A 48,863-nucleotide genomic window follows, 5' to 3' on the forward strand; every position below is an offset into this window, starting at 1 on the left:
CTCTCCAGCAGCAGATACGCATGCAGCACGGTCGTGATGCTGATCCGGTGCTGCTGGCTCGCCTGCCGCACCGACGGCACACGATCGCCGTGTCGATATACCCCTTGCCGAATGAGTCGCTCTACGTCGTTTGCAAATTTCTCGTAGAGCTTCATCCGCCTCGCCCCGCCAGCGATGAACCGGCCTGCCCCGCACGAGCGGTACGGCCACGCCGACGCATGAAGCCGGATAGCCGTCGCCGGGCGCGGGTGTCCCGGTTCGGACCTCGTCCGTTACCGAAATTGAAGGCGAATAGCAATGCGAATCTCATCAAGACAAGGTTCGGCATCCTACTGCGTCATTTCGGCGAATGTAAGTGACAGTTTGGCGAGGAAAACTCAAATCCGGCCGGCGTGGTGAACAGATGCGTACACGACGGCGCGGCCGCACCGCGGCCGGTCGCAGCGCGCACGTCATCAAGTACCGCGGGTGGAGGAGGCGCCAGCGGTGGCGCGAGGCCTGGCCATGCGCGGGCTCGCTCGCGCTCAAGCGTCGTCGACGTTGTCCGCGTAGTGGTCGATCGCGACCTTGCACTCGTCGAACACTGCCGTCAGCAGCGCGACGTCGTTCGACTCGATCCACTTGCGGATCTGCAGGAACTGGCCGGTGCCGAGATCGGCGATGCGGTCCGGATCGTCGGTCGTCACGTCGACGACCGCGATCGCGCGGTTGCCGGGCAGCGGCGACAGCGTCGCCGCGATGTCGAAGCGCCGGTACGATTGATCGATGCGCATGCAATGCTCCCGAATCGGTTCGAAAGGGGCGCGCTCAATCGAGCGCCTGGCGAAAGACCTTGCCGCCGAATCCCGTCACGACGTTGTCGACCGAGAACGGCGTGTCCTCCTTCGCTTCGAGAATGACCGCGACGCTGCCGGGCACGAGCCGCGCCGCGACCGTTTCGACGAACGCACCGTCGAGCAGCGCATTGCCTGCCGCGTGCGCGAGAATGCCGGCGCCCGCGCCGGTCGCCATGCCAGTCACCACGCCGAGCGGCCCGGCGAGCAGGCCGAGCAACCCGCCCGCGATCGCGCCGATCACGCCGCCCTTGAACGGCCGCGATTCGGCGTCGAGCACCGCGAGCTTGCCGTTCGCATCCTTCTCGACGATGACGCCGTTCTCGATGTGGAATCCTTCGTTCTTCTCCGACAGCGCGTCGAAATCGTTCGCGGCCTGCCGAGCCGTGTCGACGCCGCCGAACACGGCGACGATCAATTGCCTGGTCATGCGACACCTCGTGTGGTGGGATGAGGGTGGGGCCGCCGCGCCTCGCTCGGCGCGCCGCGGTTCGCTCCGAACGCCGTCCGCGCGTTACTTGCGGGCATGCAAGTCGTCTTCGACATCGTCGACGTCCGCCGGAAAGCGGTGCTGCCCGAAACTCAGGATCAGCACGCCCACCGCGAGCAGCACGATCCCGAAGGTCGTCATCAGCATCCGCTCGGGGCTGTCGGTCGCGCCGCGCAGGATCAGGTCGCGCGCGAGCGACGTCATCGCGATGAACAGCGGAAACCGCACCGGCAGCCGGCCGAGCCGCAGATAGCGCAGGTCCATCGCGAGCACTTCCAGATACAGGAACATCAGCAGCAGGTCGGTCAGCGACACTTCGCCCGCGAGCACGACTTTCCACGCTTCCTGCGCCATCGCGAACGCGGTCGCCAGCCCGATCACGACCAGCCCGGCCAGCTCGGCCGCGTGCAGGAAATGACCGAAGCGGCGACGAATGCGCTCGGCGGTCGTATCGGCGGATGCAGTGGACGTATTCAACGCGTTAACCGGTGCAGTGTCGTAGAGGGCGCGATCGATGCCGCGTCGCCGCGGCGAGGGGTCTCGGGTAACGGAAAGCCCGCGACGGGCGGGCCGGAAACCGTTGCGCACGCATCGGCTCCGCTCGCGCCGGTCGCCTGCGCAACCGCGGACAGCGTCCGCCGGCAACACGCGTAAAACGCGACGCCGGCATCGGTGCACACGACATCGTCGCCCGCGCGGTCCAGCAACAGCCGGCAGCCGAGATAGCGTTCGAGGCCATCGAGCCGCGCATCGACCTGCGCGACGTCGAGCTTCAGATCGGACGCCGCGCCGCGCAGCCCGCCATGCTCGACGATTGCACCGAAAATACGCATCGCTTCCAAAAGGTTCATCATGATGGCCGTCGTCGGGCGGAGCGGAACCTAATCTACTGCACGCGACACGCACGCTCAAGAGCACAGCGCCGCGGGCGCCAGGAGTACAGCTGCGCCGCCGCCGCACAAAACCCGGCCCTGTTTGATCCATTCGAATGACAGATCGTCGATACGTGTTCCAAAGACCCGCCGAAGCTGCTAGATTGCATGCTCGACGACGTTACGCGGTGCGGATGGTCCACGCGCCGGGCGAACGCGCGGCGCCACCGTCTGCCTTCCCTTCGCGCCCCGGGGGCGGCCGCCGCCGCTGCGGCCCGTTGCGCGATGCCCGCGCAACGTCCTTCATCCGCATGTCACACAGAGCACAGAGAACCGTCGCATGACACAGTTCAACCGTTCGCCTTCGCGCGCCGCGGCTGCCGCGGCCCGTCCGTCCCGACCCGACTGACCGGCAGCCCGCGATGCAGACGCCCCCTCCCCCGATCTCCCAGGCCGTTCACAGCACGATCACGCGCAGCGCGATCTTTCTCGTGGCGACGATCAATCCCGGCGCCGATCACGCCGACACGATCCGTTCGTGGTGCGGCGACATCGCCGCGCTCGTGCGCTCGGTCGGCAAGCGCGTACCGGGCGGCAACCTCACGTGCGTATGCGGCTTCGGCTCCGATGCATGGGATGCGCTGTTCGGCGAGCCGCGCCCGGCGTCGCTGCATCCGTTCCGCGAATTCGGCGCCGGCCAGCGCGTCGCGATCGCCACGCCCGGCGACATCCTGCTGCACATCCGCGCCGAAGCGATGGACCTGTGCTTCGAACTCGCGACGCAACTGCTCGGCGCGCTCGGCAGCGCGGTCACGGTCGTCGACGAAGTGCACGGCTTCCGCAATTTCGACCAGCGCGCGATGATCGGCTTCGTCGACGGCACCGAGAATCCGGAAGGCCGCGCAGCGGTCGACTTCACGGTGGTCGGCGACGAGGATGCCGAATTCGCGGGCGGCAGTTACGTGCTCGTGCAGAAATACCTGCACGACATGGCCGGCTGGAACGCACTCGCGGTCGAGACGCAGGAGCGCATCATCGGCCGCACCAAGCTGTCCGACATCGAGCTCGCGCCGGACGTGAAGCCGTCGTGCTCGCACAGCTCGCTCACCACGCTCGACGAGGGCGGCCGAGAAGTGAAGATCCTGCGCGACAACATGCCGTTCGGGCGCCCGGGCGCCGGCGAATTCGGCACCTATTTCATCGGCTATGCGCGCTCGCCGGCGCCGATCGAGCAGATGCTCGAGAACATGTTCGTCGGCCGCCCGCCCGGCAACTACGACCGCCTGCTCGACTACAGCCGCGCGGTCACCGGCTCGCTGTTCTTCGTGCCGTCGGCCGATCTGCTCGAAGCGCTCGCCGATCGCGCGGCGCCGGCCGCCGGCGCCGCCCAACCGGAATCCGCGCCGTCCGCACCGCCGCGCGACGGCTCGCTGAACATCGGCTCGCTGAAAGGAACCCCGACCTATGAATAACCTGCACCGCGAACTCGCCCCGATCTCGTCCGCCGCCTGGGAACAAATCGAGGAGGAAGTGGCGCGCACCTTCAAACGCTCGGTGGCCGGCCGCCGCGTCGTCGACGTCGACGGCCCCGCAGGGCCCGAGCTGTCGGCCGTCGGCATCGGGCACCTGCTCGACGTCGCCGCGCCGCGCGAGCACGTGAACGCGCGGCTGCGCGAGGTGCGCACGATCGTCGAGCTGACGGTGCCGTTCGAGCTGAGCCGCGACGCGATCGACAGCGTCGAGCGCGGCGCGCGCGACGCCGACTGGCAGCCGGCGAAGGAAGCCGCGCAGCGGCTCGCGTTCGCCGAAGACAACGCGATTTTCGACGGCTACCGCGCGGCCGGCATCGTCGGCATCCGCGAAGGCACGTCGAACCGCCGGCTCACGCTGCCGGCGGACGTGAGCGCCTACCCGGACGCGATCAGCGACGCGCTGGAGGCGCTGCGCCTCGCCGGCGTCGACGGCCCGTACTCGGTCGTGCTCGGGTCGGACGCGTACACCGCGCTCAGCGAAGCGCGCGACCAGGGCTATCCGGTCCTCGGCCATATCAAACGCATCGTCAGCGGCGAGATCATCTGGGCGCCGGCGATCAGCGGCGGCTGCGTGCTGTCCACGCGCGGCGGCGATTACGAGCTGCACCTCGGGGAAGACGTGTCGATCGGCTACACGAGCCATACCGACAAGGGCGTCCGCCTGTACCTGCGCGAAACGTTCACGTTCCTGATGCTGACGAGCGAGGCATCGGTGGCCGTGGCGCCGCAGGACGGTGCGGCCGCCTGAGCGCGGTTGCCGGCGCGCGATGCCCGCCCGGGCGCCGCGCGCGACGGCCGTGCTGCCGGCCGCAGGTTCGTCGCCGATCCAGCCCATCTTGCACGGAGAATGTCATGAGCGAATCGAATGACGCATTACAGGCGCTGCAAGCGTCCGTCGCTACCCTGCAGCAGAAGGTCGATGCCAACGCGGGCGGCCAGGCCGGCGATACCGCCGTGCTGTTTACCGTCGTGTCGCTGATGCTGGCCGAGCTGCCGCCCGACACGCGCAACTTGATCGAGGATTCGTTTTCCGTCTGGGCCAATGGTCTGCCGAATGCGGCGCTGTCGGCCGACGTGAAGCAGATCGCACGGCAACGGCTCGCGATGACACTGTCGGACTGATCGCGGTTCACCGCGGTTACGCGATGTCCGGCGCGCACCGTGCACCCCGCGCTCGCCTGCGCCGGCCCCATGGCGCGCACCGGCTGCGGTGCGCGCGGGGCCGCACGTAGCCGGTTCGCGCCCGCGCTGCGCGTCGCACTCCGGTTCGCTCGCCGCTTCACTCCCTGCTTTTCTCCCCGCTTTTCTCCTCCTTTCGCTCCCCGTTTGCCGGCTGCCGGCGCCCTGCGCGCCCATGTCGCACCGCGCCGTTCGCCCGCCGCCCTTTACCTCTTTCCCGCCCCCCTCCACCGCCGGCTGCCCGCGCCGCCGTGCGCGCGCCCGTCTGTACTCCTTGCCGCCGAATCGCGCACCCGTGTGAGGGTGCAATTCACGGCCGGTCCGGCATGGAACTGTGTCTTGGATGGCCCGCGCCGATTCGCTATTTTGAACGCAGTCGAAGCGATGCCGTGGGCTCCTCTCGGCACGCGCGCTTTCCGCCCCGACCGCGACCGTGCGCCACGCCGGCGCGCGCTGCGCGATCGCGCGGGTGCGGCACGCGCGCCGCCGCGGTGCGTGCCGTGCCTGCGCGGTCGGAGCGCGTGAGCGCCGCACCGCATCGGGCTTCACCCTTCGCCCCACCTTCACCGACAGGAGCCAGACCACCATGCCCGCACTTTGCGATATCTGTCACGCCCGGCCGGCCGTCGCGCGCGCAACCGTGATGCAGGACGGCGAGCGCAAGACGATCTCGATCTGCGATTACCACTTCCGCCAGCTGATGCGGCATCAGAGCATGCTGAATCCGTTCGATTCGCTGTTGGGCGGCGGCGGACCGTCGTCGTTGTTCGGCGGCCTCGGCGACGACTCGCCGCTCGCCGCCGAGATTCCGCGCGAATCGGTCGACCCGACCGACGCATTCAGCGAACAGACGCTCGAGCTACTGCAGCGCGCGGCCGAGAAGGCGCACGAGCTGCGCCGCAGCGAGCTCGATTCCGAACACCTGCTGTACGCGCTCGCCGACACCGACGTCTGCGCCGCGCTGCTGAAGGAACTGAAGCTGTCGCCGCAGGACATCCGGTCGTACATCGACGAGCACGCGCACACCGGCACGGCCGCGCCCGATGCGCCGCTCGACAAGCTGTCGATCTCGCCGCGCGTGAAGAAGGCCGTCCAATACGCGTTCCAGGCGTCGCGCGATCTCGGCCACTCGTACATCGGCCCCGAGCACCTGCTGATCGGGCTCGCATCGGTGCCGGACAGCGTCGCCGGCACGCTGTTGAAGAAATACGGCGTGACGCCCGAGGCGCTGCGCCAGAAAGTCGTGAAGGTGGTCGGCAAGGGCGCCGAGGATGGCCGGGTCGACGCGCCGACCGGCACGCCGAACCTCGACAAATTCGGCCGCGACCTCACCGCGATCGCGCGCCAGGGCAAGCTCGATCCGGTGCTCGGCCGCGCGCAGGAAATCGAAAGCACGATCGAGGTGCTCGCGCGCCGCAAGAAGAACAATCCGGTGCTGATCGGCGAACCGGGCGTCGGCAAGACGGCAATCGTCGAAGGGCTCGCGCAGCGGATCGTCAACGGCGACGTGCCCGAAGTGCTGCGCGACAAGCGGCTCGTCGAAATCAACATCAACTCGATGGTGGCCGGTGCGAAGTATCGCGGCGAATTCGAGGAACGCGCGAAGCAGCTGATCGACGAAGTGACGGCGAAGCAGGACGAACTGATCCTGTTCATCGACGAGCTGCACACGATCGTCGGCGCGGGCCAGGGCGGCGGCGAAGGCGGCCTCGACATCGCGAACGTGCTGAAGCCCGCGCTCGCGCGCGGCGAGCTGAGCCTGATCGGCGCGACGACGCTCAACGAATACCAGAAGTACATCGAGAAGGACGCCGCGCTCGAACGCCGGTTCCAGCCCGTGTTCGTGCCGGAGCCGAGCGTCGAGCAGACGATCGTGATCCTGCGCGGGCTGCGCGACAGCCTCGAGGCGCATCACCAGGTGACGTTCGCCGACGATGCGTTCGTCGCGGCCGCCGAGTTCGCCGACCGCTACATCACGTCGCGCTTCCTGCCCGACAAGGCGATCGACCTGATCGACCAGGCCGCCGCGCGCGTGCGGATCGGCGCGACGTCGCGCCCGATCGACATTCAGGAAGGCGAAGCGCAGATCGCGCAACTGAAGCGCGAGCAGGACTATGCGACCTCGCGCAAGCGCTTCGACGAAGCCAAGCAGTTCGAAGAGCAGATCAACGCGAAGCAGAAGGCCGTCGACGAGATGATGGAGGCGTGGCAGCGCAAGACCGGCTCGGAGACGCTCGAAGTGACCGTCGAATCGGTAGCCGAGGTCGTGTCGCGGCTGACCGGCATCCCCGTGTCCGAACTCACGCAGGAGGAACGCCAGAAGCTGCTGAAGATGGAAGAGCAGCTGCGCGAGCGCGTGGTCGGCCAGAGCGATGCGGTGGTCGCCGTCAGCGATGCCGTGCGGTTGTCGCGCGCGGGGCTCGGCCAGACGCACCGGCCGATCGCGACGTTCCTGTTCCTCGGGCCGACGGGCGTCGGCAAGACCGAGCTCGCGAAGGCGCTGGCCGAGACCGTGTTCGGCGACGAGCAGGCGATCATCCGCATCGACATGTCCGAATACATGGAGCGCCACGCGGTCGCGCGGCTGATCGGCGCGCCGCCCGGCTACGTCGGCTACGACGAAGGCGGCCAGCTCACCGAGCGCGTGCGACGCCGCCCGTACAGCGTGATCCTGCTCGACGAGATCGAGAAGGCGCATCCGGACGTCTACAACGTGCTGCTGCAGGTGTTCGACGACGGGCGTCTCACCGACGGCAAGGGTCGCGTGGTCGATTTCAGCAACACGATCATCATCGCGACCAGCAACCTCGGCGCGGCGATCATTATGGACAACCTCACGCAGCCGGAAGCCGCGCGCAAGACCGACAAGGCGATCCGCGAGGAACTGATGCAGGTGCTGAAGGGGCATTTCCGGCCCGAGTTCCTGAACCGGATCGACGAGGTGATCGTCTTCCATGCGCTGTCGAAGGACGACATCCGCGCGATCGTGCGGATCCAGCTCGACCGCGTGGTGCGCACGGCCGCCGCGCAGGACATCACGCTCGTGATGGGCGACTCGCTCGTCGCGCACCTGACCGAAGCCGGTTACCAGCCGGAATTCGGCGCGCGCGAACTGAAGCGCCAGATCCGGCAGACCATCGAGACGCGACTCGCGAAGGAGATCCTCGCCGACCGGCTGAAGTCGGGCGACCGGTGCGAGGTCGACTACGACAAGGACAGCGACGAAGTGAAGTTCAACAAGCTCGCCGCGCCTGAAGCGAAGGACGCCAAGGTAGCGAAAGGCACGAAGGACGCGAAGCAGGACGCCGACGGCAAGCCTGAAGCGAACGGCAAGGCCGGCAAGGCTGCGAGGGCAGCCGGCGACGGGAAGCCGGACGACACGCCTGCCGACGCCCCGCCGCCCACGGCGAAGCCCGGCAAGAAGTCGTCCGGGGCGAAGAAGGACGCCCGCTAGAAAAACGCATGCCCCGCCGCCCGGGGCACGCATGACCGGCTCCGTCCGCCGGACGGAGCCGCCCCACGCCGCGACACGGCGCAACCGAGCCACCCGCACCGGGCCCGGCTATTGGAGATTCACATGACAAATCGACGCGAAGTGCCAGGCATCAGGAAATACGACGGGCCCGCCGGCGGTTGGGGCGCGCTTCGCGCGACAGCCGATGCGGTGCGCACGCAGATGGAAACCATCGAGGCGCCGATCGTGCTGATGCGGACCAACCAGCCCGACGGCTTCGACTGTCCCGGCTGCGCGTGGCCCGACAAGGAGCACAAGTCGACGTTCCAGTTCTGCGAGAACGGCGCGAAGGCCGTCACGTGGGAAGCGACGACCAAGCGCGTGACGCCCGAGTTCTTCGCGGCGAACACCGTGTCGTCGCTGCTGCGCATGTCGGACTACGAACTGGAGAACATGGGCCGGCTCACCCATCCGCTCGCCTACGACCGCGCGACCGACACGTTCCGCGCGATCGAATGGGACGACGCGTTCGCGCGCATCGGCGAAGTGCTGCGCGCGCTGCCGCCCGAGCAGGTCGAGTTCTACACGTCGGGCCGCGCGTCGAACGAAGCCGCGTACCTGTACCAGCTGTTCGCGCGCGAGCTCGGCACCAACAACTTCCCCGACTGCTCGAACATGTGCCACGAGCCGACCAGCGTCGGCCTGCCGCAGTCGATCGGCATCGGCAAGGGCACCGTGTCGCTGGAGGATTTCGACCACTGCGAGCTGATCATCTCGATCGGCCACAACCCCGGCACGAACCATCCGCGGATGATGGGCACGCTGCACGAATGCGCGCGCCGCAACGTGCCGATCATCGTGTTCAACCCGCTGCGCGAGCGCGCGCTCGAACGCTTCGCCGATCCGCAGGACATGATCGAGATGGCGTCGTTCGGCTCGACGCGAATCGCATCGACCTACTACCAGGTCGACGCGGGCGGCGACGCGGCCGCGCTGAAGGGCATCATGAAGGCGCTGCTACGGCTCGAGGCCGAGCAAGGCAACGTGCTCGACCGCGACTTCATCGCACAGCACACCAACGGCTTCGAGGCGTTCTCGGCCGATCTCGAAGCCACGTCGTGGGACGACATCGAACGCGCGAGCGGCCTCAGCCAGGCGCAGCTCGAACAGGTCGCGCTCGCGTATGCGAAGTCGAACGCGACGATCGTCACGTACGGGATGGGCGTCACGCAGCACAACAAGGGCACGGCCACCGTGCGCCTGATCGCCGACCTCCTGCTGATGCGCGGCAACATCGGCAAGCCCGGCGCCGGCGTGTGCCCGCTGCGCGGCCATTCGAACGTGCAGGGCAACCGCACGGTCGGCATCACCGAGAAGCCGTCGGCCGAATTCCTGAAGAAGATCGAGGACGTGTGCGGCTTCACGCCACCCGCGCAGCACGGGCACGACGCGGTGCAGGCCATGCAGGCGATGATCGACGGCACCGCGAAGGCGCTGCTGTGCCTCGGCGGCAACTTCGCGGTCGCGCTGCCCGATCCCGAGCTGTCGTTCCCGGCGATGGCGAAGCTCGACCTGAGCGTGCATCTCGGCACGAAGCTGAACCGTTCGCACCTGCTGGTCGGCAAGGAAACCTTCATCCTGCCGGTGCTCGGCCGCACCGAGCTCGACATGCAGGCCACCGGCCGGCAGTCGATCACCGTCGAGGATTCGATGTCGATGGTCCATGCGTCGGCCGGCAAGCTCAAGCCCGCATCGGACCAGTTGCGCTCCGAGCCCGCGATCGTGGCCGGCATCGCACACGCGACGCTGCCGAACAGCAAGGTCGCATGGCTCGACCTGATCGCCGACTACGATCGCATCCGCGACCTGATCGACAAGACGGTATCCGGCTTCGAGGCGTTCAACGAGCGCATTCGCACGCCGGGCGGCTTCCGCCTGCCGCTGCCGCCCACCGAGCGCGTGTGGCCGACGCCGACCGGCAAGGCGATGTTCTCGGTCTACAAGGGCGTGAAGGAGGACGCGGACGTGCTCGGCGCCAAACAGGTGCTGCGCCTGATCACGCTGCGCAGCCACGACCAGTACAACACGACGATCTACGGGCTCGACGATCGCTATCGCGGCGTGTTCGGCCGGCGCGACGTGCTGTTCATGAACGCGGCCGATCTCGAGAAGTACGGGCTCGAACACGGTGACCTCGTCGACATCGAGACGGTCACCGCGTCGGGCCGTACGCTGCGCCTCGAGAAGATCACCGCGATCGAGTACGACATCGCGCCGGGCTCGGTCGGGGCGTACTACCCGGAAGCGAACGTGCTCGTGCCGCTCGACTACATCGACAAGGAAAGCGGCACGCCGTCGTACAAGTCGGTGCCGGTGCGCGTCGTGCGCTCGGCGGTCGTGTGATGCCGCGGCAGGCGCGCGCCACGTCGCCCGCCGCGTGCCTGCCCGATTCCCGCCACCGCTCGCCGCCGCGGCGCGAGCGACGCGGCGGCCCCTTCTTCATCGTGCCGCCGTCGGCGGCATCGTCGCGCCCGTCTGCCGGCGCCGATACGCGCTGTCGCGCGTCGCGAGCCAGTAGTACAGCGGCGACGTCAGCAGCAGGCCCACGAGCCACGACAGGTCCGCGCCGCCCAGATGGGCGGGAATCGGGCCCGCGTACATCGGCGTGTTCATGAACGGAATCTGCACGACGATGCCGATCGCATACGCGAGCAGCGCCTGCGGATTGAAGCGGCCGTAGATCCCGCCGTCCGCCATGAAGATCGACTGGATGTCGTACTTGCCCTTGTGGATCACGTAGAAGTCGATCAGGTTGATCGCCGTCCACGGCACCAGCACGACCAGCAGCGCGAGCACGAGATCGACGAGGTTGCCGACGAAGTTCGTCGACGCGCCGATCGCCGCATAGCAGCATGCGACGAAGATCGCGACCGACACCACCGCGCGCGTCTTCGCGGTCGGAATCCACTTGTATGCGAACGTCTGTACCGACGTGATCACCGCGAGCACCGCGCCGTACAGGTTCAGCGCGTTGTGGCTGATCACGCTCAGCAGGAACAGCACCAGCATCAACGGGCCGAGCGGGCCGGTCGCCTGCTTGACCGCATCCATCGTGTCCGCGCCGGCCGGCACCGCGAGCACCGCGACCGCGCCGAAGACGAACGCGAGCGTCGAGCCGATCGTGCAGCCGAGATAGGTTGCCCAGAACGTCGACGCGACGCCGACGTTTTCCGGCAGATAGCGCGAATAGTCCGACACGTACGGCGCGAACGCGATCTGCCACAGCGCCGACAGCGATACCGTCGCGAGCCAGCCCGCGAAGTCGAAGCCGCCGCGCGTCAGGAAATCGGCGGTGCTCACGTGCGACAGGATCATCCAGAAGCCGACGGCGATGCCGATGCCGAGCACCCATGTGCCGATCCGGTTCAGGATGTGGATGAACCGGTAGCCGACGATCCCGATCAGCCCGGAGCCCACCGCGCCGATCACGATGCCGACGGGGACTGGCACCGACGACGCGATGCCGTGCACCGACTTGCCCGCGAGCACGATGTTCGACGCGAAAAAACCGACGTACATCACGGCCGCGATCACCGTGACGAGCAGCGCGCCCCACGAGCCGAACTGCGCGCGGCTCTGGATCATCTGCGGGATCCCCATCTGCGGCCCCTGCGCCGAATGCAGCGCCATCAGCACGCCGCCGACCGCCTGGCCGACGACGATCGCGACGATGCCCCACATCAGGTTCAGGTGGAACATCTGCACGCCGAGCGCGCCGGTCACGATCGGCAGCGGCGCGATGTTGCCGCCGAACCAGAGCGTGAACAGGTCGCGCACCTTGCCGTGGCGTTCCGAGGGCGGCACATAGCCGATCGTGTGCTTCTCTATCATCGGGGACGCATTGCGTTCCGCGTTCGTCATGGTGATGTCTCCAGTCCTGCGCGGCAATGCGCGCGTGCCGTGTGCGCCGGCGCGCGTCGGGGGGGGCGCGCCGGCAATCGGTCCGGATACGCGAGCGCCGCCGCGCTGCGTGCACGCGGCGGCGCCGAACGAAGCGTCGCGTGCGCCGCCAGGCGGGGACGGATGACGTGTCCCGCCGGCGCCCACGCGGCCTCGTCGCGATCCAGGCTGGAGACGATGGTGCGCCATGCGCATCGGGACCGGAAAATACTAAAAATATTTCCGCGACATACGAAAAAGCTCTGCAGCGGAAATTTCGGCGCCGAAAGACTTCAGGTAAGGTGCTACGCGAATCCAACAGCATGCGCCCACGGCGGCACGCCGGGGCCGGGCATCAGGGGTGCTTGTGGCTCACTACACTTTGCGGCAACTGAAATACTTCGTCACGACGGTCGAATCCGGCAGCGTCGCCGAGGCATCGCGTCAGCTCTTCATCGCGCAACCGTCGATTTCCAGCGCGATCAAGGGGCTGGAAGAGAGCTTCGGCGTGAAGCTGTTCATTCGCCACCACGCGCAGGGCGTGTCGCTGACGCCGAGCGGCACGCGCTTCTACCGGAAAGCGCAGGAACTGCTGCGCATCGCGCACGAGTTCGAACAGAACGCGCTCGCCGACAACGACGTGATCACCGGGCAGATCGACATCGGCTGCTTCGAGACGGTCGCGCCGCTCTATCTGCCGCAACTGATCGCGGGTTTTCGCGAACGCTACCCGGGCGTGAACATCCGGCTGCGCGACGGCGACCAGCAGGAACTCGTGCAAGGGCTGACGTCCGGCACGTTCGATCTCGCGCTGATGTACGACCACGATCTCGACGGCACGATCGAAACCGAGCCGCTGATGCCGCCGCAGCAGCCGTACGTGCTGCTGCCGGAGCACCACCGGTTCGCGGGCCAGACGCACGTGTCGCTGCGCGACCTGTGCGTCGAGCCGATGATCCTGCTCGACGTGCAGCCGAGCCGCACGTATTTCGTCAGCCTGTTTCACGAGCTCGGGCTCACGCCGAACATCGTGTTCGGCTCGCCGTCGATCGAGATGGTGCGCGGGATGGTCGGTCGCGGCTTCGGTTTCTCGCTGCTCGTCACGCGCCCGTATTCCGAATATACGTACGACGGCCAGCGTGTCGTGACGATCGGCCTCAGCGAAACGGTCAGCCCGTCCGGGCTCGTGAGCGCACGGCTGAAGCGCGGTCAGCTCACGAAACAGGCGCAGTCGTTCGTCGATTTCTGCCGCGAGCGGCTCGCGCAGATCGTCGCGCAACCGGCGCAATCGCCGCCATCGGCTCGATAGCGGCGGCAAGATCGACGATCGGGAACGGGATGTGGAAGACACGCGCGCCGTCGGGCGCGGCGCATGCGTGCCGGCCGCCCGTTCAGGCGGCGGACGAGAGATACGCGACCAGACGGCCCAGCATCGCGTCGCAACCATGCAGTTGCTCGAGCGTGACGAACTCGTCGGGCTTGTGCCCCTGATCCATGCTGCCCGGCCCGCACACGACGGTCGGAATGCCGGCCTGCCCGAACAGCCCGCCCTCGGTGCCGAACGCCACCGTGCCGAACGCGTCGGACCCGCTCAGCAGCGCGAGCAGGCGCGCGGCCTCGCTGTCCGGCGCGGTCGCCAGCCCCGGATACGCGCCGAGCGGCTGCAGCCGGATGTCGGTATCGGGCTGCACCGCGCGCATCCTCGGCAACAGTTCGGATTCCGCATAGTCCTGCAGCGTTCTCGGCACGTCGTGCGCATCGAAATCCGGCAGCGCACGCACCTCGAAATCGAATTCGCATTCGGCCGGCACGATGTTCAGCGCGCGGCCGCCCTTGATCAGCCCCGTCTGCACGGTCGAGAACGGCGGATCGAAGCGGCCGTCGTGCCGTTCCGGCCGCGCGAGCGCCGCACCGATCTCGCCGAGCCGGCCGATCAGCTTCGCCGCATAGTCGATCGCGTTGACGCCCGACGGCGCGTAGGCCGAGTGGCACGCGGCGCCCTTCACGTGGCAGCGCATCGCGAGCTTGCCCTTGTGACCGAGCACCGGCTTCAGTTCGGTCGGCTCGCCGATCAGGCACATCCGCGGACGATGTTCGCGCGCGGCGAGTCGTTCAAGCATCGGCCGCACACCGAGACAGCCGACTTCCTCGTCATACGAGAACGCGAGATGCACCGGCAGGCTCAGCGGCCGCGCGACGAACGCCGGAACGGCCGCGAGCACCGACGCGATGAAGCCCTTCATGTCGGCCGTGCCGCGGCCGTACAGCCGGCCGTCGCGCTCGGTCAGCCGGAACGGCTCGACCGTCCACGCCTGCCCGTCGACCGGCACCACGTCGGTGTGCCCCGACAGCACGACGCCGCCGCGATCGCGCGGGCCGATCGTCGCATACACGCTCGCCTTCGTGCGTTCCGCGTTGTAGAACAGTTCGCTCTGCACACCGCACCCGGCGAGATAGTCGTGGATGAAGCCGATCATCTCGAGATTCGAATCGCGGCTGACCGTCGCGAAGCCGATCAGCCGTTCGAGCAACGCGCGGCTCGACGGATCACTCATCGCCCGGCACTCCGTAGCTCGGCGCGGCGGTCGGGTTCAGCGCGCGTGTCTGATAGTCCTGCATCTGCGGTCGATACGCGCGCCATAGCGCATCGAGCTGCCCGATCGGATCGGCGTCGGCCCAGTCGACGCGCAGGTCGACGATCGGCCAGGTCACGTCGCCGGCCACCTTCAACGCGGCCGAATGCACCGGGCCGGCCTCGCCGCCGGCCGCCATGGCCGCGTGCATCGCAGCCAGCAACCTGTCGGCGAGCAAGCCGGACGCCTGCTCGAAGGCCCGCACCATCGCGTCGATCACGGCGGGCGCCGCCAGCAGGTTGCCGGCCGCCACGCATTGTTCGCCCTGCACCGCGTGATGCGTGCCGAGCGCCTCCTTGCCGGTGAAGCATGCCGTCTGCCCCTGCCCGTCGATCGCCGTGACCTGCCTGTACTGGCTCCAGCCGTTCGCACTCAACGCGCGGTCGAGCGCCGCGGCAGGCGCGAGCAGGTCGTGTTCGATCAGGTCGAGAATCTGAGGCCCGAGCGCCGGCAGCGTGATGTTCTGCGTCGCGACGGCGCCGACGCCCGCGCGCACCCACGGGCAGCGCGCGCCCACCGCGATGCTCGACGAACTGATCGCGATCCCGAGCTGGCCCGTCTCCGGGCAGCGCCCGACGATGGAGAAAGTCATGTCGCCCCCTATGCGTGGCTCGGCTGCCAGTTGTCGGGAATCACCGCGATCACGTCGATCTCCATCAACCACTGCGGCTGCCCGAGCGCGGAGACGACGAGCCCCGTCGAGATCGGGTAGACGCCTTTCAGCCACTTGCCGACTTCCCGGTACACGGGTTCGCGATAACGCGGGTCGATCAGGTAGGTCGTCGTCTTCACGACATGCGTGATGTCGCTGCCGGCTTCCTCGAGCAACTGCTTGACGTTCTTCATCGCCTGCTCGGCCTGCGCGCGCGCGTCGCCGAGGCCGATCAGGTTGCCGTCGAAATCGGTGCCGACCTGGCCGCGCACGTAGACGGTGTTGCCTGCCCGCACGGCCTGGCACAGGTCGTTGTCGAGCGTCTGGTTCGGATAGGTATCCTTCGTGTTGAACATCCGGATACGCGTATGGGTAGGCTGGCTCATCGAGATCCTTCGAGTGTCGGTGGGGTCGCCCGCCGCGCCGGAAGCCGTCGCGACGCGGCGGGATGGGTCTGTTCGTCAGGCGATCAGTTCGCCGCTTCGGCGAGCAGGCGTGTGTCGGGCCGCGCCGCTTGCGCGGCCGCGCGGCGCTGCGACGCGTCGTGATACGCGAGGTACTTGCGCTGCGTGACGATGTGATCGGCGATGTGCTTCGCGTCGTGCCACACGCCCCAGATGAAGCTGGAGCCGCGTCGCGACAGCCAAGGCAGCCCGAGGAAATAGATGCCCGGCTCCTTCGACACGCCGCGCTGGTGCTGCGGCTTGCCGTTCGGCCCGAACGCGTCGACGTTCAGCCAGCCGTAGTCGATCGCATAGCCCGTGGCCCAGACGATCGACGTGATGCCTGCGACGGCGAGATCGAGCGTGAGGATCGGATGCGTAACGCAGTCGGGGTTCGGCAGGATGCGCCGTGCGTCCGGCTCTTCCGGCAAGTCGAGGCCGTTGCGGGCCGCATACGCGTCGGCCGCGTCGAGCAGCGACAGGTAGTTCTCGTCGCCGCGCGCGAGATTGGTCGCGAGATCCCGTTCGAACACGGCCACGCCGCCGTCGAACGACTTCGTCAGCCCGACCAGCATCACGCCCTGGTTCGCGAGCGCACGGAAATCGACCGTATGGCCGCCGCGCGCGCCGCTCACCGCGATCGTCACGTGCTCGCGGCCGGGCGTCGCGACTTCCTTGTCCCATTCGCCGAGCACGCCGAGCCACCAGCAGAAGTCGCGGCCGCGATACGCACGCGGCGGGCGATCGTGCGGCCCGACCGACAGGTAAACCTGCCGGCCCGCACGCTGCAGCTCGTCGGCGATCTGCACGCCCGACGAACCCGCGCCGACCACCAGCACCGCGCCGGCCGGAAGCTGGCCCGGGTTGCGATAGTCGGCGGAGTGAATCTGCACGACGTGCGCGTCGTCCGGCGCGATTGGCGGAATCACCGGGCGCTGGAACGGCCCCGTCGCGACCACCACGCGGTTCGCCTCGATCGTGCCGTCGGACGTCTCGACGACGAAGCCCGGCTTGCCCGTGTTGCGCACCACGTTCTTCACTTCGACGCCGGTGCGGATCGGCGCGTCGAACTTGCGCGCATACGCTTCGAAGTAGTCCGCGACCTGGTCCTTCGATGCGAACGCGTCGGGATCGAGACCGTCGAATTCGAGGCCCGGGAACCGGTCGTGCCATGCGGGGCCGTTCGCGACCAGCGAATCCCAGCGCCCGGTGCGCCAGCGTTCGGCGATACGGTCGCGCTCCAGCACGAGATGGGGCACGCCCAGCTTGCCCAGATGCTCGCTCATGGCCACGCCGGCCTGCCCGGCGCCGACGACGAGCGTATCGATTGCGGTTGTTTCGACTGCCACGGCTGTCTCCTTCTGAAGTGCGGCTCATGCGACGCGCGGGGTCGCGTGAGCGGGAATGGAGACATTCTGCTGACAGGCTGCGTGGGGCGAAACGAGGTTTTTTGTTGGTGTTGACGAGCAAAAAGCTGGGGCGGGGGGCGGGGGCCGGCGGCGAGCGACGTGCCTGCACGCAGTCCGAAGCGGCATGCCGGCCGGGGACGGTCCGACACCTGCGTATCGGCGCCGAAAAAAACGGATGCGTCGACGCGATCGACCCGACAGTCGATGCCATCGAGCGGTATGTCGCCGGCGCCCGCGCGCATCGCGGGCGCCGGTTTGCGCGGACGGTGCCGGCTACACGTTGGTCCAGGCGCCGGTGCCCTGCCGATATTGCATCACGCCGCCGTCGATCCGCACCCGCAGGTTGCCGTCCGGCACCTGCACCCAGTCGGTCATGTCGAGGCTCATCATCAACGCGACGAAGAAATCCTGCACCTCTTGCGACGTGCTGGCCTGCCAGAGGTCGATACGCCCGAGGCACGCACGCATGTCGCCGCTTTGCTGCATGATCGTCTCGACCTGTCCGGCGACATCCGCGGCCGTGTCGTAGACCTTCGTGCCGCCGTCGCCGACGATAGACAGATGGATCCCGCGCACCAGCGTCGGCTGACCCGGCGTCTGCTCGACGAGCGCGATGCAGCTCGTCATCGCGCCGAAATCGATTTCCGTCGCATCGCCCCATTTGCGCTCGCCAACCGCCAGCGGCGCGGGACCGTTTACGTGCTGAATGATGTAGGACATAGGTTCCTCTCATGACTGGACATGACTGCCGGTAGCGGGCCGCGACGCGTTCGACCCGGAACGTGCGTCGCGCCCGCCGCTCACATCCCGCATCGGGCCTGACGGCCCGGCGGGTCGTGTCGATCGATACTGTGTCTCTGCACGCGTGGCAGGCGATCGCCCCGCGGTTCGCACGACGCGATTGCCCGCGACGTTCGTCATCGGCGGCGCGCCCTGCGTGCGCCAGGTGCGCTACGTGCCCTTCTTGTCCAGCAGCGCCTGATACTTCTGCAGACTCTCGTCGATTCTGTCGAGCGCGACGCTCGCGGCCTCCCCTTCGATCGCTTCCGCGGCGCCCGCAACGACCGCCGCGGTCGCGACGAACAGGTCCGTCAACAGCAGGCCCACCGCATCCATCGCCATGCCTTTCACGTCCTCGTCGATGGTCTTCTGCGCGAGATCCTTCATCAGCACGCTCTTGCCCGCGATCGCCAGCGACGTCGACGCCTCGAAGTAGTTGGCCGCCGCCTGCGCGACCATGCCACCCGCCTGCGTGATCATCATGTTCGGGCCGACGGATATCTGGGTCGTCGCGTAGGACGCCGCCTCCGCGTTGATCGCCTGCACCGTCTGCAACGCCGAGTTGGCGGATCCTCTCGCACCCGCGATCTGGTCCGGCGCCTTCAGCGCGTCGGTGAACCTGCGCAGCCGGTTGATCGGCCACGCGCGCTTGCCGGCTGCCGAAGCAGCGGCTTGCGGCGCGGCATCGGCCTGCGTCGTTGCTTCGGCTGCGGCGTCAGCGACGTCGTCCGGCGCTTGCGTCGCGCCTGCTCCGCGTCCGTCCAAAAGACCTTTCATGTTCATGACTTAGGTGTCCCGATAGTCGTCGCGTCCTAATGCGTGGAACCCGTCTGCGGCCCGCCCGCCGCGGGCAGCGTCGCGCCGCCCGATGGCGGCTTCGGCGACGCCTCGACGGACAGGATCATGGCCACCGCCTTCGACACGACGGCGTTCGAAATCTGGTTCAGCGCCGCCTGCTGCTGCGTCATGTTCTGCGCCGAGATGCCGACGGCCTGGCTGAACATCTGGTAAAGCATGCCCAGCGCCTGGGCCGGCGACCCCGCGACGACGTTCACGTTGGTCTGCGTCAGCGCGTCGGTAATCTGCTCATTGACTTTGTCTGCCACGAGGCCTCCTCGGATCTCGGCTCCGGCATGCGATTGAAGGGACGGGCGGGCCGGCAGGCCATCGACGCCGTGCATGCCGTTAGGAACGCTGGCTGCCTGCATTCGTGAACGCGCTCACGCGAGTTCCTCGCGCAATTTCTTGCGCAGCAGCTCGACGCGTTTTCTGGCAAGCGGCTCGTTGATCCCGAGCGTCGCGGCGATGTGCAGATAGGGCCGGTCCTCCTCGAACTTCAGCGTGAACAGCATTTGCTGCTGCGGGGAGAGCATCGACAGCGCCTGCTCGAGGCGCAGCAGCTGTTGCCGAAGCAGCAGTTGCTGCTCCACCGACGGCGCGTGGCCGGCCAGCTCGACGGCATGATCGTCGTCCCAGGCCGGGTCGAATTCGAGCATGCCGCTTTCGCGCAGACGGCGGCGCGCGCCATCGAGGAATGCGTGGTTCAGCGCCAGAAAGAGAAAGCCCGCGAGGTTCCGGACGCGCTCGGGCGAGCGCTGCAGGTAAATGTGGACCTTGAGCGCGGTATCGGAAAGCAGTTCGTCGGCACGGTGAATATCGCCCTTGCACAACAGGCGCGCGCGACGCCGCAATTTCCCCTGCATTTCCCGCCACGTGCGATCGAGTTGCTGCGCCGAAGACTCGGGCGTCGGGGCAGCGTGCTGGTTCGAGGTTGTCATCCCGCGTCTTCCTTTTTTTATGGAAAACACAGAATCGATTCGATGCCGGGAATGGCGCTGTTACCCGCGTAACACCGATATAACGATAATCGGTTTCGGTAAATTTTCTTGATTATTATGAACGGAAATTTTAATTCACCGGCATAGCCCGAATCCGTCGTTTCAGATGCGCCGCCGGGCCTGACCGAATAACGGCATTGCGATGAAAAAGAACGACTACCGCCGCGATGCGTCCGTGCGTCGGCATGCTGCTTTCCATGTCGGTCGATCAAGCGCGCGTGCCGCCGAAGTGCCGCCCTGTCCGGACTGCCTGCCGATTATTTCAATTCTTTCGTTATTCATTTTTCACGTAATGCCGAAGGCAGCGTTTTTCGCTAGGTGGCCGCATCGTCAAACAACCTCGCGCGGAAAACATGCCTGCCCTTGCTGACGCTCAAACGCTGCGCAATATACCGATACTGACCGATCTCCCGGAAAGTCTGCTCGCCCACATCGAGCGGCATGTCACGCCCTGGCCCGAACACGGCAATCGCCTGTTGTTCTTCAAGGGCGATCCGGAGGATTTCGTCGCGTTCGTGCGCCATGGCCGTGTCTACAAGACGCTGCACGAACCGGGCGGCCGCGAGATCATTCTCGGCCACGCCATACCGGGCGACCTCATCGGCGAAAACACGCTGATTCGCGCGCACCGGCGCAGCTTCACCGCCCAGTTGAGCCCCGACTGCCGCGTTTTGCTGCTGCATCGCCAGCACTTCGCGCCGCTGCAGGCCAACGCGGAATTCATGGCGCGCATCCACGACCAGCTGTGCCGGCACATTCACCAGTTGAGCGACTTCGTCGAATCGGCGTGCCTGTACCGGCTCGAAGCACGGCTCGCGCGCCATCTGCTGAACCGCATGCAAGGGAATGGTCTCGAGGTGCCGCTGCCGGAGAGCCAGAGCATCCTCGCCGCGATGCTCAACGTCAGCCGGCCGCGGCTGAACAGCAGCCTGCAGAAGATGCAGCGCGACGGCCTGATCCGGCTACACGAACACGGCGTGACGATCGAGAAACCGGAGCGGCTCCGGACCATCGCCGACGCCAATTGACACCCTGCCCGGCAGCGCGTGCGTCACGCAGCGCGGCCGGGCGGGCAGGTTTGCGCGCGCCGGGTTGCGCGGCGCGCCGTAAGGGTCAGCCGCGCCCGTGGCCGATGGCGTTCATCAACTGCGCGACGGCGGCCAGTTGCGATACGAAGTTGTCGTTCGCCGACCGCGCCGCGCTGGCCAGCGCCACCGGCGAGCCGGCATAGAGTTGCATGATGCCGACGGTCGTGGCGGCGAGATTGGACGCCGCCTGGTTCGCCTGCATCTGCACCGCGTTGTGAAGCAGGATCGCGGACGCATGGCTGTTCGACTGCATGAGCGTGCCCAAGGCCACGGCGGGCGCTTCGCCCACCACCTTGACGTTGGCTTGCGTGACTGCATCGGTCATCGCAGGGGAAACCTGTTCCGGCATGTCGTTGCTCCTGGTGTGCGCGCCGCAGCGGCGCAGTCATGGCGAAAGCGTGAGTGGGTCGGTCGGCGCCGTCGATGCGCGGCAGGGCGTCCCGCCGCCACGGGCGTCGACACGACGCCGTGCGCCGGGCGGCAGCCACCGCGATCGGGGCCACCGCCCGGCGCCGACGCCGGCTTACGCGTCAGGCCAGCGCCTTGCCGAGCGCGAGCACGTCAGCCAGTACGGACAGCACGCCGTTCGAGCCGATTTCCGTCGCGGCGGCGCCGGCGCTCGCCGGCCCGAGCGTGTACAGCTGCATCGTGCCCACGTTCGTCGAGGTCGGCAGTTGCACCGCGGACTGCGACTGCTGCTGCACCGCGTTCTCGAACAGCACGCTGAGCGAATGGCTCTGGGCCTGGTACAGCGAGCCCGTTGCCATCGCGGGCGCTTCGCCGACCACCTTGACGTTGGTCTGCGTGACCGCGTCGGTGATCGCGGCGTTGACCGTACAAGTCTTGCAGGGGTCCTTCGAGTCGTTTGCGTCATTCGGCATCGTATTTCTCCTGGTTCGCGAACGGGCACCGCATCGAATCGGCTCTGCCCGTTCCGTCGTTTGCTCCGGAACCGCACGGCACCTGGTCAGGCGCTGGCGGTCATGCTATGGATCCGCGGCTCGGCGGCGGTATCGGCAGCGCGTGCCGCTTGCTCCGCCGCTTCAACCACGGTGCTGCGATGACGCCTTACGGCCGGGCCACTGCCTTCCCGATCGCGATCACGTCGGCCAGAATGGAAATGATCCCGTTCGCGCCGATTTCCGTGGCGGCCGCGCCCGCGCTTTCCGGCCCGATCGTGTAGAGCTGCATCGTCCCCACGTTCGTCGACGTTTGCGACTGGATCGCGGCCTGCGACTGCTGCTGCACCGCGTTCTCGAACAGGATGCTGAGCGAATGGCTCTGGGCCTGGTACAGCGAGCCCATCGCCATTGCCGGCGCTTCCGCGACCACCTTGACGTTGACCTGTGTGACCGCATCGGTAATCGCGGGATTGACCTGGCACACTTGACACGTATCAGCCATTTGTTGCTCCTTGGTTCACGTAGTTGAGAGGTCGCACACGGGGCCGGCCGGTTTCGCGTTCGGCCGCATGACCCGCGTGCTACTCCATGGACGCTGGGCCGGGCGTATCGTGAACCGCAGCGGTGGGTTCGGACGGTTCGGCCGGATCGACGCCGATGCTTCGCAACCGGTCCTCCATCGCGTCGAGCCTGACGGCGAGCCGTTCGGCAAGCGCATCGCCGTATTGGCGGAAGCAGGTTTCGATTTCCTGCCGGATCAGGCCCGTCAGTTGTTCCCCGATCATCGTCAGCGCCTCGCGAGTGCTGTCCTGGATCTCCGCCGCACCGGAGGCCAGCGCGTCGTCGCCCGGCGCGTGCGCGTCGAGTACGCCCGACACCTTCTGCTGTTCCGACGCCAGCATGCCGAGGGTCGTCTCGTTCTGCGTGTCGATCGTCTGCAGGATGCCGCGCATCTTCTCGTACGCCTTTTGCTGGTTGAGCTGCAGAAAATGCTTGATCTGTTCGCGCGCCTCGCGCCGGGTTTTCAACTGCGGCAAGGGCGGCTTCGCGGCGCTCGCCTGCGTGGCCGGGCCGGCGACGGGCGCCGACGGGTTCCCCTGCCGGCTCGGCAGCCGCGCAAGCAGCGCCTGCTCTTCGCCCGGCTCGAGCGGCCGGCCCAGGCGCTTCTCCGCGAACTGGCGCAGCAGCGGGTCGAGTGTGTCGTTGCTCATCGCTCACACCTCCTCGAGAGCCGCCCGCGGCACGGGTGCGTGAGGTTCCGGTTCGGATGGACGCCGCGCGACGGCGGGCTGATCGGCGTGCTGCAATGGATATCGCATGAGGTTCTCCGGGAAAAGGATGTGCGACGGCCCGGCCGGAAATTTCGGCGGGACTGTTGCAGGGACGAACCGTGCGAGGGGTCTGTGAAGTCGACGGTCGCAGCGCGCCGGCCGCGCCCTCCCGACAATTCTTGACTGTGTCCGGCCCATCGAACTGGTAGGATGCCGGTCACCTTGACGCGGGCAGCCGGCACGGCCTCTCAATCGTCCCCTTTTTCACGTCGCCGCGGCTGGTAAACTTCGCGCTGGGCCCGGACGACCCGGGCCCCGGACAGCACCCCTGCCCCGTAAAACCCGTCATACCCCGGCTCGCCCCGCGCGACCCGTTGCAGTAACCGTTGGAGTGGCGCGCCCCGCGCCTGCAAGCATGAAGAAATCGAAGCAGCCCACCCGTCCCCCACGCGAGAAAGACCGCACGCCGTTCGTCCGCGCCGGCGCATTGCTGCTGATGGCCGGCCTGCTGTACCTGCTGTGGCCGTCCGCCGAAACCGCCTACCTCGCGATGGAATCGGTGATCCGCTGACGTACGCGTCTGCCCACGCACTGCGCTATACTTGCGCGATGGAAACCCGACCCACCCCGCCGATCGCACATTGCTGGTGGCGCGCCTGACCCAGGCGGCCCGTTTCCTTTTGCATGTCCCAAACGTGATGCCGCCAGCGATGGCGGCATTTGCGTTTCTGCGCTGACGTCATCGCTGGCGGCTTCGACAACCCGGAGCCCACGACGACCATGACGCAACCCACCCGCCCGACCATCCTCACCGGCGACCGCACGACCGGCCCGCTGCACCTCGGCCACTACATCGGTTCGCTGCGCGCCCGCGTGCAGATGCAGCACGAAGCGCGGCAATTCCTGCTGCTCGCCGATACGCAGGCGCTGACCGACAACATGGGCCGCCGCCAGCGCGTGACCGACAACGTGATCGAGGTCGCGCTCGACTATCTCGCCGTCGGCATCGATCCGGCGATCTCGACGATCGTCGTGCAGTCGCAGGTGCCCGAACTCGCCGAGCTGTCGCAATACCTGCTCAACCTCGTCACGGTCGCGCGCCTCGAACGCAATCCGACCATCAAGGAAGAAATCCGCCTGCGCGGCTTCGAGCGCGACATCCCGGCCGGCTTCCTGACCTACCCGGTGAGCCAGGCAGCGGACATCACCGCGTTCAAGGCGACCCATGTGCCGGTCGGCGACGATCAGTTGCCGATGATCGAGCAGACCAACGAACTCGTACGCCGCTTCAACGCGACCGTCGATCAGCCGGTGCTGGTCGAGTGCGAGGCCGTGCTGTCGTCGGTCACGCGGCTGCCGGGCATCGACGGCAAGGCGAAGATGAGCAAGTCGCTCGGCAACGCGATCACGCTTGGCTCGACGCCGGACGAGATCGCGCAGGCCGTGAAGGACATGTACACGGATCCGAATCACCTGCGCGTGAGCGACCCGGGCCAGGTCGAAGGCAACGTCGTGTTCACGTTCCTCGACGCGTTCGAGCCGGACGTCGCGAAGGTCGACGAGCTGAAAGCCCACTATCGCCGCGGCGGCCTCGGCGACAGTGTGGTCAAGCGCGTGCTGAACGAGCGGCTACAGGCGCTGATCGAGCCGATCCGCACGCGCCGCCGCGAGTTCGAGGCCGACAAGGCGGAAGTGATGGCGATCCTGAAGCGCGGCACGCTGCACGCGCGGGAAGTGGCGGGGGCGACGCTCGCGGAGGTGAAGGGAGCGATGGGGCTGACGTATTTCGATTGAGCAGCGCCGTCACGGTCGCTCGCGCTCCGGCGCCGCCGCGTAACACATGGCCTCGATCCGGTTGCCGGCCGGATCGACGAGAAAAGCCGCCGACTCGCTGCGGCGACTGGCCCCGAACCCTCGCTACAAGCTCACGACGCAACGCTGCTGGCTCCGGGAACCAGGCATTCGACGGGAACCGCCAGCGGCGGCCGGCTATCAGGACTGGCGCGCGCGTCAGCCACGCCTCGGACGGCAAGCCCCGCGCGCCGGCAAGGCATGCATGCATGCATACGTTGTGGCGAATCGCGGGCAAGCAGTTGCCCCGCGCATGCCGGCCGACGCTCTTACGCTGTGAATCTCGCCCTGCTATCTATGGCTCACCGAAGCGTCGTCGGCAAGGCTCCACATTCCCAGCTTTCCGAGCTTTGCCGCCAGTTGCAACCGGGCCGAACGCCAGTCGGTCAACGCTTGAATGCGCTGCCGCTTGGCGGCTGCCATCGATGACTGAGCATTGAGCAGTTCGAGGATATTCCCCACCCCGCCCTGATACCGATGTTGCGCCGCCGTGTAGGAGCGGCGAGCGACATCGAGCAGTGTCGCACTGTTGCCAATGTTATGAGTCGCCGTTTGCAACGCCTGGTAACTCGTCCATACATCCAGACCAACCTGCTGCTGCACTTCGTCGAGCGTATCTCGCTGGAATTCGACCTGCGCTTCATCCTGCCGGATCTGGTACGTCCGCCCGAACCCCTCGAAGATCGGTATCGTCAACTGGAACCCCAAATACCATTCGTGCCCAGTGGTTGGAAACTGAGGTACGCCTATTTGGAGCGTCGTCGGTTCGTTATTTTCACTATATTTGGCCACAAGGCTCAAACTGGGCAGCCCGGCGGCGCGTGTTTGAGAAACCTTGGCGACTGCAGCCGCCACTTGCTCCTGGGCAGCCACTACACTGGGATGCGATCGCTTCGCTTCCTGAATAAGATCCGCAACGGCTTCATTGAATTCCCCATCGGGCGCCACACCGTCACCAACGTCCGGCAGCGTGATCTGTATGTCAGGATCAAGGTTCATATCCGACGCGAGGGAACCCAATGCCGTCTGCCATGCGCCCATTGCCTTGGTGCGCTCGACGACGGCTTCGGCCCATGATGTCTGAGCCTGTAACTCGTCACTGATCGGCGAGATGCCTTTGTCCACGCGAACCGTAGCCGCCTTGAAGCTACCGTTGGCCGTTTGCTCGATCTCGTCAGCCGCGGCGAACGCGCCTTGCGCGGCCTGTGCCGCATAGTAGTCTTTTGCCACGTTTGCGAAAGCGGTTTCGAGTGCGGCCTGCTGGTTCGCCTGCGCCACCGCCAACAAGGCCGTGGCATTCCTCAGTGCCGCCGAGCGACCACCGAAATCATAGAGCACCCAACTCAACGAAACACTGTCGGTTCTGAGTGCACTATTCCGGTAAACAGAACTGTACTGCGGCAGGCCGGTGATGTTTGTCACGGTTTCATCGCGTACACCTTGCCACGTCGCGGATACCGTAGGCAAATAAGCCGCGCGACCGATACCGACACCCGCAGTCTGAATTTTGACCTGGGCCCACGCTTCACGTGTTTTCGGATTGTTGCAGAGACTGCGTTCGACGGCATTCTGCAAAGAGAGAGGACGAGGGAGCGGTCCGAATATACAGACATTCGTGGCGCCGTCGTCGAGCATCGCGCCAGAAGCTGTCGCCGACACGGCCCCGCTGGTACGCAGTGGATCGAATGCCCAAACGGGATCCGATACGCCGGCGATGAAAGACAGCGCGAGCAAGCCTGTGACGAGTGTCCGTGTTAGCCTCTTCACCTGCACCTTCGTTGGACGCATGTGCCCGCTAGCGTCTTGGTTGTGTTCAACGTTCACGCAGACTCTCCTGACTCGTCTGCATCACCGGATCAAGGAAATAGTGCGCGACGCTGCGCTTTCCAGTCTTGATCTCGGTCGTCACCTCCATGCCGGGTGTCAGATCGATCCATTGATCGTTGGCGAGAATCCGATTCGTCGGCAGTCGAACATGCGCGACAAACGTCAGGCCGAGCTTTTTGTCCGGTACCGCGTCGTTGGAAACCGAGACTACCTTGCCGGTCAGGTAGCCGTAGCGCGTATAGGGAAACGCTTCTATCTTCACAGTCGCCGTCTGACCGACCTTCACGAACCCGATGTCCTTGTTTTCGATATTCGCCTCAACCTCGACCGAATCGTCGGGCACGATTTCCATCACAGACTGAGCTGCAGTGGCAACGCCTCCTAGCGTATGAATGGCCAGTTGCTGGACCGTACCATCGACAGGAGAGGTCAAGCTCATCAGCTTTTGTCGTGTATCCGCCTTCGTCTCGTCATTACGACTTTGCACGAGCTGTTGAGTCGCCTTGTCCAGCGTATCGAGCTGAGCGCTTCGAAATTGCGATGTCGTCGACGCAATGTCCGCCCGCTGCTCTGCAATCCCTTCGATCAGCTCGTGTGCGTGACTTTTCTGGGCTGCAAGCTCATGCTCTTTTTCGAGTGCGGCCTGCTCCTTGTCCAGGTAGTCGGTCCGCGCCACGTACTTGTCTTCTGCCAGGGACTGATACTGGTTGGCCTGCTGGCGGGCGAGCGGCGCCGTCGCGGCCAGTCGGGCGATTTCCTGGTGCGTTTCGTCGAGCTCGGCTTCCTTCTTGAGCAGTTCGGCCTGCGCACTGCTCAACTTGTCGCGATACTCACGATAGAGTCCGTCCGCATAATGTTGCGCGTCCTGTAACTCGCTTTCCGATGCACCGTCGACGCGTACGACCTTGGGCGGCTGCCCCGAGCTCAGGGCGTCCAGTAATGAGCGCGCGCGTCCTGCGGCGAGCGCCGCTTCGATTCGGGATGAACGGGCCTTGTCGGAATCCGCCGCAGCTTGAGTCGGATCGAGTTGCATCAGCAACTGCCCAGCGTGCACTCTCTGCCCGTCATGAACAAAAATCTGCCGTACGACACCGGTTATGGCAGGCTGGATGACCTTCACCCTCACTCCAGGCAGCAACTTCCCTTTCGCGACGGCTACGATGTCGAGCTGGCCGAACAACGCAATCAGCGTGACGATGCCCGCTAACGCAACGATAATCCGCATCGCCCACTGCGGCGCCGGATGCACCGGAGTTTCCACCAGCTCGAGGTTTGCGGGCAAAAAGGCCCGCTCATGTGAAAGACGCGGACGCCGGTCGAGCTGATCGCGGATCGACCATGCTGCCCGAAAGACCGCCACGTAGCGTCGCAGCAAGTCTCCGAACGCCTGCATTTTTATTGAATTGACCAAGGACATATGCAATGTCTGCCTGTTGGGTCAGCCGTTCTGAAGCGAAACCAGGTGAGAGTAATACCCCCCCAACGCGAGCAGTTGCTCGTGTCTGCCCCGTTCGACAATCGTCCCCTTGTCCATCGCGACGATATGATCCGCGTGCCGAACGGACGTGAGCCGATGCGCGATGATGATGACGGTACGCCCGGCACACATCGCCCGCATGTTGTTCTGGATGATCCGTTCGGTTTCGAAGTCGAGTGCGCTCGTCGCCTCATCGAAAATGAGAATGCGCGGGTTGGTCACCAGTGCACGCGCAATGGCGATACGTTGTCGTTGACCACCGGAAAGATTGGAGCCGTGTTCGCCGACGAGCGCGTCATAACCATCCGGCATTTCCGAAATGAACTCGTGAGCCCCCGCGAGCCGCGCCGCACGAATGACCGCCTCCAGCGGAATACCCGGGTCGGTGACGGCGATGTTGTCGCGGATCGACCGGTTGAACAGTACGTTCTCCTGAAGCACGACACCGATCTGTCGCCGCAGCCATGCCGGATCGGCCAGCGCGAGGTCGATTCCGTCGATGCGCACGTGGCCATGCTCCGGAATATACAGGCGCTGCAACAATTTGGTCAGTGTGCTCTTCCCCGATCCGGATCGGCCGACAATGCCGATCACCTCGCCGGCACGAATGTCGAGCGAGACGCCGTCGAGAATCAGCGGACCATCCGGCGTGTACCGGAAACGAATGTTCCGAAAGCTGATATCTCCCTTGACCGCCGGCAACGCCTGGCGGCTTTGCGGGAGTTCGGTACGGCTATTGAGAATATCGCCAAGCCGTCCCATCGAAATACCGATCTGCTGAAAATCCTGCCACAGTTGCGCGAGCCGCAAGACCGGCGCGGCAACGCGCTGCGACATCATGTTGAACGCGATGAGCTGGCCGACCGATAGCCTACCGTCGATAACCAGCTTCGCGCCGAGATAGAGCGTGACCAGTGTCACGATCTTGCCGATCAGCTGGATGAGCTGCTGGCCGATATTGCCCAGCTCGCTCACGCGAAATCCGGCCGCGACATAGGCTGCGAGCTGGTTGTCCCACCGACGCGTGAACTGCGGCTCGACCGCCATCGATTTCACCGTCTCCGCACTGGAGACAGTCTCGACCAGGAATGCCTGATTGTCAGCGCTACGCGCAAACTTCTCGTCGAGACGTCGGCGCAGCACCGGATTCAGCATCATAGAGACGGCCGCGTACACGGGTAGTGAAATCACCACGACGAGCGTCAGCCAGACACTGTAAAAGCACATGACCGACAGAAAGATGAAGGAGAAGAACAGGTCGATGACTGCGGTCAACGCCTGGCCGGTCAGAAAGCTTCGGATATTTTCCAGTTCGCGCACGCGCGCGACCGTGTCACCGACCCGTCGCGCACCGAAGTAGGCGAGCGGCAACGCAAGCAGGTGCCGGAACAGCCGTGCACCGAGTTCGACATCGATCCGATTTGCCGTGTGCGAGAACACGTAGTTTCGCAGCCCCGTCAGCAGCACCTCGAATATGGAACTGGCAAGCAGCGCTACGCATACTACGTTCAGCGTATCGAATGCCTGATTGACCAGGACCTTGTCCATGACGACCTGGAACATCAGCGGCGATACCAACCCGAACAACTGCAATACGGCGGACACCATTAGCACTTCGAGCAGCAGTCGTCGGTACTTGACGACAGCGGGAATGAACCACGAAAAATCGAACCGAGCGAGTTCACCTGCGAGCGACGCGCGCGATGCGAAAAGCAGCATCTGGCCGTCACAGCGGGCAATGACTTCTTCCGGTGAACTTGTGGTGGTGGTACTCGCACCCGAATCCAGGATCAGTACGCGCTCTGCGTTGCAGCCGGCCACGATAAAATGGCGGCCTTCCAGATCGAGCGCCAGGGCGGGAAAAGGTGTACGAGCCAGTCGGGCGACCGAGATCTTCACCTTCCGCGCCTTGAGACCGAGCGACCGGGCCGATAGTGTCAAGTCACCATCATCAAACGCCGCCGACTTGATTCCGGCTGCGTGACGCAATTGCCCTGCATCCGCTGCGATACCGTGAAAGCGTGCGATCAGCACAAGCGCAGCAAGCCCCGAATCGCTGTCGGGGACAGCGTTTTGTTTGGCGTCGAACATGCAAAGTATTTCGTCGGACAGTGATTTTTCTATGGATACGCAGTTGCGGTACGCGCCCGGCCGGAATTCAGACAATCATGACGTTGCGCGTATTAAGTTCCGGCTTCGTCCAGAAACTCGCGCCTGCGTACTTCGCGTATAGATCCGGTGGAATACACGGCTTTCGCTCCTGGTATTCCACTTTCTGCCGAACTTTGTGAAGTCCGGGCATGCCGAGCAACGCGTCGTAATCGGGTTCGTCATAGACGACGTTGTCCAGATCATGCGCATACCATGGCTCGCCGAGTGCATCGTATAGCCGCCGCAGTGTTGCCTCGGGATGCCGAACCAGTCTTTCGTAAGGAATGACAATCAGGCGAGCGGCGTCCGAGCCAAACCACGCCTCGCGCAGCGTGGCCCAGGCCAGACCGATGAGTCCGCTCTCCGAGTTCATCAACGTCTCGGCGCGCGAATACACCGAGGCTCCGGGTTGAAAGCCAAACATGCGCGAGAGCTGCAGCGGATTCTTCGCGAGCATCCGTTCGATGCTGTCGATGATCCATCCGACTTCTCTCACGCAGCAGACGATGCGCGCACTGGGATACAACTTGCCCAGCAACGCAGCACGTCCCGTCCAGGTGCGGTTGGTATCAAACACGGTACCTCCGGTGGGTACGGCAGCGTAGTAGGCGTCGAACACGCCGCGCAACATGCTGGCGCGCCTTTCGTCATCGAAAAACACGCTGAACTCACCGCCGCACATCTTCTTGTGAAGCGCACCGCATAGCGACGCGACAGGACTCGTCATCGCCGCTGAAAAACGGGGGTTCTGGCGCAGGAGCGCGCACAGCAACGTCGATCCCGAGCGGGGAAGCCCGGATATCAAATGTAGTCGGGTAACCATGCGACGCCCTGCTCCTTTTTATGACGGTAATCGATCAGTGCCCGCTGGCGGCCAACACCATGTGACGCTCGTGTATCGCGTCATGGATCGGACTCGAGCTGCCACCCGACACGGGATTGAACGAGGCCATCCCCGCAATCAACTGGCCAAGCTGATGATCGACGGTACTCTGGCCGGCTCCTTGCCCCGATCCGGCAGCGATCCCCATCCCGCCATGCCCGGACTGCACGGCCATGCGGCTCGACCCGTACAGGGACCTGATCCCCGTGACGTCCGTACTGTCGAGCACACGGTTGCTGGAGGTCAGTTCGTAGTACATCACGGAGTCCTGGTCCGAATCGTCCGCCAGCCCCAACGCATGCCCGATCTCGTGCAGTAGTACCTGCTCCAGCGTGGCGTCGGTACCCGAGTACGTCAGTGCCCCCGCAGGCCCCGCAGTCACCGCATCCTGGGTCGGGTCCTCAAGCTGGATCGTTGCCGCGGATATCTGCCCGGCGCTAGCGTGATAGCTCGTGTAACCGGCTACGCCGGAAGTAGACGTATCGAGATCGCTGAACTCGATGTGGATGTCGGCCGACGATGTTCCCGAGACTTCCTTGAAGCTCAATCCCGAAGCTGCGGCCCATGTCGCAAAGACCCGCTGGACTTCAGCGTCGTACTGAATGCCCATATCGGCGCCCAGGTTCCAGGTGATCGCATCCCCGGACCATGTGTGACCGGAGGCATTCGCCGTCCCAGTTCCTGCACTCGCAACGGAATTTGCAATGTCCCTTGCCTGCAGCTGAGCCGCTTCCGCAGCCGCGGCGCCTTGCCAGTTACCCGAGCCCAGGTCGTATCGCGCAATAGATCCGATGTCGTCTCCCAACGCCGCGTTCACGACCGATTGTTGGCCAGCGAACCCGTAGTAGCCGTAGAAACCGCCGTCGCCGCTATCGCCGCCGTCTCCCGTGATGCCACCATCGCCGCCATCATCGGGGTTGCCAGGGGTCAGGTAGCCGCTGCCGTCTCCGGTCCAGGTGCCGGTGACCGCCCCGGTCGACGGGTCGTAAGTCGTGATGCCGGTCTCCGGATCATCGCCCGACGAATTGGCGGAGCCCGCGTAGGTGTCGACTTCGGTCACCTGTCCCGACGCGTTATAGACGGTATCGGACGTTTCCCAACCGGTCGACGGGTTGTAGTCGATGGCCTGCGTCTCATAGTTATTGGACGAAGTCCCGGCGAAGTCCTCGACACTGACTTCCTGCCCTGCGCTATTGAATTGCTCGCTGCTCGTCTCGGCACCGTTCGAAGGATTGTAGGTAATCAGTCCGGTCGTCGGATCGATGCCCGCAGCATTCTCGGCACCCGCGTACGTCTCATACGACGTTTCCTGGCCGGCCGAATTAAATTCGGTATTGGACGACCACCAACCCGTTGCCGGGTTGAAGTCGATCAGTTCCGTCGCCGGATCAATACCCGCCGAGTTTTCTGCGCCCGCGTACGTCTCGTACGACGTTTCCTGGCCTGCCGAATTGAATTCGGTGTTGGACGACCACCAACCGGTCGACGGATTGAAGTCGATCAGTTCCGTCGCCGGATCGATACCCGCAGAGTCTTGTGCGCCCGCGAACGTCTCGTACGACGTTTCCTGGCCTGCCGAATTGAACCCCGTATACGACGTTTCCCAACTGGTCGCGGCATTGAAGGTCGTAAGCCCCGTCGCCGGGTCGATACCTGCCGAGTTCTCTGCGCCAGCGTACGTCTCATACGACGTTTCCTGACCGGACGCATTGAAGCCCGTATACGATGTTTCCCAGCTAGTCGATGCGTTGAAGGTCGTAAGTCCCGTCGCCGGATCAATGCCCGCCGAGTCTGCTGCACCGGCATAGGTTTCGTACGAAGTCCTGTCACCTGCTGCGTTGTACGTGGTTTCCGACGTCGCCCAGTCGGTGGTCGGATCGATAACGATCGCGTCCGTCTCATAGTCGTCCGTCGCGGTTCCCGCGTAATCTTCCTTCCCGATTTCCTGACCTGCGCTGTTGAATTGCTCGCTGCTCGTTTCCGCGCCGTTCGACGGGTCGTAGGTGAAATACCCGGTCTCCACATCGGTGCCGGACGAATTCAGGTCGCCTGCGTACGTCTCGTAGGAGGTCTCCTGACCTGCCGCATTGAACGCGGTATAGGACGTCGCATCGCCCGTCGCCGCGTTGAAATCGGTCAGTCCGGTCTCGATATCGACCCCGGAGGAGTTTGCACTGCCGGCGAATGTTTCATACGACGTCTCCTGCCCATTTGAATTGAACGCCGTGTACGACGATTCCCACGTGGTGGACGGGTTGAAGGTGGTGAATCCCGTTTCCTCGTCGATGCCGGATGCGTTGGCATCCCCGGCGTATGTCTCGTACGACGTTCTTTGTCCAGCCGCGTTATACGACGTATCGGACGACTCCCAGCCGGTCGCCGTGTTCAGCGTGCCGATATCGGTAATGTAGTCGTTGGTTGCCGTTCCTGCGTAATCAGTAAACCGGGTTTCCTGACCTGAGCTGTTGAATTGCTCACTGCTCGTTTCCGCGCCGTTCGACGGGTCGTAGGTGAAATACCCGGTCTCCACATCGGTGCCTGACGAATTCAGGTCGCCTGCGTACGTCTCGTAGGAGGTCTCCTGACCTGCCGCATTGAACGCGGTATATGACGTCTCATCGCCCGTCGCTGCATTGAAATCGGTCAGTCCGGTCTCGACATCGACGCCGGACGAGTTTGCACTGCCCACAAACGTTTCGTACGATATCTCTTGATCAGCGGAATTGTAGGACGTCTCGGACGTTGCCCAATCTGTCGTCGGATTGATAACGGAGTCCGCTTGCGAACCATCAGCATTAACCTTGTCGTAGTTCGTCAACGCACCGGTACTTGGATTATAAATCGATATATCCGTTGTCCCATCTGGATTTGTGACAGCAGATTGCGATTCCAATCCAGACGAGTTAACGGTAATACTACTCGTTGAGCCATCGCCATTTGTAGTGTACTCGGTTACAGACCCATCTTCGTTATATATGGTCGTGGTGTTTGGAGAACCATTGGACCACGCAGAATCAGAAAACGTCTTTCCGGTCGTAACATCCTTGGTAGTGAGATTCTCGTCCCCGCTGCTGTCAGTAGTCAAAGTAAACCCGTATTGATTTCCGCCAGATGTTGCCGCCAATTGACCGTTTGCGCCGAGGTCAAATGTAACCGACGTTGAAACATCTTGCCCGGAAAGATATAACGATGTACTTCCATCTGAATTCGAACTCAGTGAAAGATTAGTGCTTTGACCGCTCGTATCAGTTACCGTCGCTGCCGTTCCCGCATCATTAAAATCAACGCCAAATCCATTAGAGAACGTAGCTCCCGTCAAACTGTTTGACGCATTAAAAGTGTAGGCATTTCCATTGATTGCCGCAGCCCCAGATCCATCAGCGTTCTCGGTGAATACAAGACCGCCCCCCAGCGAATACTGAGTTTCTCCATTCGCCAGTGTCGAAACCGTCATGCCGTTCGGATATTGAACGGCACCATTTAAATTGGTGGTTTGACCGCTGTAATCGGCAATGTATTGCAAACCATCTTGAATCACTTTATTGACAACGTAGCCGGCACCGATTGCAAGAATCGCAGCCCCCGCGACTCCTAACGCTTCGCCCCCCAGACCGACCATCCCAACGACTTCCAGGGCTCCTGTTAAACTGGCCGCGAGAGTCGAATCCATTATTCCGGCAGTCGCTAGATAGCCCTCCATATCTCCCACTGCTGCCTTCATCGCCCCCCATAGACCAGATTCACCATACTCATGAACGACATCCGCGAGGCCAATCGGCAGGGCGAAAATGGGAAAATCGAGCGTCTTTGTATATGCGTTTGCCGCTTGCTCTGCCGCCTCGCCAGTGAGTCCCGACGTAGCCAGCGTTGACAAAAGCGTACTGTATGCAGTAGCGCCAGCCGCAGTCCAATCGATAGGAGAAGGCACCAATGAGTTGAGGAAGGCATTTCCACTATTCCCGGTGGTATCGTCAGGTCCTAGCGTAATAACAACATTTAGCTCACCACTATTCGGGTTCGTTGATGGCACGGTTTCGTTACTCATTAGATGCTCCTTTATCAGGCGTGGTCTCTGACGCCAAGAAATCGATCAAAAAAGCAGAAACAAGCAAAATAACTGCCGCAGGACCAAAGGATATTCCCGCAACCATCACCACCCCCCCGAACTCCGATTTAATGATAATCGGATCGCCGGAAAAGTATCCTTTAAAAATATAATATAAGCTGCAGACGATCATAAAAGCGATTAAAAGCCGATTCTTTAACTTGTCAATCGGCCCTCGAGAAGAGCGCGGCCTTTTTGTCAAGCCATCCACTACCGCATGGCCTTTGGTGAGAAAAGTATAGGCAGCAGGGAAGAGAAAAATTGGAATCGAGATGACTCCCATCCACCAAGTCACCACACCCAAAAACAGAGAATTATATAAATTCGCAACCCCGACAAACTCGACTCGAGGGATTCTTTCTAGATCACGGAGAAACCAAAAATTCCCGCTCACCCCATGAAACAAGATGTCGCGATTCGATCCCAGCAGGAACATAGAGACAAATATAAAAACAAACTCAGCAGCAAACCAGGCCGTGACAACACCCCTGGATACAGCCGAGATTCGGATACGAATGCTCATATTCGGTCGACTCTCTTTTAGCGCATGCGTGCCTGCACTTATCTCGTATGACATCCCTTTCTTTATATTGCAAGTAACATCGGACGACTCTCGGTTAGTCGAGGTGTGCATTGCATCAACGACGGTCGCATCATCGCCGCTTGTCGCTGCTCCCGCAATGATCGGTAAATCAGATTTTTAACCTGGCAAAGCACATCGTGGCCAAGTATTCCCTCAACTCCGTGGCAGCAGCGATATTAAAATAAAATTTATAACGCCGGCTTTTCTATTTCCGAAATTTTACTCGACGCCGCAAAATAAAAAATCCACCGAATATAATCATCTCGAAACCAAAAAATCAGTCGCAATACCTTCGCGCGTACCGCATTGATTTTTTATCGATAGATCAGCGCATACCCCCTCAATTTCATCCGAACCCTCCCCCCTCAATACTGCATGCACACGATGGTACTCCTGGTCTGATAATTTGCAAATGGCACAATTACAATTCACCATTTTCCTTACGGAATTCAATCATATTTCATAATATTTCTTTCGCCTCCGAAAGAAGCGATTATGAAAATATTGATGTGCTCCGAATAATTCGCCCACACGGGAAGTTGTTCGGTTCGCGTTATGACCGGTCACATCTTTCGAAGCATATTTCCGGAGCGTTGCATGTCAGGATGAGCAATGCTCGGCCCTGCTCATATCCGGGCCATCAAGCATTACGGTCAGGCCGCAATGCCGTGCAGCTATCCTATCCCCGACAATTCTTGACTGTGCCCATACCTCCGAACTGGCTGGCGGCTTCGACACCCGGAGCCCACGACGACCATGACGTAACCCAACCCAACCAACCATCCTCACCGGCGACCGCACGACCGGCCCGTTGCATCTCGGCCACTACATCGGCTCGCTGCACGCACGCGTGCAGATGCAGCACGACGATCGTCGTGCAGTCGCGGGTGCCTGAACTCGCCGAGCTGTCGCAATACCTGCTCAACCTCGTCACGATCGCGCGCCTCGAACGCAATCCGACCATCAAGGAAGAAATCCGCCTGCGCGGGTTCGAGCGCGACATCCCGGCCGGCTAAGTGATGCCGATGCTGCTGAAGCGCGGCCCGCTGCATGCGCGGGAAGTGGTGCGAGCGACGCTTGCGAAGGTGGAGGGGGCGATGGGGCTGACGTATTTCGATTGAGCAGCGCCGTCACGCCCCCTCGCGCACCGCCCCCGCCACATGACACACGGCCTCGACCCGGTTGCCGGCCGGATCGACGAGAAAAGCCGCGTAGTAGTCGCCGTGGTACTGCGGCCGCAATCCAGGGTTGCCGTCGGCCTGCCCGCCCGCGGACAGGCCAGCCTCGAAAAACGCATGCACCTGCTCGCGGGATACGGCCTTGAAACACCAGTGCCGTTTGCTCGCGCCGACTTCGGCGGGATCCAGATACACCGCCAGAAAAGTCGATGCAGGGTCATTCGCGCTGCAACGTTCGCCATAGCCGAGCGCATTGGGCCGGTCATAGACCTTGGTTGCGCCCAGCGCAGCCATGACGGCATCGTAGAAGGGGCGTGCCCGGTCGATATCCGGCACACTGATCGACACGTGATCGAGAAGTTGCATGGTGTTGGCTCCATTGAACGAGCCCGAGTCTACACACTCGTCACCGATCCGATCGATCAACCTCACCGCTGACTGCACTACCGACCCAGCCCCCTACGTGATCTGATACGTCGACGCCGGCACGAACTCCTCGGGCAACGGTCGATCGCCGAGTTCGAGCACCGACCGCTCGATCGTGCGCGTCATCGCATCGAGCGCGAGCGCATTCGGCGCGAGGCCGAACGGCTCGGCCACTTCGTTCGCGATCGCCTCGAGCGCGATCAGCGTGTAGGAAATGAACACGCAGATCAGCGGCGTGAAGAACTCCGTCGAATCGACGAGCCCGAACGGCAGCAGCACGCAATACGCATACACGGTGCGATGGAGCAGCACGCTGTACGAAAACGGGATCGGCGTCGACAGGATGCGCTCGCAACCACCGACCGACTTGCCGAGCTCGTCGAGTTGCGTCTCGAACATCCAGCAGGTCGCGTCGCTGCCGGGCGCGCGCCCCAGCGCACGGACGATGCCGCCGCGCAGTTCGTCGAGGATCGCGACGGGCTTGTAGCATTTGCCGCCGAGCGCGGCCGTGCGCTCCACTCCGAGAATTCGCAGCAGGTCGTCGGTCGGATCGGTATGACGCAGTTGATGTTTCAACGCATACGCGAGCGCGATCAGCAGATCGGCGAGCCGGTTGCGCTCGGCGTCGCTCACGCTGTCGGGCAGGTAGCGATGCAGTTGCGATGTCACGGCGCGTGCGGCGATCAGCAGGTTGCCCCACAGATGCCGCGCCTCCTTGAAGCGCTCGAAGCTCGCGTTGTTGCGAAACCCGAGGAAGATCGCGAGCGCGAGCCCGAACAGCGTGAACGGCGCGGTGTTGAGCGGAATCTTCTCGCCGAAGATGCGTCCGTTCGTGAAGACCGCCAGCGTGCTGACGATCGCCATGAACACGAGTTGCGGAATGATCGATTGCAGCACGGAGCCGTTCCATACGAACAGCATCCGGAGCCAGTTCTGTCGTGGTCTGACGATCATGATGTTTTCTCGACTGCCAAAGGAATACGCAACCCGTTGCGCCCGCACCCGATGCGCAACGGCCCGCGCGTGGCGGGCCGCTGTTCGGTCGGGTGCCGGGTCGGGCGCCGCGCTGCGCGCGATGATACGCCAGCCCGCGCCGCACCCGTCACATCGCTTGCCGCTCAGTGATAGCCGATGTCGCCCTCGCGCACCTTGCCGCGGAACACGCGGTACTGCATCGCGTTGTACACGAGGATGATCGGCAGCACGATCACGGTGCCGACGAGCGCGAACAACTGGCTCGAATGGCTCGACGACGCGTCCCAGATCGTCAGCGACGGCGGCACGATGTTCGGCCAGATGCTGATCACGAGCCCCGTGTAGCCGAGGAACACGAGCGCGAGCGTCAGCAGGAACGGCGTGGCCTCGTGCGCACGCTTCACCGAGTGGAAGATGCCCCACACGCATGCGACGACGAGGATCGGCACCGGCAGGAACCAGCCGAGGTTGCCGCTGCCGAACCAGCGGTGCGCGACGGCCGGCAGCCCGATCACGGTCCACAGGCTGACCACGCCCATCACCGCGAGCAGCACGCCCGTGAGCGGCTTCATCAGCAACCGCATCTTGCGCTGCAGTTCGCCGTCGACCTTCAGGATCAGCCAGCCGCAGCCGAGCGTCGCATAGGTGACGAGCACGCCGATCCCGCACAGCATGCTGAACGGCGACAGCCAGTCGAACGGCCCGCCCGCGAACCGGTTGTTCTCGATCCTGATGCCCTGCAGCAGCGAACCGAGCACGATCCCCTGGCAGAACGCCGCAAGCGCCGAGCCGCCGATGAACGCGAGGTCCCACATGTGCTGCGTGCGGGTGGCTTTTGCGCGCAGTTCGAACGCGGCGCCCCGGAAGATCAGCCCGACCAGCATCAGCACCAGCGGCAGGTAGTTGGCCGGCAGCAGCGTCGAATACACGACCGGGAATGCACCGTAGAGGCCCGCGCCGCCGAGCACGAGGAACGTCTCGTTGCCGTCCCACACCGGCGCGACGGTGTCGAGCATCACCTGGCGCTCGGCTTTCGCGTCGAAGAACGGAAACATGAGCCCGATGCCGAGATCGAAGCCGTCCAGCATCACGTAGATGAATACGCCGAGGCCGATGATCGCGGCCCAGACGACAGGAAGATCGATGTGCATGGTTACTCCGCCTCGGTGACGTTCAGCGGCGTGGACAGCGCGCTCTTGCGCAGCCCCGGATGCCGGTGCAGCTCGATGTAACCGGCCTGGGCAGCCGGCCCGCGCTTCATCAGTTTCATCATGTAGTAAATCCCCGTTCCGAATACCAGGAAGTACACGACCACGAAGATCAGCAGCGACACGCCGACCTGTTGCGCACTGAGCGGCGCGACCGAATCGACGGTGCGCAGCACGCCGTAGACGGTCCACGGCTGGCGCCCGACCTCGGTCGTGATCCAGCCGGCGAGCAACGCGACGATGCCCGACGGCCCCATCGCCACCACGAACCACTGGAACCAGCGTGTCTCGTACAGGCGCCCGCCCTTTCTCAGCAGTAGCCCGAGCAGCGCGGTCAGCAGCATCAGCATCCCGAGGCCGGCCATGATCCGGAACGTCCAGAAGACGATCGGCGAATACGGGCGGTCCTGCGGCGGGAATTCCTTCAGCCCGCGAATCTCGCCGTCCCAACTGTGCGTGAGAATCAGGCTGCCGAGGTGCGGCACCTGGATCGCATAGCGCGTGGTTTCAGCCTGCATGTCGGGCAGCCCGACGAGGTTCAGCGCGGTGCCGCCCTTCTCGGTTTCCCACAGCCCCTCGATCGCCGCGATCTTCGCCGGCTGGTATTCGCGCGTGTTCAGCCCGTGCGCGTCGCCGACGACGATCTGGATTGGCGCGAGCACCAGCAGCATCCACAGCGCCATCGAGAAACTGCGCTTCACCGGCTCGTCGCGGCGCCCCTTCAACAGGTGCCACGCGCCGCACGCGGCGACGATGAAGCCCGCCACGATGAACGCCGCGATCGTCATGTGCACGAGACGGTAAGGGAACGACGGGTTGAAGATGATCTTGAACCAGTCGACCGGCACGACGAGACCGTTTTCGATCTTGTAGCCTTGCGGCGTCTGCATGAAGCTGTTCGACGCGAGAATCCAGAACGTCGAGATCAGCGTGCCGACCGCGACCATCAGCGTCGCGAAGAAGTGCGCGCGGGGGCTGACGCGCTGCCAGCCGAACAGCATCACACCGAGGAAGCCGGCTTCGAGGAAGAACGCCGTCAGGACTTCGTACGTGAGCAGCGGCCCCGTGATGTTGCCCGCGACGCGCGAGAAGCCCGCCCAGTTGGTGCCGAACTCGTACGCCATCACGACGCCGGAGACCACCCCCATGCCGAAGCCGATCGCGAAGATCTTCGACCAGAACTGGAACATGGATTTGTAGGCGGCGTCGCCGGTGACGAGATAGCGCCATTCCAGCACCGCCAGGAAGCTCGCCATGCCGATGCTGATCGCGGGGAACACGATGTGGAACGACACCGTGAATGCGAATTGCAATCGGGCGAGATGGAACGCATCGAAGATTTCCATGACCGTAATTTGCTCGTGGTTGTGAGGACGTACGCCCGAAGCAGGAAATCGCGCGACGACTTGGCGACAACACATGCGAACACAAGCTGTCACTCGCATGGCATCGAAGCGTGAATGACGATATCGCGTTTGCAACGATACTCGCAATCACTCGAACGTGCGCTGAAACTGTGCTGCTGGCGCCGCCGAAGATGTGTGCACGGAAAACATATTCCGTGCCCACGGGACGGTCAGCTGTACTGCTTTCCGCGTGGCGGCGCTGTGCCTGCGGCGCACTGTTCACCCCGCTTAACATGTCATGCAACGCCCGCCCACGGCGGTCGCGCGCCCTTCGGCGCCCGCCCGGCGGCATCGATTCCCGTCGTTCGGCGCATGCGCCGTACCCGGCCGGCCCGCCGGCCGCCCCGCCTGGAGAAACCTGCATGACCCACCGCGACGATCCGACCGGCAGCACCGCGTGTCAGGTGACGCGCCATCGCGCCGGCGACGCGTGCGACACCGTCGATCGCGTCGTCGACGAAACCCCGGTTGCACTCGTGTTCAACGGCATCGCGCACACTGTCATGATGGCGACGCCGATCGACCTCGACGCGTTCGGCCTCGGCTTCGCGTTGAGCGAAGGCATCGTCGAGCGCGCGTCGGACGTCTTCGACGTCGAAAGCGAATGCCGGCCCGGCAGCGCCGAAGTGCGGCTCACCGTGTCGCAGCAGGCGTTCATGGCGCTGAAGGCGCACCGCCGCGCGCTGGCCGGCCGCACGGGCTGCGGCGTGTGCGGCATCGAAAGCATCGCGCAGCTCGACCTGCAGCCGCCGCGGATCGCGACCGCCGGCACGGCCGCGGGCATCGGCGCCGACGCGATCGCGCGCGCCGCGCGTGCGTTGCCGGCCCGGCAGACGCTGATGCGCGAGACGGGCGGCATCCACGCGGCCGCGTGGTGCGACCGCGACGGCGCCGTACTCGACGTGTTCGAGGACGTCGGCCGCCACAACGCGCTCGACAAGCTGATCGGGCGGCTCGCGCGCCGCCGCGCCGACCTGCGCGCCGGTTTCGTGTTCCTGTCGAGCCGCGCGAGCTACGAATTGGTGCGCAAGGCCGCGCGGGTCGGCATCCCGATGCTCGCGACGATCTCGGCGCCGACGTCGCTCGCGATCGACGTCGCCCGCGAAGCCGGCGTGCGATTACTCGGTTTCTGCCGCAACGACGGCTTCGTCGAATACGTGTCGCCCGCCGCCGTTCACCTCGACCCACCGGCGCACCCGGCCCACTCGTCATGAAACTGAAACACCTGTTCGATTTCGATGCCGCGCAGCAGCAATTCGCCGGCGCATTCGCGCCGCTCGAGGCCGCCGCGTCCGTGCCCGTCGCGCAAGCGGCCGGCCACGTGCTGGCCGCGCCGCTGACCGCGGTGCTCGACCAGCCGCCGGCCGACCAGAGCGCGATGGACGGCTACGCCGTGCGGTACGCCGACCTCGCACACGGCGAGCCGCTGCGCGTCGCGCAGCGCTGCTATGCCGGCGACATGCCGGCGCCGCTGGCACCGCGCACGGCCGCACGCATCTTCACCGGCAGCCTGATTCCGCCCGGCGCCGACACCGTCGTGATGCAGGAGCATGCGCACGAACGGGACGGCGGCGTCACGTTCGACGCGCCCCAACGCAGCGGGTCGCACATCCGCCGCCGCGGCGAGGAAGTGCGCGCCAGCGATCGGCTCGTGCCGGCCGGCGTGCGGATGGGCGCGATGCACGTCGGCGTGGCCGCCGCGCAAGGGTTGGCGCGGATCGACGTACGCGCGGCACTGCGCGTCGGCATCCTGACGACCGGCGATGAACTGGTCGCATGCGGCCAGTCGTGTGCGCCACAGCAGATCTACAACAGCAACGCACCAATGCTCGCTGCGCTGGTCGCGAGTACCGGCGCCAACGTCGCGATGTGCATGCATTCGGCCGATACGGCGGCCGCCGTCGATCGGGCACTGCGCGACCTGCACGCGCACTGCGACCTCGTGATCTGCGTCGGCGGCGCGTCGGTCGGCGACAAGGACCTGCTGCGCCCCGCGCTGGCCGCGCTCGGCGCGTCGTTCATCGTCGCCGGCGTGCGCATGAAGCCCGGCAAGCCGGTCGCGCTCGCGCGGCTCGATACGCGGCCGGTGGTGCTGCTGCCCGGCAATCCGGGCGCCGCGATGACGACGTTCGCGCTGTTCGTCGCGCCGCTGATCCGCCGCCTGCAGGGGCGCGACGCGTGCCTGCCGATCGTGCCGTCGCTGCCGATCGGCACCGGGTTCGAGCCGGATGCGCAGCGCGAGCGCTTCGTGCGCGTGCGCCGTACGGTGGGTGCCGATGGCGCGCCCGTACTCGATACGTTGCGCCAGCAAGGCGCCGGCACGCTGCAGTCGCTCGTGCTGGCCAGCGGGCTCGCGCGGCTGCCGGCCGGGCGCACCGTCGCGCGCGGCGACGCGGTTCCGTACTACGAATTCGCGCACTGGCTCGCATGAGCACGACGCCGACTACCCGCCCGGCGCAACGCCTTCGCGCCATTCGCCGCGCCTGTCGCGCGTCCCGCGCGGCGAACTGTATTCCTGCAATTCGGGCACGATTGTGTCTCTGCCGGAAAAACCCGCCGGACTATGCTCACGATGAGGCTCGTCACGACCTGTGCGCCGACACGTCGGCACCCGCACGGCCGGGTGGCGATGCCTCTCCGCTTACTTCATGCAGGCCGACGACCCGATCGTGAATGCCATCGTTTCCGCCGCGCCGGCCGCCGCCGCTTCGTCCGGCGGCGCATCGCCCGGCGCTTTCTCCCGGCCGTCCGACACGCTCGGCCGTCCGTTGCGCGACCTGCGCCTGTCGGTCATCGACCAGTGCAATTTCCGCTGCGGCTACTGCATGCCGCGCGAAAGTTTCGGCACGAACTACGCGTTCATGCCGTCGTCCGAACGATTGTCGTTCGCGCAACTGGAAAAGATCGCGCGCGCCTTCACGTCGCTCGGCGTCGAGAAGATCCGCATCACGGGCGGCGAGCCGCTGCTGCGCCGCCATCTCGAAGCGCTGATCGAACGGCTTGCCGCGCTGACGACCGTCGACGGCAAGCCCGTCGAAATCGCGCTGACGACCAACGGCTCGCTGCTCGCCGCGAAGGCACGCGCGTTGCGCGATGCGGGTCTGTCGCGCGTGACCGTGAGCCTCGATGCGCTCGACGACGCGGTGTTCCGCCGGATGAGCGACGCCGACGTGCCGGTGTCGCGCGTGCTGGCCGGCATCGAGGCCGCGCATGCGGCCGGGCTCGCGCCTGTGAAGGTCAACGCGGTGATCGAGCGCGGCGTCAACGACGATCAGATCCTGCCGCTCGTGCGGCACTTCCGGCACACGGGCGTGGCCGTGCGTTTCATCGAATACATGGATGTCGGCGGCGCAAGCTTCTGGTCCGGCGACAAAGTCGTGCCGGCCGCGCGGATGCGCGAGCTGATCGACGCACACTACCCGCTCGTGCTGGTCGGCGAACCGGGGCACGACGCCACCGCGATCCGTTGCGCGCACATCGACGGCGCAGGCGAAGTCGGCTTCATCGCGAGCGTGTCGCATCCGTTTTGCGGTACCTGCTCGCGCGCCCGCGTGTCGGCCGACGGCCAGTTGTATACGTGCCTGTTCGCAATGCAAGGCACCGACCTGCGACCGTGGCTCGGCGATGCGGTGTCGGCCGGCGATCTCGCCGCCGCCGTGCGCACATGCTGGACGCAGCGCGACGACCGCTATTCCGAGCGCCGGGCCGCACGGCCGGCCCGCGCGCCGGGCAAGACCTATCCGACCGTGCGCATGTCGCTCGTCGGCGGCTGACGGGCCGCCGCGCGACACAGGATGCGCCGTCCACTGGAGAACCTGTCATGACGACCTTCACCGAATCCCGCGCCGGGCTGCCGGACGATCCGCTGCGTGCCGGCAGCGCGCCGCCCGTCGATGCAGCCGCGCCGCATCCCGAATCGGCGCCCGCCATTGCCGCCGGATTCGAAGTGCGCGTGCAGCATGCGCCGATCGACGCGGGCGCGGAGCTTGCGCCGATCGTTCGCAATCCGAATGTCGGTGCGGTCGTGAATTTCCTTGGGGTCGTGCGCAAGGAAGGCGACGTCGACGACGTCGTCGCACTGGAAGTCGAGCACTACCCGACGATGACAGAACAGGCACTGTGGAGCATCGTCGAGGAAGCGACTGCGCGCTGGCGACTCGAAGCGGTCAGGATCGTGCACCGCGTCGGCCGCATTCCGCTCGGCCAGCCCGTCGTGCTCGTCGTGGTCGCCGCCGCGCATCGCGCATCCGCGTTCGACGCGTGCGAATTCCTGATGGACTTCCTGAAGACCCATGCGCCGTTCTGGAAGAAGGAGATCCGGCACGACGGCGAATCCGGCTGGGTCGAGGCGAAGGCGCACGACGACCTGGCGATGCGGCGCTGGGGCTGATCGCGGTCGCTTCGCGTTTTCCGATTCCGTCGCTCCTGATAGAGACATCGCAATGAAACTGACGATCAAATATTTCGCAAGCATTCGCGAACGACTCGATCTCGACGAGGAAACCGTCGAGATCGATGCGCGCGAACTCACCGTCGACGCGCTGCGCGGCACGCTGGCCGCGCGCGACGCGCGCAGCGCCGACGCGCTGCGGATGGACCGCCCCGTGCGCGCGGCCGTGAACCTCGAAATGGTGACCGGGGAATTCGTCGTGCGGGAGGACAGCGAGGTTGCGTTCTTTCCGCCGGTGACGGGGGGATGACGTCACCCCGCGCGACGCCGGCTTCGATGTCGATCCTTCATGCCGCACCACGCGGCACCCCGCGTCCCCACGCCATCCGCTTCGCGATACGGAATGTCCTCGCAGGTCATCGCGCAGTCTCCAACACCGTCAGCGCCGCATCGAGCGCGTCGAGCCCCTCGTCCAGCTCCGTGCGCGAGATGACGAGCGGCGGCGTCACGATCACCACGTTGTAGCGCCCGTACGCGTGGACGCCACGCTTCAGCAACTCACCATAGAACGCGCGCATCGGCGCCGCTCCCGCCGGGTGGTGCCACTCGACGAGCGGCTCCCGGGTTTCGCGATCGCGCACCAGCTCGATGCCGAACTGGGCGCCCATGCCCCGCACGTCGCCGATCGACGGATGGCGCTCCGCCAGCTCGCCGAGACCGTCGCGCAGCCAGCCCTCGATCTCGCGCGCCCGCTCGAACAAGCCCTCCTCAAGATAGACCTTCAGCGCCGCGAGGCCGCCGGCGACGGCCAGCACGTGGCCCGCATGCGTGTGGCCCACGTCGAAGAGTTCCGTATCGAAGTGGCGGGCCACGCGCTCGCGCACCAGGACACCGCCGAGCGGCGTGTACGAAGCGCTGGCCCCCTTGGCGAACGAAATCAGGTCCGGCAATACGCCGACGCGCTCGGTGCAGAACGATGCCCCCGTGCGCCCGAAGCCCGTCATGATCTCGTCGAAGATCAGCAGGATGCCGTGCCGGTCGCACAGGTCGCGAACGCCTTCGAGATAGCCCGGCGGGTAGACGACGACACCGCTGGATCCGGTCATCGGCTCCATCAGGATCGCGGCCACGTTTTGCGCGCCTTCATGCGAAAGGATGCGCGCCAGATGATCGAGGGCGCGGCGGGTCTCCTCGGCCGGCTCCGACGTATGGAACGGGCTGCGGTACGGGTACGGCGCAAAGAATTTCACCATGCCCGGCAGCGCCGGGAACGGATCGCGCCAGCGGTCCACGCCCGTCATCGCGCTCGCGCCGAGGGTGCCGCCGTGATACGACCGATAGGCGGTCAGCACCTTGGGCCGGCGTGTCACCAGCCGCGCGATCTTCACCGCGTCGTCGTTCGCTTCGGCGCCGCCGCTGGTGAAGTGCACGCGCAGCCCCTCCGGCCACGGCGAAACGCTGTTCAGAAGTTCCGCGTATTCGGCGCGCACGTCGTTGAAGTAGCTGGGCGCGACCGAGCACATGCGCGCGGCCTGCGCCTGGATCGCCTGCACCACCTTCGGATGGCCATGACCCAACGACACCGCGACATAGCCGCTGGTGAGGTCCAGGTAACGCTTGCCATTCGTATCGTAGAAGTAGCATCCGTGCGCATACGTGATGACCGGCGGATTGAGCCCGCCCTGGACCGCCCAGGGCACGAGCACCTTTCGAAACGACGACGCGAGCGCGGGATTCGACTCGCCGTGAATGCTGAGATCCATGTTGACTCCGGAAATGGCATGGCCCACTATTTCTGAGCCTCGTGACAGAAGGCTTCCAGATTAAGCACGCATTTCCCGCGCAACAAATCAAACGTTTCCACACTGAGCCGCAATTTGATTGAGCCATGCCACGACAACTTCCGCCCCTGCTCTCCGTGCGTGCATTCGAGGCCGCTGCGCGCCATGGCGGCTTCGCCCGTGCGGGTGACGAGCTATGCGTCACTTCCGGTGCAGTGGGACATCAGGTGCGGCTGCTGGAGGAGTGGCTGGGCACGCCGCTGTTCATGCGTGGCGCCCGGTCCGTCCAGTTGACGGAGATCGGACGGCGGTACTTCGTGGAAATCGAGCGCTTGATGGACGAGCTCGAGCGCGCGTCGCTCGGCATCCGGCAAGCCGCGGATTCGCCGGAGGTCACGGTCACCGCGATGCCGTCGTTCGTCACGCGTTGGCTGATGCCGCGCCTGGGCGAGTTCCGGCGGCTGCATCCCGATATCGAGGTGCGCCTGCTGGCTTCGGTACCCGCCGTCGACTTCAGCCGCGAGCGCGTGGACGTGGCGATCCGCCTGGGTCTGGGTCCCTATCCGGGGCTCGTCGCGGATACGCTGATGTCGGAGACGTTCCTCGCGGTCGGCCAACCGTCGCTATGCAAGCCGTTGCGCACCGTGGACGACGTGCTGCGTGCAACCCTGCTGCACGACGAATACGAGGCCCGCATTCCGGAGCAGGTGGACTGGGTGCGCTGGTGCCGGATGCAGGACGTGCACGCGAGCACGGCGCGTTTGCGACAGGGGCCGAGCTTTTCGCATACCTATCTGACGCTCGATGCCGCGATCGCGGGCCAGGGCGTGGCCGTGGCGTCGGACGTCCTCGCCGCCGATGCGGTCAGGCAGGGGCTGTTGGCCATTGCGCCGGGCAACCCGGTGCGGGGGCCCTACAGCTACCACCTGCTGACGACACGTGCGGCCACCGCGCGGCCGCCAATCGACGCCTTCTGCAGTTGGCTGCGATCGGCCGCACGGTCGTTTTCGGCAGCCGGTTGGGGTTGAACGACATGAATCGCACGCGGCATGTCCCGACGCCCGCGATCCACGTCGCCCGCCCGTTCACCGCATGCACGCCGCAGCCAGCTTCCCGACCGCGATCACCGCCTGCTCGATCTCCGGCGACCACGGGCTGCTGTAGTTCAGGCGGATGAAGTTCCGGTAGTTGTCGGTGATCGAGAACATGTAGCCCGGCCCGATCGTGATTCCCTGCTCCAGCGCGAGCTGATACAACCGCATCGCGTCGACCTGCGCGGGCAACTCGACCCACAGCACGTAACCGCC

The 48,863-nt window shown here is 64.9% G+C and carries 44 protein-coding genes and 2 pseudogenes; 16 read left to right on the forward strand and 30 right to left on the reverse strand.

Annotated features, from left to right (window positions below):
- The 5 genes from WT97_RS33665 to WT97_RS27945 form a co-directional block, all read right to left on the reverse strand.
- Positions 1–155, reverse strand: a 155-nt coding sequence (locus tag WT97_RS33665) for a GntR family transcriptional regulator (protein ID WP_124475946.1), incomplete at its 3' end; no start/stop codon positions are given.
- Between the two features lie 369 nt (positions 156–524).
- The gene (locus WT97_RS27930) at positions 525–773 is read right to left on the reverse strand and encodes a hypothetical protein (protein ID WP_059502908.1); all 249 of its coding nucleotides are present in this window, start codon (positions 771–773) and stop codon (positions 525–527) included.
- A 34-nt stretch (positions 774–807) separates the two neighbouring features.
- Positions 808–1,263 (reverse strand): DUF1269 domain-containing protein, encoded by a 456-nt coding sequence (locus WT97_RS27935; protein WP_059502910.1) that lies wholly within the window; start codon positions 1,261–1,263, stop codon positions 808–810.
- 84 nt (positions 1,264–1,347) lie between these two features.
- The gene (locus tag WT97_RS27940) at positions 1,348–1,800 is read right to left on the reverse strand and encodes a phosphate-starvation-inducible protein PsiE (RefSeq protein ID WP_059502912.1); all 453 of its coding nucleotides are present in this window, start codon (positions 1,798–1,800) and stop codon (positions 1,348–1,350) included.
- Entirely contained in the window at positions 1,797–2,174 is a 378-nt protein-coding gene (locus tag WT97_RS27945) for a LysR family transcriptional regulator (RefSeq protein WP_059503037.1), read from the reverse strand. The genes WT97_RS27940 and WT97_RS27945 overlap by 4 nt, the downstream gene beginning before the upstream one ends.
- Before the next feature lie 443 nt (positions 2,175–2,617).
- Here WT97_RS27945 and WT97_RS27950 point away from each other — a divergent pair, with 443 nt between their 5' ends.
- From WT97_RS27950 to WT97_RS27970, 5 genes are all read left to right on the forward strand, one after another.
- A complete protein-coding gene (locus WT97_RS27950; protein ID WP_060354808.1) occupies positions 2,618–3,667 on the forward strand; it encodes a Dyp-type peroxidase in 1,050 nt (349 codons plus the stop codon).
- Positions 3,660–4,475 (forward strand): family 1 encapsulin nanocompartment shell protein, encoded by an 816-nt coding sequence (locus tag WT97_RS27955; protein WP_060354809.1) that lies wholly within the window; start codon positions 3,660–3,662, stop codon positions 4,473–4,475. Before WT97_RS27950 ends, WT97_RS27955 begins: the two co-directional genes overlap by 8 nt.
- Before the next feature lie 104 nt (positions 4,476–4,579).
- Entirely contained in the window at positions 4,580–4,849 is a 270-nt protein-coding gene (locus WT97_RS27960; RefSeq protein ID WP_060035070.1) for a hypothetical protein, read from the forward strand.
- Positions 4,850–5,492: 643 nt separating this feature from the next.
- Positions 5,493–8,360 carry an ATP-dependent Clp protease ATP-binding subunit gene (locus WT97_RS27965; protein ID WP_060354810.1) on the forward strand — a complete coding sequence of 956 codons (2,868 nt, stop codon included), beginning with the start codon at positions 5,493–5,495 and terminating at the stop codon, positions 8,358–8,360.
- Between the two features lie 123 nt (positions 8,361–8,483).
- Positions 8,484–10,763: an FdhF/YdeP family oxidoreductase gene (locus tag WT97_RS27970; protein WP_060354811.1), complete on the forward strand. Its 2,280-nt coding sequence runs from the start codon at positions 8,484–8,486 to the stop codon at positions 10,761–10,763.
- A 96-nt stretch (positions 10,764–10,859) separates the two neighbouring features.
- Here the strand turns inward: WT97_RS27970 and WT97_RS27975 are convergent, their stop codons facing one another.
- Positions 10,860–12,281, reverse strand: a complete 1,422-nt coding sequence (locus WT97_RS27975) for a cytosine permease (protein WP_060035064.1) — start codon at positions 12,279–12,281, stop codon at positions 10,860–10,862.
- Positions 12,282–12,666: 385 nt separating this feature from the next.
- On the opposite strand from WT97_RS27975, the gene WT97_RS27980 reads away from it, so the two are divergent.
- Positions 12,667–13,608, forward strand: coding sequence for a LysR substrate-binding domain-containing protein (locus WT97_RS27980; RefSeq protein ID WP_059502925.1), 942 nt, complete (start codon positions 12,667–12,669; stop codon positions 13,606–13,608).
- An 82-nt stretch (positions 13,609–13,690) separates the two neighbouring features.
- Here the strand turns inward: WT97_RS27980 and argE are convergent, their stop codons facing one another.
- The 8 genes from argE to WT97_RS28020 all read right to left on the reverse strand — a co-directional run bounded on the left by argE (position 13,691) and on the right by WT97_RS28020 (position 19,994).
- Positions 13,691–14,854, reverse strand: a complete 1,164-nt coding sequence (gene argE / locus WT97_RS27985; RefSeq protein WP_060354812.1) for an acetylornithine deacetylase — start codon at positions 14,852–14,854, stop codon at positions 13,691–13,693.
- Positions 14,847–15,524, reverse strand: coding sequence for a DUF1028 domain-containing protein (locus WT97_RS27990; protein ID WP_059789345.1), 678 nt, complete (start codon positions 15,522–15,524; stop codon positions 14,847–14,849). Before WT97_RS27990 ends, argE begins: the two co-directional genes overlap by 8 nt.
- An 8-nt stretch (positions 15,525–15,532) precedes the next feature.
- Positions 15,533–15,970, reverse strand: coding sequence for a RidA family protein (locus WT97_RS27995; RefSeq protein ID WP_034209298.1), 438 nt, complete (start codon positions 15,968–15,970; stop codon positions 15,533–15,535).
- Between the two features lie 83 nt (positions 15,971–16,053).
- Positions 16,054–17,376 carry an NAD(P)/FAD-dependent oxidoreductase gene (locus WT97_RS28000; RefSeq protein WP_060354813.1) on the reverse strand — a complete coding sequence of 441 codons (1,323 nt, stop codon included), beginning with the start codon at positions 17,374–17,376 and terminating at the stop codon, positions 16,054–16,056.
- A gap of 333 nt (positions 17,377–17,709) precedes the next feature.
- Positions 17,710–18,156 carry a hypothetical protein gene (locus tag WT97_RS28005; protein ID WP_059502931.1) on the reverse strand — a complete coding sequence of 149 codons (447 nt, stop codon included), beginning with the start codon at positions 18,154–18,156 and terminating at the stop codon, positions 17,710–17,712.
- Between the two features lie 231 nt (positions 18,157–18,387).
- The gene (locus WT97_RS28010) at positions 18,388–18,999 is read right to left on the reverse strand and encodes a hypothetical protein (protein WP_060354814.1); all 612 of its coding nucleotides are present in this window, start codon (positions 18,997–18,999) and stop codon (positions 18,388–18,390) included.
- Between the two features lie 29 nt (positions 19,000–19,028).
- On the reverse strand, positions 19,029–19,322 hold the full coding sequence (locus WT97_RS28015) for a RebB family R body protein (protein ID WP_059502935.1): 294 nt from the start codon (positions 19,320–19,322) through the stop codon (positions 19,029–19,031).
- A 114-nt stretch (positions 19,323–19,436) separates the two neighbouring features.
- Positions 19,437–19,994: an RNA polymerase sigma factor gene (locus WT97_RS28020; RefSeq protein WP_059502937.1), complete on the reverse strand. Its 558-nt coding sequence runs from the start codon at positions 19,992–19,994 to the stop codon at positions 19,437–19,439.
- Between the two features lie 413 nt (positions 19,995–20,407).
- Between WT97_RS28020 and WT97_RS28025 the strand changes: the two genes are divergently transcribed.
- Complete coding sequence (locus WT97_RS28025; RefSeq protein WP_059502939.1) at positions 20,408–21,082, forward strand: Crp/Fnr family transcriptional regulator; 675 nt, start codon at positions 20,408–20,410, stop codon at positions 21,080–21,082.
- Between the two features lie 85 nt (positions 21,083–21,167).
- Here WT97_RS28025 and WT97_RS28030 read toward each other — a convergent pair whose 3' ends face one another.
- The 4 genes from WT97_RS28030 to WT97_RS28045 form a co-directional block, all read right to left on the reverse strand.
- Positions 21,168–21,491: a RebB family R body protein gene (locus tag WT97_RS28030; protein ID WP_034209304.1), complete on the reverse strand. Its 324-nt coding sequence runs from the start codon at positions 21,489–21,491 to the stop codon at positions 21,168–21,170.
- A 181-nt stretch (positions 21,492–21,672) separates the two neighbouring features.
- Positions 21,673–22,023 (reverse strand): RebB family R body protein, encoded by a 351-nt coding sequence (locus WT97_RS28035; RefSeq protein WP_059502941.1) that lies wholly within the window; start codon positions 22,021–22,023, stop codon positions 21,673–21,675.
- Between the two features lie 187 nt (positions 22,024–22,210).
- Complete coding sequence (locus WT97_RS28040; protein ID WP_006498417.1) at positions 22,211–22,546, reverse strand: RebB family R body protein; 336 nt, start codon at positions 22,544–22,546, stop codon at positions 22,211–22,213.
- Between the two features lie 79 nt (positions 22,547–22,625).
- A complete protein-coding gene (locus tag WT97_RS28045; RefSeq protein WP_060354815.1) occupies positions 22,626–23,255 on the reverse strand; it encodes a hypothetical protein in 630 nt (209 codons plus the stop codon).
- Between the two features lie 475 nt (positions 23,256–23,730).
- On the opposite strand from WT97_RS28045, the gene WT97_RS34695 reads away from it, so the two are divergent.
- Together WT97_RS34695 and trpS are read left to right on the forward strand one after the other, a co-directional pair.
- Positions 23,731–23,886 (forward strand): hypothetical protein, encoded by a 156-nt coding sequence (locus tag WT97_RS34695; RefSeq protein WP_179949362.1) that lies wholly within the window; start codon positions 23,731–23,733, stop codon positions 23,884–23,886.
- A gap of 209 nt (positions 23,887–24,095) precedes the next feature.
- Positions 24,096–25,109: a tryptophan--tRNA ligase gene (gene trpS / locus WT97_RS28050; RefSeq protein WP_059502944.1), complete on the forward strand. Its 1,014-nt coding sequence runs from the start codon at positions 24,096–24,098 to the stop codon at positions 25,107–25,109.
- A 348-nt stretch (positions 25,110–25,457) separates the two neighbouring features.
- On the opposite strand, the gene WT97_RS28055 is transcribed toward trpS, so the two are convergent.
- From WT97_RS28055 to WT97_RS34365, 6 genes are all read right to left on the reverse strand, one after another.
- A complete protein-coding gene (locus WT97_RS28055) occupies positions 25,458–26,990 on the reverse strand; it encodes a TolC family protein (protein WP_257128565.1) in 1,533 nt (510 codons plus the stop codon).
- Positions 26,980–28,410, reverse strand: coding sequence for an HlyD family type I secretion periplasmic adaptor subunit (locus WT97_RS28060; RefSeq protein ID WP_060354817.1), 1,431 nt, complete (start codon positions 28,408–28,410; stop codon positions 26,980–26,982). The genes WT97_RS28055 and WT97_RS28060 overlap by 11 nt, the downstream gene beginning before the upstream one ends.
- A gap of 21 nt (positions 28,411–28,431) precedes the next feature.
- A complete protein-coding gene (locus WT97_RS28065; protein ID WP_060354818.1) occupies positions 28,432–30,561 on the reverse strand; it encodes a type I secretion system permease/ATPase in 2,130 nt (709 codons plus the stop codon).
- 67 nt (positions 30,562–30,628) lie between these two features.
- On the reverse strand, positions 30,629–31,444 hold the full coding sequence (locus tag WT97_RS28070; protein ID WP_082751493.1) for a sulfotransferase: 816 nt from the start codon (positions 31,442–31,444) through the stop codon (positions 30,629–30,631).
- Between the two features lie 34 nt (positions 31,445–31,478).
- A complete protein-coding gene (locus WT97_RS28075; protein ID WP_082751494.1) occupies positions 31,479–35,549 on the reverse strand; it encodes a matrixin family metalloprotease in 4,071 nt (1,356 codons plus the stop codon).
- A complete protein-coding gene (locus tag WT97_RS34365) occupies positions 35,542–36,132 on the reverse strand; it encodes a hypothetical protein (protein ID WP_156440332.1) in 591 nt (196 codons plus the stop codon). The genes WT97_RS28075 and WT97_RS34365 overlap by 8 nt, the downstream gene beginning before the upstream one ends.
- A gap of 841 nt (positions 36,133–36,973) precedes the next feature.
- On the opposite strand from WT97_RS34365, the pseudogene WT97_RS33670 reads away from it, so the two are divergent.
- A pseudogene (locus tag WT97_RS33670) lies at positions 36,974–37,205 on the forward strand (tryptophan--tRNA ligase); the annotation flags it as partial.
- Between the two features lie 117 nt (positions 37,206–37,322).
- Here WT97_RS33670 and WT97_RS28080 read toward each other — a convergent pair.
- The 4 genes from WT97_RS28080 to WT97_RS28095 all read right to left on the reverse strand — a co-directional run bounded on the left by WT97_RS28080 (position 37,323) and on the right by WT97_RS28095 (position 41,325).
- Complete coding sequence (locus tag WT97_RS28080; RefSeq protein ID WP_060035046.1) at positions 37,323–37,736, reverse strand: VOC family protein; 414 nt, start codon at positions 37,734–37,736, stop codon at positions 37,323–37,325.
- A gap of 93 nt (positions 37,737–37,829) precedes the next feature.
- Positions 37,830–38,750: a bestrophin family protein gene (locus tag WT97_RS28085; protein WP_060354821.1), complete on the reverse strand. Its 921-nt coding sequence runs from the start codon at positions 38,748–38,750 to the stop codon at positions 37,830–37,832.
- A 164-nt stretch (positions 38,751–38,914) separates the two neighbouring features.
- On the reverse strand, positions 38,915–39,922 hold the full coding sequence (cydB, locus tag WT97_RS28090; protein WP_059502951.1) for a cytochrome d ubiquinol oxidase subunit II: 1,008 nt from the start codon (positions 39,920–39,922) through the stop codon (positions 38,915–38,917).
- A gap of 2 nt (positions 39,923–39,924) precedes the next feature.
- A complete protein-coding gene (locus WT97_RS28095; protein ID WP_059502953.1) occupies positions 39,925–41,325 on the reverse strand; it encodes a cytochrome ubiquinol oxidase subunit I in 1,401 nt (466 codons plus the stop codon).
- 422 nt (positions 41,326–41,747) lie between these two features.
- Between WT97_RS28095 and fdhD the strand changes: the two genes are divergently transcribed.
- From fdhD to moaD, 5 genes are all read left to right on the forward strand, one after another.
- Entirely contained in the window at positions 41,748–42,599 is an 852-nt protein-coding gene (gene fdhD, locus WT97_RS28100) for a formate dehydrogenase accessory sulfurtransferase FdhD (protein ID WP_060354822.1), read from the forward strand.
- Between the two features lie 2 nt (positions 42,600–42,601).
- Positions 42,602–43,816: a molybdopterin molybdotransferase MoeA gene (locus WT97_RS28105; protein WP_082751495.1), complete on the forward strand. Its 1,215-nt coding sequence runs from the start codon at positions 42,602–42,604 to the stop codon at positions 43,814–43,816.
- A 217-nt stretch (positions 43,817–44,033) separates the two neighbouring features.
- Positions 44,034–45,158 carry a GTP 3',8-cyclase MoaA gene (moaA, locus tag WT97_RS28110; RefSeq protein ID WP_060354823.1) on the forward strand — a complete coding sequence of 375 codons (1,125 nt, stop codon included), beginning with the start codon at positions 44,034–44,036 and terminating at the stop codon, positions 45,156–45,158.
- Positions 45,159–45,205: 47 nt separating this feature from the next.
- A complete protein-coding gene (locus WT97_RS28115) occupies positions 45,206–45,775 on the forward strand; it encodes a molybdenum cofactor biosynthesis protein MoaE (RefSeq protein ID WP_060354824.1) in 570 nt (189 codons plus the stop codon).
- 52 nt (positions 45,776–45,827) lie between these two features.
- Positions 45,828–46,085 (forward strand): molybdopterin converting factor subunit 1, encoded by a 258-nt coding sequence (gene moaD / locus WT97_RS28120; protein ID WP_059502959.1) that lies wholly within the window; start codon positions 45,828–45,830, stop codon positions 46,083–46,085.
- A gap of 106 nt (positions 46,086–46,191) precedes the next feature.
- Here the strand turns inward: moaD and WT97_RS28125 are convergent, their stop codons facing one another.
- A complete protein-coding gene (locus tag WT97_RS28125) occupies positions 46,192–47,565 on the reverse strand; it encodes an aminotransferase class III-fold pyridoxal phosphate-dependent enzyme (RefSeq protein WP_257128566.1) in 1,374 nt (457 codons plus the stop codon).
- Positions 47,566–47,663: 98 nt separating this feature from the next.
- On the opposite strand from WT97_RS28125, the gene gcvA reads away from it, so the two are divergent.
- Positions 47,664–48,584, forward strand: a complete 921-nt coding sequence (gcvA, locus tag WT97_RS28130; protein WP_059502961.1) for a transcriptional regulator GcvA — start codon at positions 47,664–47,666, stop codon at positions 48,582–48,584.
- Positions 48,585–48,641: 57 nt separating this feature from the next.
- On the opposite strand, the pseudogene WT97_RS28135 reads toward gcvA, so the two are convergent.
- A pseudogene (locus tag WT97_RS28135) lies at positions 48,642–48,863 on the reverse strand (2-aminoadipate aminotransferase); the annotation flags it as partial.

This window comes from Burkholderia sp. MSMB1459WGS (assembly GCF_001534535.1).
Lineage (GTDB): Bacteria > Pseudomonadota > Gammaproteobacteria > Burkholderiales > Burkholderiaceae > Burkholderia.

Coding starts and splice junctions, on each gene's coding strand:
- WT97_RS34695 (WP_179949362.1), top strand. CDS start 23,731: ATGAAGAAATCGAAGCAGCCCACCCGTCCCCCACGCGAGAAAGACCGC.
- gcvA (WP_059502961.1), top strand. CDS start 47,664: ATGCCACGACAACTTCCGCCCCTGCTCTCCGTGCGTGCATTCGAGGCC.
- WT97_RS28005 (WP_059502931.1), bottom strand. CDS start 18,156: ATGTCCTACATCATTCAGCACGTAAACGGTCCCGCGCCGCTGGCGGTT.
- WT97_RS28080 (WP_060035046.1), bottom strand. CDS start 37,736: ATGCAACTTCTCGATCACGTGTCGATCAGTGTGCCGGATATCGACCGG.
- WT97_RS28010 (WP_060354814.1), bottom strand. CDS start 18,999: ATGAACATGAAAGGTCTTTTGGACGGACGCGGAGCAGGCGCGACGCAA.
- WT97_RS28115 (WP_060354824.1), top strand. CDS start 45,206: ATGACGACCTTCACCGAATCCCGCGCCGGGCTGCCGGACGATCCGCTG.
- WT97_RS27975 (WP_060035064.1), bottom strand. CDS start 12,281: ATGACGAACGCGGAACGCAATGCGTCCCCGATGATAGAGAAGCACACG.
- WT97_RS28025 (WP_059502939.1), top strand. CDS start 20,408: ATGCCTGCCCTTGCTGACGCTCAAACGCTGCGCAATATACCGATACTG.
- WT97_RS27970 (WP_060354811.1), top strand. CDS start 8,484: ATGACAAATCGACGCGAAGTGCCAGGCATCAGGAAATACGACGGGCCC.
- moaD (WP_059502959.1), top strand. CDS start 45,828: ATGAAACTGACGATCAAATATTTCGCAAGCATTCGCGAACGACTCGAT.
- WT97_RS28095 (WP_059502953.1), bottom strand. CDS start 41,325: ATGGAAATCTTCGATGCGTTCCATCTCGCCCGATTGCAATTCGCATTC.
- fdhD (WP_060354822.1), top strand. CDS start 41,748: ATGACCCACCGCGACGATCCGACCGGCAGCACCGCGTGTCAGGTGACG.
- WT97_RS28040 (WP_006498417.1), bottom strand. CDS start 22,546: ATGGCTGATACGTGTCAAGTGTGCCAGGTCAATCCCGCGATTACCGAT.
- WT97_RS28085 (WP_060354821.1), bottom strand. CDS start 38,750: ATGATCGTCAGACCACGACAGAACTGGCTCCGGATGCTGTTCGTATGG.
- WT97_RS27990 (WP_059789345.1), bottom strand. CDS start 15,524: ATGACTTTCTCCATCGTCGGGCGCTGCCCGGAGACGGGCCAGCTCGGG.
- WT97_RS28020 (WP_059502937.1), bottom strand. CDS start 19,994: ATGACAACCTCGAACCAGCACGCTGCCCCGACGCCCGAGTCTTCGGCG.
- WT97_RS28065 (WP_060354818.1), bottom strand. CDS start 30,561: ATGTTCGACGCCAAACAAAACGCTGTCCCCGACAGCGATTCGGGGCTT.
- WT97_RS27955 (WP_060354809.1), top strand. CDS start 3,660: ATGAATAACCTGCACCGCGAACTCGCCCCGATCTCGTCCGCCGCCTGG.
- argE (WP_060354812.1), bottom strand. CDS start 14,854: ATGAGTGATCCGTCGAGCCGCGCGTTGCTCGAACGGCTGATCGGCTTC.
- WT97_RS27960 (WP_060035070.1), top strand. CDS start 4,580: ATGAGCGAATCGAATGACGCATTACAGGCGCTGCAAGCGTCCGTCGCT.
- cydB (WP_059502951.1), bottom strand. CDS start 39,922: ATGCACATCGATCTTCCTGTCGTCTGGGCCGCGATCATCGGCCTCGGC.
- trpS (WP_059502944.1), top strand. CDS start 24,096: ATGACGCAACCCACCCGCCCGACCATCCTCACCGGCGACCGCACGACC.
- WT97_RS28045 (WP_060354815.1), bottom strand. CDS start 23,255: ATGAGCAACGACACACTCGACCCGCTGCTGCGCCAGTTCGCGGAGAAG.
- WT97_RS27935 (WP_059502910.1), bottom strand. CDS start 1,263: ATGACCAGGCAATTGATCGTCGCCGTGTTCGGCGGCGTCGACACGGCT.
- WT97_RS27995 (WP_034209298.1), bottom strand. CDS start 15,970: ATGAGCCAGCCTACCCATACGCGTATCCGGATGTTCAACACGAAGGAT.
- WT97_RS28075 (WP_082751494.1), bottom strand. CDS start 35,549: ATGAGTAACGAAACCGTGCCATCAACGAACCCGAATAGTGGTGAGCTA.
- WT97_RS28030 (WP_034209304.1), bottom strand. CDS start 21,491: ATGCCGGAACAGGTTTCCCCTGCGATGACCGATGCAGTCACGCAAGCC.
- WT97_RS27930 (WP_059502908.1), bottom strand. CDS start 773: ATGCGCATCGATCAATCGTACCGGCGCTTCGACATCGCGGCGACGCTG.
- WT97_RS28035 (WP_059502941.1), bottom strand. CDS start 22,023: ATGCCGAATGACGCAAACGACTCGAAGGACCCCTGCAAGACTTGTACG.
- WT97_RS27945 (WP_059503037.1), bottom strand. CDS start 2,174: ATGAACCTTTTGGAAGCGATGCGTATTTTCGGTGCAATCGTCGAGCAT.
- WT97_RS27965 (WP_060354810.1), top strand. CDS start 5,493: ATGCCCGCACTTTGCGATATCTGTCACGCCCGGCCGGCCGTCGCGCGC.
- moaA (WP_060354823.1), top strand. CDS start 44,034: ATGCAGGCCGACGACCCGATCGTGAATGCCATCGTTTCCGCCGCGCCG.
- WT97_RS28060 (WP_060354817.1), bottom strand. CDS start 28,410: ATGTCCTTGGTCAATTCAATAAAAATGCAGGCGTTCGGAGACTTGCTG.
- WT97_RS28070 (WP_082751493.1), bottom strand. CDS start 31,444: ATGGTTACCCGACTACATTTGATATCCGGGCTTCCCCGCTCGGGATCG.
- WT97_RS27950 (WP_060354808.1), top strand. CDS start 2,618: ATGCAGACGCCCCCTCCCCCGATCTCCCAGGCCGTTCACAGCACGATC.
- WT97_RS34365 (WP_156440332.1), bottom strand. CDS start 36,132: ATGAGCATTCGTATCCGAATCTCGGCTGTATCCAGGGGTGTTGTCACG.